The following is a 56951-nucleotide window of genomic DNA, read 5'->3' as shown; positions in this document are numbered from 1 at the left end:
TAGTTGCCGGCGACGACGGAATCACCGACGGCCAGGCGCTGCGGCGCCAGGATATAGGCCTGGGTGCCGTCTTCGTACTTGACCAGCGCGATGAACGCGGTGCGGTTCGGATCATATTCCAGCCGCTCGACCGTCGCGGGTGCATCGACCTTGTCGCGCTTGAAATCGACGGTACGCAACGTCCGCTTGTGGCCACCACCGCGGAATCGCACGGTGATGCGGCCGGTGTTGTTGCGGCCGCCAGAGGAGTGCTTGCCTTCGGTGAGCGCCTTGACCGGCTTGCCCTTGTAGAGGGCCGAACGATCGACCATGACCAGCTGGCGCTGGCCCGGCGTCGTGGGATTGAATGTCTTCAGTGCCATCGTCGTACGACCTTACAGACCGGTGGTCACGTCGATCCGGTGACCCTCTTCGAGAGTCACGATCGCGCGCTTGGAGTTCGACTGCGAGCCGAGATTGCCGCGGAAGATCTTGGTCTTGCCCTTGCGGACCAGCGTGTTGACGCTCTTGACCTTGACGTCGAACAACTTCTCGATCGCTTCCTTGATCTGCGGCTTGGTCGCCTTCGCGGCCACCTTGAACAGCACCTTGTTGTGCTCCGAGGCAATCGTGGCCTTTTCGGTCACGACCGGCGACAGGATCACGTCGTAATGGCGAGGCTCGATGTTCTTCGTCATTTGAAGCGCGCCTCCAGCGCATCGATGGCGGCCTTGGTCAGAACAAGCTTCCGACGGCGCAGGATGTCATAGACGTTGATGCCCTGGATCGGCAGCACGTCCATGTTCGGGATGTTGCGGGCCGCAGCGGCGAAGCCGTTGTTGAGCTCGGCGCCGTCGATGATCAGCGCGTTGGTCAAGCCCAGACCGGAGAAATGACCGAGCAGCGCCTTGGTCTTAGCAGCTTCCAGCGCAGCCTTGTCGATCACGATGAGATCGCCGTCCTTGGCCTTGGCCGAGAGCGCATGCTTGAGGGCGAGCGCACGGACCTTCTTCGGCAGGTCGGTGGCGTGCGAACGCACCACCGGACCGAAGGCACGGCCGCCGCCGCGGAACTGCGGCACGCGGGCCGAGCCGTGACGAGCACCACCGGTACCCTTCTGCTTGTACATCTTCTTGCCGGTGCGCCAGATCTCGGCGCGGCCCTTGGCCTTGTGCGTACCGGCCTGGCGCTTGTTGAGCTGCCACTGCACGCAACGTGCAATGATGTCCTGGCGCGGCTCGAGGCCGAAAATGGTATCGGAAAGCTGGACCGAGCCGGCTTCCTTACCTTCGAGGGTCGTGACCTTCAATTCCATCTCACGCCTCCTGCGCAGCCGGAGCAGCGTCCGCTTCGCCAGCAACCTTGAACTTGCCGGGCTTCGGAGCTTCCTTCGGCAGCGGCTTCTTGACGGCGTCGCGCACGCGGATCCAGCCGCCCTTGGAGCCCGGAACGGCGCCTTCGACGAGGATCAGACCGCGCTCGACGTCGAGCTGAACGACCCGAAGGTTGAGCGTGGTGATGCGGTCAACGCCCATGTGACCGGGCATCTTCTTGTTCTTCCAGGTCTTGCCGGGGTCCTGACGGCCACCGGTCGAACCGATCGAACGATGCGAGACCGAGACGCCGTGAGTGGCGCGCAGACCGCCGAAGTTCCAGCGCTTCATACCGCCGGCAAAACCCTTGCCGACCGAGGTGCCGGTGACGTCGACGAACTGACCGACGACAAAGTGGTCGGCCAGGATCTCGGCACCGACGGGGATCATCTGATCCGCGGAGACGCGGAATTCCTCGACCTGCCGCTTCGGCTCGACCTTGGCGACCGCGAATTGGCCGCGCTCCGCCTTGGGCATGTACACGGTCTTGCGGCTGCCAGAACCAAGCTGGAGCGCGACATAACCGTTTTTCTCTTCGGTGCGGTGGCCTACGACCTGGCAATTGCCGAGCTTCAGCACGGTCACGGGGATATGTTCGCCGGCCTCTGTAAAGACCCGCGTCATCCCGACCTTTTGTGCGATCACTCCGGAGCGCATCGGCGTGCTTCCTGTTCTTTCTGTCCGCTAGTGGCGAACGTGATCCAAAAATCTTAGAGCTTGATCTCGACGTCGACACCAGCGGCCAGGTCGAGCTTCATCAAAGCATCGACGGTCTGCGGGGTCGGATCGACGATGTCGAGCAGGCGCTTGTGAGTGCGCATCTCGAACTGCTCGCGGCTCTTCTTGTCGACGTGCGGCGAACGGTTGACGGTGAACTTCTCGATGCGGGTGGGCAGCGGAATGGGTCCGCGGACCTGCGCGCCGGTGCGCTTCGCCGTGTTCACGATCTCGCGGGTCGACGTATCGAGGATACGATGGTCGAACGCCTTGAGACGGATGCGAATGTTTTGGCCGTTCATTGCCGTGGTCTTTCTTCAGTGGGGTGGCGAATAGCGAATAGCGAATGTCACATTCGCTATTCGCCGATCCCTATTCTCGTAATTACTCGATGATCGAGGCGACGACGCCGGCGCCGACGGTGCGGCCACCTTCGCGGATCGCGAAGCGGAGCTTCTCTTCCATCGCGATCGGCACGATCAGGTGCACTTCCATCGCGATGTTGTCGCCCGGCATCACCATCTCGGTACCTTCCGGCAGATGCACGACACCGGTCACGTCGGTGGTGCGGAAGTAGAACTGCGGACGGTAGTTGGTGAAGAACGGGGTGTGGCGGCCGCCCTCTTCCTTGGTGAGGATGTAGGCCTCAGCCTTGAACTTGGTGTGCGGCTTGACCGAACCCGGCTTGCACAGCACCTGGCCGCGCTCGACGTCTTCGCGCTTGGTACCGCGAAGCAGCGCACCGATGTTGTCGCCGGCCTGGCCCTGATCGAGCAGCTTGCGGAACATTTCGACGCCGGTAACCGTGGTCTTCTGCGTGGCGCGCAGACCGACGATCTCGATTTCCTCGCCGACCTTGACGATACCGCGCTCGACACGGCCGGTCACGACGGTGCCACGGCCCGAGATCGAGAACACGTCTTCAACCGGCATCAGGAACGGAAGGTCGACCGGACGCTCCGGCTGCGGAATGTAAGCGTCGACCTGCTTCATCAGCTCGAGGATGGCCTCATGGCCGAGCGTCTTGTCGGAATCTTCGAGAGCGGCGAGCGCCGAACCCTTGATGATCGGGATGGTGTCGCCCGGGAATTCGTACTTCGAGAGCAGCTCGCGGACCTCGAGCTCGACCAGCTCGAGCAGTTCCGGATCGTCGACCATGTCGCACTTGTTGAGGAACACGACGAGCGCGGGAACGCCGACCTGGCGGGCGAGCAGGATGTGCTCGCGGGTCTGCGGCATCGGACCGTCAGCGGCCGACACGACCAGGATCGCACCGTCCATCTGGGCGGCGCCGGTGATCATGTTCTTCACGTAGTCGGCGTGGCCGGGGCAGTCGACGTGCGCGTAGTGGCGGTTCTTGGTCTCGTATTCGACGTGCGCCGTCGAGATCGTGATGCCGCGCGCCTTCTCTTCCGGCGCCTTGTCGATCTGGTCGTACGCCGTGAACGTCGCACCGCCGGCTTCGGCGAGGACCTTGGTGATCGCCGCGGTCAGCGACGTCTTGCCATGGTCGACGTGACCGATGGTGCCGATATTGCAGTGCGGCTTGTTACGTTCAAACTTTGCTTTGGCCATTTGACTCTCCGTTCAATCGTCAGTTCGAGACCGACGACAATCAGGCAAACTTCTTCTGGACTTCTGCCGACACGTTGGCCGGCGCTTCTGCGTAGTGGTCGAACTGCATGGTGAAGGTTGCGCGACCCTGGCTCATCGAGCGCAGGTTATTCACGTAACCGAACATGTTCATGAGCGGCACCATCGCATTGATGACGTTGGCGTTGCCGCGCATGTCCTGACCCTGGATCTGACCGCGCCGGGAATTCAGGTCGCCGATAACCGAGCCGGTGTAATCTTCCGGGGTCACCACTTCGACCTTCATGATCGGCTCGAGCAGGACGGACTTGCCCTTCTGCAAGGCTTCGCGGAATGCAGCGCGCGAAGCGATTTCGAAGGCGAGCGCCGACGAGTCGACGTCGTGATACTTGCCGTCGACGAGCTGAACCTTGACGTCGACCACGGGGAAGCCCGCGACGACACCAGAGCCCATCACGCTGTTGAGGCCCTTTTCGACGCCGGGGATGTATTCCTTCGGAACCGCACCGCCGACGATCTTGGACTCGAACTCGTAGCCCTTGCCGGGCTCGTTCGGCTCGACCACGATCGACACTTCCGCGAACTGACCGGTACCGCCGGTCTGCTTCTTGTGGGTGTACTTGACCTCGGCCCGCTTGGTGACGCGCTCACGGAACGCCACTTGCGGCGCGCCGATGTTGGCATCGACCTTGTAGGTGCGGCGAAGAATGTCGACCTTGATGTCGAGATGGAGTTCGCCCATTCCCTTGAGGATGGTCTGGCCGGACTCCTGGTCGGTCGACACGCGGAAGGACGGATCCTCCGCAGCGAGCTTCGCCAGCGCCACGCCGAGCTTTTCCTGGTCGGCCTTGGACTTGGGCTCGATCGCGATCTCGATGACCGGCTCGGGGAATTCCATCTTTTCGAGGATCACCGCCTTGTCGGGATCGCACAGCGTGTCACCGGTGCGCGCTTCCTTCAGGCCAGCCAGTGCAACGATGTCGCCGGCATAGGCTTCCTTGATGTCTTCGCGGTTGTTCGCATGCATCAGCAACATGCGGCCGATGCGCTCCTTGCGGTCGCGCGTCGAATTGATGACGCCGGTACCCGACAGCAGCGTGCCGGAATAGATGCGGCAGAAGGTGATGGTGCCGACGAACGGGTCGTCCATGATCTTGAACGCCAACAGAGCCAGCGGCTCCTTGTCGTCCGGGCGGCGAACGACCTCGTTGCCGTCTTCATCGACGCCCTTGATCGCGGGAACGTCAACCGGCGACGGCAGATAATCCACGACTGCGTCGAGCAAAGGCTGCACGCCCTTGTTCTTGAACGCCGAGCCGCACAATACTGGGAAGAACGCGCCAGTCAGCACGGCCTTGCGGATCAAGCGCTTCAACGTCGCCTGATCGGGCTCCTTGCCGTCGAGGTAAGCGGCGAGAACGTCGTCGTCGAGCTCGACGGCGGCTTCCAGCAGCTTCTCGCGATATTCCTTGGCCTTCTCGACCATGTCTTCGGGAATATCGATGTCAACGAACTTGGCGTCGAGCTTCTCTTCTTCCCAGACCACGCCCTTCATGCGGACGAGATCGACCAGGCCCTTGAAGTTGTTCTCGGAGCCGATCGGAAGCTGGATCGCGATCGGCTTTGCGCCGAGGCGGTCGACGATATCCTGCATGCACTTGTAGAAGTCAGCGCCGGTCTTATCCATCTTGTTGGCGAAGACGATGCGCGGAACCTTGTACTTGTCGCCCTGGCGCCAGACCGTCTCGGTCTGGGGCTCGACGCCCTGGTTCGAGTCGAGCACGCACACGGCGCCGTCGAGCACGCGCAGGCTGCGCTCGACTTCGATGGTGAAGTCGACGTGGCCGGGAGTGTCGATAATGTTGAGGCGCTTGCCTTCCCAGAACGCGGTGGTCGCGGCCGACGTGATCGTAATGCCGCGCTCCTGCTCCTGCTCCATCCAGTCCATCGTCGCGGCACCTTCGTGCACTTCGCCGATTTTGTGGCTCTTGCCGGTGTAGTAGAGGATGCGCTCGGTGGTCGTGGTCTTGCCGGCATCGATATGCGCCATGATACCGAAGTTACGGTAGTTCTCTATGGCATGAACGCGGGGCATGGAGTGTTCCTTAGATTCCGTGTGTCGCCGTTACCAGCGATAGTGCGAGAAGGCGCGGTTGGCTTCCGCCATCCGGTGCACGTCTTCGCGCTTCTTGACGGCGTTACCCCGGTTGTTCGACGCGTCCAGGAGCTCCGCAGAGAGCCGCTCGGTCATCGTCTTCTCGTTGCGATCGCGCGCAGCCGAGATCAGCCAGCGAATGCCCAGCGCCTGACGGCGCACCGAGCGAACCTCGACCGGAACCTGATAGGTCGCGCCGCCGACGCGGCGGGAGCGCACTTCGATCGTCGGCATGACGTTCTCGAGTGCCTGCTCGAACACGCCGAGCGGATTCTGCTTGGTCTTGCTTTCGATGAGGCCGAACGCGCCGTAGACGATACCTTCGGCGACCGACTTCTTTCCGGCGTACATCACCGAATTCATGAACTTCGTGACGATGATGTTCCCGAACTTCGGATCGGGAAGGACTTCGCGCTTTTCGGCAGAATGGCGACGAGACATGGACCTGGTTCCCGCTTACTTCGGACGCTTGGCGCCGTACTTCGAACGGCGCTGCTTACGGTTCTTGACGCCCTGGGTATCCAGAACGCCGCGGAGGATGTGGTAGCGCACGCCGGGCAAATCCTTGACGCGACCGCCGCGGATCATGACCACCGAATGCTCCTGGAGGTTATGGCCCTCACCGGGGATGTAGCCGATCACCTCGAAGCCGTTGGTCAGGCGCACCTTGGCAACCTTACGAAGCGCCGAGTTCGGCTTCTTCGGGGTCGTGGTGTAAACGCGCGTGCAAACACCGCGCTTCTGCGGCGACTGCTGCAGCGCCGGCACCTTCTTGCGCGACTTCTGCACTTCCCGCGGTTGAGCGATCAGCTGGTTGATCGTCGGCATCCTGGCATTACCCTTTGTGTTCTGCCGCGGCCCGTCACCGGGTCCGCAAATTCTTTCGAGCTACCCGCCCGACGAGGCCGCCTTCCGCGGAACAATCCGCACAAAGCGAAATCGCGCCAACCACCCATCAACGGGCGGAAAGCGCTTCGACGCCACAGAGGACCGCAGTAGTTGGACCGGTCAGCTTGAAGCTGCAGCCCGCGCACCGAGGTCATGCATCCGAATTCGATCTCGAGAGAACATGCTCACGAGACCTAAAATCGCACTGGCATTGCCTAGCTATGATCGACAGCGTTTGAGCGGCATTCGTCGAGGTTGGTGCCCGTCCTGAAGATCCCCAGGGGGATCAAACGGGTGGCCCGTTCCGACGTTGGCGATGCTCACCGCCTGTCGTTAAGTGAGGGGGTTCTATAAGTGGGAGTCGGTCAAGTCAAGGCGAAACGTCAGTCAGAAGCGCTTCCCGCGCCTGCCGAAATCGCTTCCCGGGCCGCTCGCTGCACCTTCGCGAGACGGAAACGAAGGGCGCGTTCCGCCACCGCGAACCCTATTATACCCGGATGAAATATACTTTTATAACCATTGGCTAAGGCTTTCTTTCCTGTTGGAGCCCCAATGTGCCGCCTTGGGCAGAGATTGGCGCCATGCGGTACACCGACATTGCCATTATCGGCGGGGGATTGTCCGGCTCGACCGCCGCCGCGATGCTCGGCCGTAGCGGCATTTCGACCATCCTGATCGATCCGCATGAGAGCTATTCGGCGGACTTTCGAGTCGAAAAACTCAGCGGCCACGTGCAGGTCGGACGATTCCAGCAGACGGGAATCGCCGAATCGGTGCTGCGGCGCGCGACCTTTGTTGGTGAGAACTGGATCGCGCGCTTCGGCCGCCTTCTCGACAAGGCGCCGAGCCGGCAGTTCAACATCCCCTACGATTCCCTCGTCAACGCTGTCCGCGACGAAATTCCTGCCGGCGTCGAGCGCATCTGCGCCAAGGCCGTCTCGGTCGAGACAAGCGCGGAGCGGCAGAAGGTCACTCTCTCCAACGACGAGATGGTTTCCGCCCGGCTGGTCGTGCTCGCCAACGGCCTCAACGTCGGCCTGCGCCACCAGCTGGGAATCGCCCGAAAGATCGTCAGTGCCTGCCATTCGATTTCGATCGGCTTCGACGTGGTGCCCGCGGGACGGGCCTCGTTCGACTTCCCGGCGCTGACCTATTTCTCGGAACGGCCGAGCGACCGCATCCCCTACCTCACGCTTTTTCCGATCGGGACGCGGATGCGCGCCAATCTGTTCGTTTACCGCAGCTTCGACGATCCCTGGCTGGGTGAGCTGCGCCGCGCGCCCGCCGAGACGTTGAACGCCGCGCTGCCGCGGCTCAAGCGCATCACCGGACCATTCGACATTCCGGGTGAGCTGAAGATCCGCCCGGTCGATCTCTATGTGAACGATGCAAGCGGCCAACCCGGCCTCGTGCTGGTGGGCGATGCCTTCTCGACCTCCTGCCCCGCCGCCGGCACCGGCTGCGACAAGGTGTTCACCGACGTCGAGCGCCTCTGCAACCTCTACATCCCGCAGTGGCTGGCCTCCGACGGGATGGACACAAGCAAGATCGCCGCCTTCTACGCAGATCCGGTCAAGCGGGCCTGCGACGATTGGTCGGCGGCGAAGGCGTTCGACTTCCGCTCGGTCTCCATTGCGACGAGCCCCTATTGGACGGTGCAACGCTGGGCACGCTTCATTGCCTGGTCTATTCAGGGGCTATTGCGGCCGCTGGGAGGAGCCTTCGATCTGGAGCCTAACTTCCTCGGTCACTCCTCCTCATCGTCCTCGTCGAGATCGTCTTCATCCTCGTCGTCATCGTCTCTGTCCTCGTCGACGTGAGCCGGCGCGCCATGCGGTTGGTGGATCTGGTCGTTCCACAGCTTGCGATAGGTGCCGTTCCTGGCGAGCAGCTCGGCATGCGAGCCGCGCTCGATCGCCCTGCCCCCTGAAATCACGATGATCTCGTCCATCTCGACCACCGAGGTCAGGCGGTGGGTCGACCAGATCATGGTGCGGCCCTTGGCAACCTTCAGCAGCGTTCGGTTGATCGCGGCTTCCGTGGTCTGGTCGAGCGCCGAAGTGGCTTCGTCCAGCAGCAGCACGGAGGGATTGCGGATGACCGCGCGCGCGATCGCGATGCGCTGGCGCTGGCCGCCCGACAAGGTATCGCCGCGCTCGCCCACCGGCGTGTCGTATCGCTGCGGCAGGCTCATGATGTAGCGGTGGATCTCGGCCTTCTTGGCCGCCTCCTCCACCTCCTCGTCGGTCGCGCCCTCCTTGCCGAGCCGGATGTTCTCCCGGATCGACATGTTGAACAGCATGTTCTCCTGGAACACCACCGCCATGCTCCGGCGCAGCGAATCCAGCGTCACCTTGCGGACGTCGACGCCGTCGATGGTGACGCGGCCCTCGTCCGGCACATAGAGCCGCAGGATCAGATTCAACAGCGTGCTCTTGCCCGAACCCGACGGACCGACGATGGCAATTCGCTTGCCGACATTGAGCTTGAGGCTGAGATTGTCCAGTACCGGCGTCTGGCTGCCTTCGTACTGGAACGTCACGTGGTCGAAGGTGATGTCGTTGGTGATGCGGGGCAGATCGGGCGCGCCGGCACGATCGGCGCTGCGCGTGGGCTCGTCGAGCAGCTCCTGCATGTGACGAATCGCGGCTGCCGAGGAGATCGACACGGGAATGAAATGCATCACATGGGCGATGTTGTAGGACACCTCCCAGAACGCGCTCTCGAAGGTGACGAAGGTGCCGATGGTGATCTGACCCTTTGTCGCCAGATATGCGCCGATCGCCAGCACGACGAGATGCAAGAGCAGCACCGAGATGGTGACCGTCCGCTCCACCATGGTCGACAGGAATGCCGCCGAGGCCATCTTGTTTCGCGTCTCGTCGTTGCGGAACTTGAAGAAGCCGAACATCCGGCGTTGCAGGCTGAACGCCTTGATCACGGCCTGCGCCGCCACGTTCTCCTGCACCATGCCGAGCAGCGCGGACTCATTGAGCTTCTGCTCGTAATTCGCCTGAACGGCCTTCGGCGTGAGCATGCGGGGACCGATCAGCGTGATCGGGAACACCAGCAGCGCAACCGCCGCGAGCTGCCAGTTCAAGAACACCATCAGGATGATGCCCGCGATCAACTCCAGGAACGGCAGTGCGGCGCTGTTGGCGAAGGTCTTGACCGAGCCCTCGAAGGCCGCGAGGTCGACGGAGAAGCGCGACAGGATCTCGCCGCGCTTGGTGCGGCCGAAATAGGCAGCCGGCAGATCCTGGACGTGCTCGAACAGCCGCTTGCGGACGTCGGAGATGATGCAGGCCGCGAGCCTCGCATCCCAGCGTTCGTACCAGACCGCGACGATCGAGGTGAAGATGCCCGCAACTGCGAGCACGCCGAGGATCTTGTACAGCGCCTGGAAATCCTCCTCGCCGAGCGCGTCGTCGATCAGGTACTTCAGGCTGAGCGGCATGATCACGTTGAAGAGCGTCTCGACGAAGACGCCGAACGCCACAAACGACAGCATCTGCTTGTAGTTGACCAGGAAGGGTTTGACGAAGCCCAGGATGGTCGCGAGCGCGCCGGCGGCCTCGCGCGCGGTAAAGACGACAAGGTCCTCGTCCTCATCGTCGTCATCGAGCTCCAGCCCGCCATCCTCCTCGTCTTCATCGTCCTCGTCGTCTTCGAGATCCGGCTTGGCGGCAGGGACAAGCTTGTCGTCGAGCTCGGCCGCCTCTTCCGCGGCGAGCTTCTGTTTGTCGGGCGGGAGGTGCTTGGACGCCATGAAACCAACCGTTGCTGACGGCCGGCATGACCGCAGAGAAAGCAGGAAATAGCGGAAACCGCTATTGCACCGATTCTATGCGATCAGGATGAATTCGGCAAAACAATTGGCGAAGGCGCCTGCTTCAGGCGGCTAATCGTCTTCCTCGTCCTCGACCTTGTCGAAAAAGGAATAGCGCAGGGAATCGGCGTCGGCGTACCACTGGCCCGGGCCCTTGTTGGCGGCGAGCGTCGCCTCCCAGAGCGCGTCGGTGCAATCCTTGCGGTGCATCGACAGCTCGAAGCCGTTGCCAAAGAACAGTTCGGACCATTCCCACCAGGTGCCGAGCTTCTTGACCCCGCGCAGAAGGTCGTAGCGGTCGATCAGTGCCGGCGCCATGTCCGAGGTGACCGAGCCGAACACGAGCCCGGTCTTGACCACACGGTTCAGCTCCCTGATCGCACGGACCACCTGCTTCGGGGAAACGTGGCAGAGGCTGGTCTCGAACACGAAGTCGAACGCACCGTCCTTGAACGGCATGTCGGTGATCGAACCGAGCTTGTTGTACTTCTTCAGTGCCTTCGGCGTTCTGGCGTGAATGGTGCGGTTGTTCTCGATGCCCCAGGCATCGATGCCGCGATCGCGCAGCGCGCCGACAAGCTCGCCGCTGGCCGAGCCCGCGATCAAGAGCTTCGTGCCTTTGGTTTTGCCCCAGACGATGCCGATCAGTTTTGTGAGATAGTCGGGATCGGTGAAGTGTTGCCACACTTCGCTGTAGGGACCCTGGCCGCGATAATTGTCGAAATAATCGCGATCGATCTTGTCCGAGAGCGGCTTGTCGTCCTGCGAACGCTCGCGGCGCAGGCGCATCATCTCGGTCAAGATGATGTCGGTCGCCGCGTCCGAGGAATCGAGCAGGCCGTTCAGCGTCGAGTCGAACAGATAGTCGCCGACCACCACGATTCCAGGATGTTCCTTCGGCTCGGGGCGGTGATTGGTCATGACGTCGCGCACGGGCAAGCCGCCCGGAATCGCGTTCACCGACGACAGCCAGCGGTGGATCTTGCCTTCCATGAAATGCGAGCGAGCATCGCCGAGCGATGCCGGCAGTGATTTCAGCGCGGCATCGATCAACTCCTGGTCGGAGAGATTCGCAAAGGCCAGCGCGTCGGAGCCCGGAATCAGCCAGTTCAGCACGCCGTGCTTGCCCACATCATGGCGCGCGCCCTCGTTATAGACGCAGCAACCGCCAAAGGCTTCCGACATGAACCAGGCGCCGGCGATCTTGTCGCCCCAGAACGGCGTGTCGAACAGAATCGAGACACGCAAATAGTGCGCAGGACGGTCGAAGTACGAGACGTGCTTGACCATCGACTTGCGGAGCTGTTCGCCCTCCCAGCCGACGGTCCCGAGCCAGGAATGCGGCAGGCACATCAGCACCAGATCGAAGTCTCGCGTCTCCGGTCCCTTGCCGTTCATCATCTTGAGCTGATAGCGGCCGGTCGGCGCCTTGCCGACCGTGAGGATTCGGTGATTGAGCTGGATGTCGGCATTGACCTCCGACTGGAGGCACTCGATGAGCTGCTCGTTGCCGTTCTGGATGGAATAGAGGCCGATATAGCCGTCGACATCCATCAGGTAGTTCTTGAGCGCGTTGAGCCCGTTGGTGTTGTGGCTCTCGGTCGCGAGATCCGAGCGCGCCATCACCTTGAAGAATCGCTTTGCGGTCTCGTCCTCGACTTCCTCGTCGAGCACCTGTTCGGCGGTCTTGTAGGCCCAGGGATTCTCGTTGTCGTGCGCGCCGACGCCCTCGTAATACTCGATCGGCGTCATCGCGTCGGCGCAGCGCTTACGAAACGCCTCGATCGCGGCCGCGGTCTTGTTCCCGTATTTGCGGCGCATGCCCGCGACGTCGTTGAGGAGCTCGCCGCCGAACTGCACCTGCTCGGCATCCATCGGAATGGTCTGCAAGCCGAAATGCTGGATCAACTCGCGCAACGGATCCGGCCCGGTCATCGAGTAGTCGTAGATCTCGGCAACCCCGGCCTCGTACATCGCGGGCGCAGAATCGAATTTGCGCGTGACGATCTTGCCGCCGAGCCGGTCGGATGCCTCGTAGATGGTGACGCGGCAGAGATCGCCGAGCTTGCGCTTCAGGTACCAAGCGCTCATCAGCCCGCCGGGGCCGCCGCCTACGATTGCGAGATCAAGCATGAGAATTCCGTGGTCTCCGGCCCGCCCCCTTCACGGGACCACCGGTCTAAGTTCTCCTAGCAGAAGCGCTTTTGCGCCTGAAGGAAAGATGAACAAAGGTTGATCCTGCACCGCAACAGGGAAACAAAGCAGCAAAAAGGCCGGCTTGCGCCGGCCTTTTCAGTGTCCTCGGTATTCCTACGGATGAACGATTATTCCGCAGGTGGCAGCGCCATCGGCTCCACTTCCGGCGCCGGCGGCACGACGGCCGCCTGCTTCTCGCGCTCGTCGAGGATCATCTTGTCGCGCTTCACGGCGACTTCGCGGATCTTCGCCATGGAGGCGCCGGTGCCTGCCGGGATCAGCCGGCCGACGATGACGTTCTCCTTGAGGCCTTCGAGCGGATCGACCTTGCCGTTGACCGCCGCTTCCGTGAGGACGCGAGTGGTCTCCTGGAACGAGGCCGCCGAGAAGAAGGAGCGGGTCTGAAGGCTCGCCTTGGTGATGCCGAGCAGAACCGGCGTCCCCGTGGCGATCTTCTTGCCCTCTTCCTTGGCCTTGGCGTTGATCTGGTCGAACTCGATCTTGTCGATCTGCTCGCCCGAGATCATGTCCGTGTCGCCCTGGTCAGTGACTTCCACCTTCTGGAGCATCTGACGGACGATCACCTCGATGTGCTTGTCGTTGATGAGCACGCCCTGGAGCCGATAGACCTCCTGGATCTCGTTGACCAGATAGGCCGCGAGTTCCTCGATGCCCTTGACCGCCAGAATGTCGTGCGGCGCCGGATTGCCTTCCACGATGAAGTCGCCCTTTTCGACGACGTCGCCGTCCTGAAGGTGGATGTGCTTGCCCTTCGGGATCAGGTACTCGCGCGCCTCGTCGGTCTTGTCCATCGGCTCGATCGAGATGCGACGCTTGTTCTTGTAGTCGCGCCCAAACCGGATAGTGCCCGCGATTTCGGCGATGATCGCCGCATCCTTCGGACGCCGAGCCTCGAACAGTTCCGCCACCCGCGGCAGACCGCCGGTGATGTCGCGCGTCTTGGCGCTTTCGGTCGAGACACGGGCGAGAATGTCGCCCGCCTGGACCTTGGCTCCGACGTCGACCGACAGAATGCCGTCGACCGACAGCATGTAGCGAGCATCGCCGCCACGGGCGAGCTTGAGCACCTTGCCGTCCTTGCCCTTGATCACGATGGCAGGACGCAGGTCCCCGCCGCCGCGCATCGAGCGCCAGTCTATGACCACGCGCTTGGCAATACCGGTGGCCTCGTCGAGCGTTTCCGAGATCGACTGTCCCTCGACCAGATCCTCGAAGCCGATGGTGCCTTCGACCTCGGTGAGGAGCGGACGGGTGTAGGGATCCCATTCGACGATACGCTGGCCGCGCTTGACCATGTCGCCCTCGTCGACGTGCAGGCGCGACCCGTACTGAATACGGTGCGTTGCACGCTCGGTGCCGTCGGCATCGACGATCGCGATCACCATGTTGCGAACCATCGCGACCAGGTGGCCTTCGCTGTTGCGGGCGATGGCCTTGTTCCGGATCACGATCTTGCCGTCGAAGTTGGATTCGACGAAAGATTGCTCGTTCAGCTGCGCCGCACCGCCGATGTGGAAGGTGCGCATGGTGAGCTGGGTGCCAGGCTCGCCGATCGACTGCGCCGCAATGACGCCGACCGCTTCGCCGTGGTTGACCGGCGTGCCGCGAGCGAGATCGCGGCCGTAGCACTTGCCGCAGATGCCGTTGACGAGTTCGCAGGTCAGCGCCGAGCGGATCTTCACCTCCTGGACGCCGCCCTGCTGGATGGCATCCAGATGGCTCTCTTCCATCAGCGTACCGCGCTTGAAGATCACCTTGCCCGTGCTGTCACGCACGTCTTCGCAGGCCGTGCGTCCGAGGATGCGCGAGCCGAGCGAAGCGACCACGGTGCCGGCATCGACGATGGCGCGCATCTTGATGCCGAGCTTGGTGCCGCAATCGTCCTGCGTGATGATGCAGTCCTGCGCGACGTCGACGAGACGACGGGTCAGGTAGCCGGAGTTCGCGGTCTTCAACGCGGTGTCCGCGAGGCCCTTGCGGGCGCCGTGGGTCGAGTTGAAGTACTCGAGCACCGAGAGGCCTTCCTTGAAGTTCGAGATGATCGGCGTCTCGATGATCTCACCCGACGGTTTGGCCATGAGGCCGCGCATGCCGGCGAGCTGGCGCATCTGGGCCGGCGAACCGCGGGCACCGGAGTGAGCCATCATGTAGATCGAGTTGATGTCGGCATCCGCCCCGCTCGCCGTCTTCTTGGTCGAGGAGATCTCCTTCATCATCGCCTTGGCGATTTCTTCCGTGGCCTTCGACCAGGCGTCGACGACCTTGTTGTACTTCTCGCCATGGGTGATCAGACCGTCGTTGTACTGCTGCTCGAAATCCTTCGCCAGCGTACGGGTGGTGTCGACGATCTTCCACTTGGAGTGCGGCACGACCATGTCGTCCTTGCCGAACGAGATGCCGGCCTTGAACGCGTTGTAGAAGCCGAGCGCCATGATGCGGTCGCAGAAGATCACCGTCTCCTTCTGACCGCAGTGGCGGTAGACCTGGTCGATCACGCCGGAGATCTCGCGCTTGGTCATCAGCTTGTTGATGATCTCGTACGGAACACGCGGGTTCTTCGGCAGCAAATTGCCCAGCATGACGCGGCCAGCGGTGGTCTCGATCCAGCGCTTGGAGATCTTGCCGGTATCGTCGATGCCTTCCCACCGGTACTTGATCTTGGTGTGGAGGTGGATGACCTTCGCGTGCAGCGCGTGTTCGAGCTCCGCCATCTCGCCGAAGATCTTGCCCTCGCCGGGCAGGCCTTCGCGCATGATGGAGACGTAATAGAGACCGAGCACGATGTCCTGCGACGGCACGATGATCGGCTGGCCGTTCGCCGGATGCAGGATGTTGTTGGTCGACATCATCAGGACGCGCGCTTCCAGCTGCGCTTCCAGCGACAGCGGGACGTGCACGGCCATCTGGTCGCCGTCGAAGTCGGCGTTGAACGCGGCGCAGACCAGCGGGTGGAGCTGGATCGCCTTGCCCTCGATCAGCACGGGCTCGAACGCCTGGATGCCGAGGCGATGCAGCGTCGGTGCGCGGTTGAGCAGCACGGGATGCTCACGAATGACCTCGTCCAGGATGTCCCAGACCTCGGGCCGCTCCTTCTCGACCAGCTTCTTGGCCTGCTTCACGGTGGTGGACAGGCCCTTGGCGTCAAGCCGCGAGTAGATGAACGGCTTGAACAGCTCGAGCGCCATCTTCTTCGGCAGGCCGCACTGATGCAGGCGCAGCTCGGGACCGACCACGATCACCGAACGGCCCGAATAGTCGACGCGCTTGCCGAGCAGGTTCTGACGGAACCGGCCCTGCTTGCCCTTGAGCATGTCGGCGAGCGACTTCAGCGGACGCTTGTTGGCACCCGTGATGACGCGGCCGCGGCGGCCGTTGTCGAACAGCGCGTCGACGGCCTCCTGAAGCATGCGCTTCTCGTTGCGGATGATGATGTCCGGCGCGCGCAGCTCCATCAGCCGCTTCAAGCGGTTGTTGCGGTTGATGACGCGGCGATAGAGGTCGTTGAGGTCCGAGGTCGCGAAGCGGCCGCCGTCCAGCGGCACCAGCGGACGCAGGTCCGGCGGAATCACCGGGACCACGGTCATGATCATCCATTCCGGCTTGTTGCCGGAGTGGCGGAACGCTTCCACGATCTTCAGGCGCTTGGCGAGCTTCTTGTGCTTGATGTCGGAGTCGGTCTCCTGCATCTCCGCGCGCAAGGTCAGCTCGAGCTTCTCGAGATCCATGCCCTTGAGCAGCTCGCGGATCGCTTCCGCGCCGATCATGGCGGTGAAGGAATCCTGGCCGTATTCGTCCTGCGCCTTCAGGTACTCGTCTTCCGACAAGAGCTGACGGTCCTTCAGCGCGGTGAGGCCCGGCTCGAGCACGACGTAATATTCGAAGTAGAGGATCCGCTCGAGATCCTTCAACGTCATGTCGAGCAGGAGGCCGATGCGCGAGGGCAGCGACTTCAGGAACCAGATGTGGGCGACGGGAGCTGCGAGCTCGATATGGCCCATGCGCTCGCGCCGGACGCGCGACAGCGTGACCTCGACCGAGCACTTCTCGCAGATGATGCCCTTGTACTTCATGCGCTTGTACTTGCCGCACAAGCACTCGTAGTCCTTGATCGGCCCGAAGATGCGGGCGCAGAACAGGCCGTCGCGTTCGGGCTTGAAGGTACGGTAGTTGATGGTTTCCGGCTTCTTGATCTCGCCGTACGACCAGGACAGAATCTTCTCGGGGCTCGCGATCGAGATCCGGATCTGGTCGAAGACCTGAGCCGGCGTCGTCGGATTAAAGAGATTCATAATTTCTTGGTTCATCGTCTTCTCCTCGCGTGCCGGTCGCCTCCGGCAGCAAATTCGAAAATCACTATGCGGGGCGCCCTGCCCTCGCGATTCCAGGACTGGGCGCCGATGCCCGGCCGTTCAGGCCGGGCATGAGGGTCGTATTACTCGGCCGCTTCCGCCGTCCCCGGTCCGACCTTGGAATTGTGCAAGTCGACGTTGAGGCCGAGCGAGCGCATTTCCTTGACCAGCACGTTGAACGATTCCGGAATACCGGCCTCGAAGGTGTCATCGCCACGCACGATCGCCTCGTACACTTTGGTACGGCCGGCGACGTCGTCCGACTTCACGGTCAGCATCTCCTGGAGCGTGTACGCGGCGCCGTAAGCCTCGAGCGCCCACACTTCCATTTCGCCGAAACGCTGGCCGCCGAACTGCGCCTTGCCGCCCAGCGGCTGCTGGGTAACGAGCGAGTACGGACCGATCGAACGCGCGTGGATCTTGTCGTCGACGAGATGGTGCAGCTTGAGCATGTAGATGTAGCCCACCGTCACCTTGCGGTCGAAAGCATCGCCGGTGCGGCCGTCATAGACGGTCGACTGGCCCGAAGCGTCGAGACCGGCAAGCTTCAGCATCTCCTCGATGTCGGCTTCCTTGGCGCCGTCGAACACCGGCGTCGCGATCGGAACGCCGCGGCTCAGATTGTGGCCGAGCTCGATCAACTCGTTGTCGTTGAGCGACTTGATCGTCTCGTCCTCGCCGTAGACCTTCTTCAAGGTTTCCTTCAGCGGCCGGATGTCCTGCTTCGACAAATAGGCATCGACCGTCTGGCCGATACGCTTGCCGAGGCCGGCACAGGCCCAGCCGAGATGGGTCTCGAGGATCTGTCCGACGTTCATGCGCGAGGGCACGCCGAGCGGATTGAGCACGATGTCGGCATGCGTACCGTCTTCGAGGAACGGCATGTCCTCGATCGGCACGATCTTCGACACCACGCCCTTGTTGCCATGGCGGCCGGCCATCTTGTCGCCGGGCTGGATCTTGCGCTTCACCGCGACGAAGACCTTGACCATCTTCATCACGCCGGGCGGCAATTCGTCACCGCGCTGAAGCTTTTCGACCTTGTCGAGGAAGCGCTGTTCCAGCCCCTTCTTCGACTCGTCGTACTGCTTCCGCATGGCCTCGATCTCGGCCATCAGCTTGTCGTTCGGCGAAGCGAACAGCCACCATTGCGACTTCGGGTACTCCTCGAGCACCGCACGGGTGATCTTGGTGTCCTTCTTGAAGCCCTTCGGACCGGCGATGCCCTGCCGTCCCTCGAGCAGCTCGGCAAGACGATTGTAGACGTTGCGGTCCAGGATCGCCTGCTCGTCGTCGCGGTCCTTGGCCAGACGCTCGATCTCTTCCCGTTCGATCGCCAGCGCACGCTCGTCCTTGTCGACGCCGTGCCGGTTGAACACGCGCACTTCGACGATGGTGCCCTGCACGCCCGGAGGAACGCGCAGCGAGGTGTCGCGGACGTCGGAAGCCTTCTCGCCGAAGATAGCGCGCAGGAGCTTTTCTTCCGGCGTCATCGGGCTTTCGCCCTTCGGCGTGATCTTGCCGACCAGGATGTCGCCGGCGCGCACTTCCGCGCCGATGTACACGATGCCGGCTTCGTCGAGGTTCTTCAGCGCTTCTTCCGACACGTTCGGAATGTCGCGGGTGATTTCCTCGGGTCCGAGCTTGGTGTCGCGGGCCATCACCTCGAATTCTTCGATATGAATTGAGGTGAACACGTCTTCCTTCACGATCCGCTCGGAGAGCAGGATCGAGTCTTCGAAGTTGTAGCCGTTCCACGGCATGAACGCGACGAGCACGTTCCGGCCGAGCGCGAGCTCGCCGAGATCGGTCGACGGACCGTCGGCGATGATGTCGCCCTTCTTGACGATATCGCCGACCTTCACCAGCGGACGCTGGTTGATGCAGGTCGATTGGTTGGAGCGCTGGTACTTCATCAGCCGGTAGATATCGACGCCCGACTTGGTCGGATCGAGATCTTCCGTGGCGCGGATGACGACGCGGGTTGCGTCGATCTGGTCGATCACGCCCGAACGGCGCGCCGCGATCGCAGCACCCGAGTCACGCGCAACCACGCCTTCCATGCCGGTGCCGACGAACGGCGCTTCGGCGCGAACCAGCGGCACCGCCTGGCGCTGCATGTTCGAGCCCATCAGCGCGCGGTTGGCGTCGTCGTTCTCGAGGAACGGGATCAGCGCGGCCGCGACCGAAACGAGCTGCTTCGGCGACACGTCCATGTAGTCGACCTTGTCCGGGGTCACCGGCAAGACTTCGCCGGCGTGACGGCAGACCACGAGATCTTCGGTGAAGCGGCCTTTCGGATCGAGCGGCACGTTGGCCTGCGCGACCGTGTAGCGGCCCTCTTCCATCGCCGAGAGGTACACGACCTCGTCGGTGACGCGACCGTCCTTGACCTTGCGGTAAGGCGTCTCGACGAAGCCGTACTTGTTCACGCGCGCGAAGGTCGCGAGCGAGTTGATCAGGCCGATGTTCGGACCTTCCGGCGTCTCGATCGGGCAGATGCGGCCGTAATGCGTCGGATGCACGTCGCGCACCTCGAAGCCGGCGCGCTCGCGGGTCAGACCGCCCGGTCCAAGTGCCGACAGGCGGCGCTTGTGGGTGATCTCCGACAGCGGGTTGGTCTGGTCCATGAACTGCGAGAGCTGCGAGGAGCCGAAGAACTCGCGCACGGCGGCGGCCGCCGGCTTCGCGTTGATCAGGTCCTGCGGCATGACCGTGTCGATGTCGACCGAAGACATGCGCTCCTTGATCGCGCGCTCCATGCGGAGCAAGCCGATGCGGTACTGGTTCTCCATGAGCTCGCCGACCGAACGCACACGGCGGTTGCCGAGATGGTCGATGTCGTCGATCTCGCCCTTGCCGTCGCGCAGATCCACCAGCGTCTTGATGACGGAGAGGATGTCTTCCTTGCGCAGCGTGCGCTGGGTGTCGGGCGCATCGAGGTCGAGGCGCATGTTCATCTTGACGCGGCCGACGGCCGAGAGGTCGTAGCGCTCGGCGTCGAAGAACAGCGACTGGAACATCGCCTGCGCCGAATCAAGCGTCGGCGGCTCGCCGGGACGCATCACGCGGTAGATGTCGAACAGCGCGTCCTCGCGCGTCATGTTCTTGTCGGCCGAGAGCGTGTTGCGGATGTAGGCGCCGACATTGACGTGGTCGATGTCGAGCAGCGGCAGTTCCTTGTAGCCCTGCTCGTTGAGAGCCTTCATCGACTTGTCGGTGATCTCTTCACCGGCTTCGGCGTGGATCTCGCCGGTCTTGGGATTGACGAGGTCCTCGGCGATGTAGTTGCCGACGAGCTCGGCATCCGACAGGCGCAGCGCCTTCAGACCCTTCTCCTGCATCTGACGCGCACCGCGCACGGTGAGCTTCTTGCCGGCTTCGAGCACGACCTTGCCGGTATCGGCGTCGATCAGGTCGTTGATGGTCGAGTAGCCGCGGAAACGATTGGCGTCGAACGGAACGCGCCAGCCCTCCTTGATCCGCTTGTACTGGATCTTCTTGTAGAAGGTACTGAGGATCGCCTCGCCGTCGAGGCCGAGCGCGAACATCAGCGACGTCACCGGAAGCTTGCGGCGACGGTCGATACGCGCATAGACGATGTCCTTGGCATCGAACTCGATGTCGAGCCAGGAGCCGCGATAGGGGATCACGCGGGCGGCGAACAGCAGCTTGCCCGACGAATGAGTCTTGCCCTTGTCGTGGTCGAAGAACACGCCCGGCGAACGGTGCATCTGCGAGACGATGACGCGCTCGGTGCCGTTGACGATGAAGGTGCCGTTCATCGTCATGAGCGGGATGTCGCCCATGTAGACGTCCTGCTCCTTGATGTCCTTGACCGACTTCGCGCCGGTTTCCTCGTCGATATCGAACACGATGAGGCGCAGCGTCACCTTGAGGGGAGCCGCGAAGGTCATGCCACGCTGGCGGCACTCGTCGACGTCGTATTTCGGCGGCTCGAACTCGTAGCGGACGAATTCCAGCATCGAGGTGCCCGAGAAGTCGGAGATCGGGAACACCGAGCGGAACACCGCCTGCAAGCCCTCGTCCGACCGCCCGCCCTGGGGCTCGTCGACCATCAGGAACTGGTCATAGGACGCCTTCTGAACCTCGATGAGGTTCGGCATCTCGGCCACTTCCTTGATGTGTCCGAAGAACTTGCGAACGCGTTTGCGACCGGTGAATGTCTGCTGCGCCATCGTGGCCTCTCATTTTCGTCGCCCGATTTGGGCGCGCCCTCCGGAACGCAGCGACCGCCGCTCCCCGGGTTGAATTTTTCGAACCCGTCTTGGGGGCCGGAGACTCAGTTTCAGGCAGGAATGTCCTGAATCTGTTCTTCAGACCTTCAAAACGCAAAACGACGCGCGGGGCGCAGGAGCGCGCCCGCCCGTCACAACCATCCTCTTCACGGACTGCAAAAGCCCGAAATAGCTTGCTCTCCCAACGGCTTACAGGGAAATGCGGCATCCCTGCCCACCGCGCTTTCGTGCTGCCGACCCGATATGGGGCGACATTAGTGCAGATTCGAGGGCTAAGCCCTCAAATCCCCACACTTTTTCGTGTTCGGCCTGCGTCGGGTCGTTCCGTCGCACGCCTTTTGCATCTGGCCCACCCTTTCGAGGAGTGGACCGAGATCCCGGCTGCGATGATGCTCACCGGGATCTCGTGCCAGTAAGCGATGCTTACTTGAGCTCGACCTTCGCGCCAGCCTTCTCGAGCTGGGCCTTGAGCTTCTCGGCTTCGTCCTTGTTCACGCCTTCCTTGACAGGCTTCGGCGCGCCCTCAACGAGGTCCTTTGCTTCCTTCAGGCCCAGGCCGGTGATGGCGCGGACTTCCTTGATGACCTCGATCTTCTTGTCGCCGGCGGCGGCAAGAACGACCGTGAACTCGGTCTTCTCTTCGGCCGGAGCGGCGGCAGCGCCACCACCAGCCGGGCCGGCCACGGCGACAGCCGCGGCAGCCGAAACGCCCCACTTCTCTTCGAGGAGCTTCGCGAGTTCGGCAGCTTCGAGCACGGTGAGGCTCGAGAGGTCGTCAACGATCTTCTGCAGGTCAGCCATTGTTCAGTTTCCTTGAATGTAAGTCTGGTTCGGGTTTGAGTTTTGCGAAGGGCGTCAGGCCGCTTCGCCCTTTGAGGCATAAGCCTGGATGACGCGCGCGAGCTTGCCCGCGGGCGCGTTGGCGAGCTGAGCGATCTTGGTCGCCGGGGCCACAAGCAGGCCGACGATCTTGGCGCGCAGTTCGTCAAGCGACGGCAGCGAGGCAAGTGCCTTCACGCCGTCGACATTCAGGACGGTCTTTCCCATCGAGCCACCAATGATGACGAACTTTTCGTTCGCCTTGGCGAATTCGATGGCGACCTTTGGCGCCGCTACCGGATCGTCCGAAGTGGCGATCACGGTCGGTCCCTTCAGCATGGGGCCGATGGCAACGACGTCAGTGCCTTCAAGAGCAATTTTGGCGAGACGGTTCTTCGAGACCTTCACCGAGGCGCCAGCCTGCTTCATCTGCATGCGCAGCTTCTGCATCTGGGCAACGGTCAGGCCGGAATATTGGGCAACGACCGCGACGCTCGTGGTCTTGAAGACCCCATTGAGCTGTTCGACCGCTTCCTTTTTTGCCGCTCGTTCCACAGCAAGCTCTTTCCGGTTGGCGGTCATCGCAAAAGCGGGACCGCCGGGTTGCACCCATCGTCCCGCCCAAACCTGAACCTCAGGGCCAAACCCATCGGACACGCCGGGCAAGACGACAATTCAAAGCCTGCCCTCCGGGAGCCCGTTAGAGCCCACGGCGTGTCGAGGTCCGAACCAAACCCATTCCGCAACCGACCCCAAGGTGGTCACGAAGTGAAATCCGGTCTTCACCCGTCTATGCAGGCCATGCGATTAAGCCGTTGAGAAATCGAAATTCCCCGCGGGCGCCTGCAGTCTTGGACAGGACAAGGTCAGCCGGCGAACCGCCCGACCTCTGCCCGCATCCCACACCCGACGAATTTCCCTCCTTTTCCAGCCAATCCTCACGGACGTCCTGAAAAGGAATGATCTCCATCGCTTGTTTTTCGGAATGCGTGCACGAACGCGCCAGCCAAGGCCGGTGCGTCCGGAAGCGGTTCTTTAACCGCTCGGAGCCTGCTTGCCAAGAGCAAAATTCACACCAGTTCCAATCCGTTGCCGCAGGCGCTTGACCCGGGCCGACAAGGGCCGATTCAGGCTCATTTGACCGCGTAAGGCAACCTCTTGCCCGCGAAAAACGCCGTCAGGTTCGCCAACACGCAGTTCTGCATGGCGACGTGCGATTCGAGGGTATGGCCGCCGATATGGGGGGCGAACACCGCGTTGGGCAGCGCCGTCAACGCGTCCGGGGCATGCGGTTCCTGGTCGTAGACGTCGAGACCGGCGCCGGCGATGGTCTTCTCGGTGAGCGCCACCACCAGGGCTTTCTCGTCGATCACCGAGCCGCGGGAGATGTTGACGACATAGCCGTCTGCGCCGAGGCGCTTGAGGATATCGGCGCTGACGGCATGCTGGGTCTCGGCTCCTGCCCGGACCGCGATCATCAGCACGCTGCACCAGTCGGCGAGCGCCTCCAGCGTCGGAAAATATTGATAGGGCAGATCGTATTTGCTGCGGCTGAAATAGCCGATTTCGCTCTCGAAGGCGGCGCAGCGCGCCGCGATCTTGCGGCCGATCTCGCCCATGCCGTAGACGCCGATGCGGCGGCCCGGCATCCCGGCCTGCGGGCGCATCATCGGCGAGGGCTTTGACGCGGCCCAATCGCCGCTTCGGACGTACTGGTCGGCAACCAGGATTCGCCGCGTCGTCGCGAGCATCAGGGTCATCGCGATGTCGGCGACCGAGGCCGCATTGGCGCCCGGGCTGTGTCCGACCGCGATGTCGCGGGCAACGGCGGCCTTCAGGTCAACACCGTCATACCCGGTGCCGTAGCAGACGATGGCGCCGAGCTTCGGAAACAGGTCCATCGCCTCCGCGCCCAGCGGCGTGCCGCCGGCGGTGAGCACCGCGCGGATGCCGCCGAGCTCGTCGGCCGAAAACACCTCGCGCGCAGGCTTGCCGGCCGTGTCGAGCAGCTCGAACCGCTCGGCGAAGCGCGCCATCATCGTCTTGGGAAAGCGCGAGTAGATCAGGACCTTGTCAGTCATTATTCTTGTTTCCGGTGAACGCCGTCACAAACGACGAGGGGCGGAATCGGTTGCCCAATTCCGCCCCTCGCCTCATGTCATTTTCAAACCTTAGCCGAGAATGGTGCCCGGCTCGACCTTCACGCCGGGGCCCATCGACGAGGACACCGCAACGCGCTGGATGTAGGTGCCCTTGGAACCGGCGGGCTTGGCCTTGGAGACAGCGTCCGCCAGAGCCTTGATGTTCTCGACCAGTTTTTCCTCGGTGAACGAGGCCTTGCCGACGCCAGCCTGCAGGATGCCGGCCTTCTCGACGCGAAACTCGACCGAGCCGCCCTTGGCACCCTTCACCGCACCGGTGACGTCCATGGTCACGGTGCCGATCTTCGGGTTCGGCATCAGGCCGCGCGGGCCGAGCACCTTACCGAGACGGCCGACCAGCGGCATCATGTCGGGGGTTGCGATACAGCGGTCGAAATCGATCGTGCCGTTCTGCACCTTCTCGACCAGGTCCTCGGCGCCGACGACGTCGGCACCCGCAGCCTTGGCCTCGTCGGCCTTGGCGCCACGGGCGAACACGCCAACGCGGAGCGTACGGCCGGTGCCGTTCGGCAAGGTCACGACACCGCGGACCATCTGGTCGGCGTGACGCGGATCGACGCCGAGATTGATCGCGACCTCGATGGTCTCGTCGAACTTCGCTTTCGCGCGTTCCTTGACCATCTTGATGGCGTCCGCGAGCGGGTAAAGCTTTTCGCGATCAATACCTTCGCGGGCTTTGTTCAAACGCTTTCCGATTGCCATGAGCCCTTACCCCGCCACTTCCAGACCCATCGAACGGGCAGAGCCCTCGACCATCTTCATGGCCGACTCGATCGAGTCGCAATTGAGATCCTTCATCTTCTTCTCGGCGATCTCGCGCACCTGCGCTTTGGTCACCGCACCCGCCTTGTCACGGCCTGGCGCCTTGGAGCCGGACTGGATTTTGGCAGCCTGCTTGAGGAAGAAGGACATCGGCGGCGTCTTCATCTCGAACGTGAACGAACGATCGGCGTAGATCGTGATCACGACGGGAATCGGGGTATTCTTCTCTTCCTTCTGGGTCTGGGCGTTGAACGCCTTGCAGAACTCCATGATGTTGAGACCGCGCTGACCGAGCGCGGGACCGATCGGGGGCGAAGGATTCGCCGCACCGGCCGGGACCTGAAGCTTCAGGTATCCGGTCACTTTCTTTGCCATGTATCACTCCTGTTGGGCCGGCCTGGGCCGGCGGTTTCAGGTTCGTGGTCTGGGTCGGATGCGGCTGGCAACCGCCCTCTCCCTCCCACGGCCTCTTGTTGCGCGAGACCGAAGCCCCACGCCTACCCGATCAGACCTTCTCGACCTGACCGAATTCCAGTTCGACCGGCGTGGCGCGGCCGAAGATCGACACGGCGACCTTCACGCGCGAGCGCGCCTCGTCGATTTCCTCGACCACACCCGAGAACGAGGCAAACGGGCCATCGGCCACGCGCACGTTCTCGCCGATCTCGAACGACACCGACGCCTTCGGCCGCTCCACGCCCTCCTGGACCTGGTGCAGAATGCGCATGGCCTCGGCTTCCGAGATCGGCATTGGCTTGTTCTCGGCGCCGAGGAAGCCGGTCACCTTCGGCGTGTTCTTGATCAGATGAAACGCCTCGTCGGTCAGCTTCATCTTCACCAGCACGTAACCCGGGAAGAACTTGCGCTCGGCGTCGATCTTGCGGCCGCGGCGCACTTCCGTGACCTTCTCGGTCGGAACCAGCACCAGCTCGAACAGCTCCTCGAGCCCGCGCTGCTTGGCCTGCTCGCGGATCGATTCGGCAACCTTCTTCTCGAAGTTCGAATAGGCGTGGACGATGTACCAGCGCTTGTCAGACAATTGAGCCGTTGCTGTTGCCATCAGTGAATGCCCAGAAGGAAGGTGATGAGGTAACGGATGATCTGGTCGGCGGCGAAGAAGAAGATCGAGGCCACGGCGACCATGACGAACACCATGATAGTGGTGATCGTGGTCTCGCGGCGGGTCGGCCAGGTGACCTTGGCGGTCTCCGAGCGCACTTCCTGCAAGAACTTGAACGGGCTGACTGCCATCGTTTGATGTCCAACGTCCGTCGACAGACGCGAATGAATTTCAGGGATCCGAACAGCCGCCGTTGGCCCAGCCCTCTGTCTCGAAGGATGAGCCGGAAACCGGGCTCGATTGTTCGGGGATTTCAAAGCCGCGCCGGAGATCCGCGTCTAACGGGCCGGCTGCGAGTGCGGGGTATCTACTGCGGATGGGACCAAAGGTCAAGATAGAGAGGGCCGGCGCGGGTAAAACGACCTCCGCGGGCGACCGACCAGAGATCAGGCCGATCAAGGGCTTATCCGCCGCCTGCAATGCGCCGTCCCAAGGCCGCAGCCGGTTCCTTGCAGGATGACACCGCCGGGCCCCTCACCTGCCGCCCCTTTAGCGCTTCTCAAGGTCAGCCGGCCTGGTCGATCGTCGAAATGCCCGGCAACGGCACAACGAACTTTCCGCCCTCGGCGAAATAGCCGGCATGCTTGGCCCGGATCGGGTCCACGTAGCGCCAGGCAAAGACGACGACGAACGCTGGCTTGCGCTCGTAAAGGGCGGCGGGCGGCAGAATCGGGATGTCGTACCCCGGGCCGGCCATCACGTTCCCCTTCTTGGGGTCGTCGTCCACCAGGAAGTCGATCTTGTTCTCCAGGCCGAACTGCGGCAGCAGGGTCGTGGTACCGACCGAGACGCCGTAGCCGGCCACGAGCTGGCCGCGCGCATGGGCGGCATCGGCCATCGCGACCAGCTCGTCGCGGATGGCGGCGATCCTCTTCGCATAGGGCACATAGTAGGCTGGCCGGTCGACGCCGAGCCGGTCTTCCTCGGCGATGAAGCGCGCGACTTCCGCGGACGACTTCTTCGCGCCGCCGGCACGCTGCACCGTCACCCGGATCGAGCCGCCCTTGGTCTCGATGTGCTGGACGTCGATCACTTCCATGCCGAGTCGCGCGAAGAAGCGCGTCAGCGGCTTGATGTTAAAATACGACAGATGCTCGTGGTAGACGGTGTCGAGAAGGTTCTTCTCGGTGACGTCGACGCCATACTGCGTTTCGAAAACGAACAGCCCGTCCGGCGCAAGCACGTCGCGAACTCCGATCACCAGCGGGTCGAGATTGTCGACATTGGCGATCATGTTGTTGGCGATCACGACACCGGCCGCGCCGTGGCTTTGCAGGATGCGGCGACCGATGGCATCGGTGAAGAAATCGCCGATGGTCTCGATCCCCGCTTCCGTCGCACGCCGTGCGATGTCGACGGCGGGATCGACGCCCAGCACCCGCATGCCGCGCTCCCTAAAGAAACCGAGCAGCGATCCGTCGTTGCTGCCGAGCTCGACGACCAGCGAGCCAGGCGCGATGGCGAACCTGCTGACGACGTCGTTGGCATAGCCTGCAAAGTGCTCCCGCAAGCCAAGCGAGAGCGAGGTGGTATAAACGTAATTTCGGTACTGGATCTCCGGATTGCCGACGTGGAGAATCTGCAGATGGCCACAGTCCGCGCACAGGTGCAGCGCCATCGGCACCGCGGCCCGAAAGACCGGATCGTCGACGCGTGCATCCGGCACCTGGAAGTTCGGCGTGCCAATGGGCATGCCGGCCATCGGGACGACAAGCTCTTGCTTGTCCGAATGACAGAGGCGGCAGGTATGACGGACGTAGAACAGGTTTTTCATCGTAGGACCGTAAGACGGAGACATGCGAACAGGTGAGGCAATCTCACCCTGTGGTGATCAGATCGACGGCACCGCCTCAGGACGCCGGATATTCCGCGCGACCGATGATGAGGTCGATCGCGGCCATCATCCAGAACTGATGCGTGGTCTCGACGATGTTGTAACTGCGGCTGTCGACGTAATAATTGACGTCGCCGAGATTGCGCAGCGGATTCTCCGCGTTCATGCCCGACAGCGTGATCACATCGAGCTTCATCGCCCGCGCCTGCGCGACCGCATTGAGAATGTTCTTCGAGCGTCCCGACGAGCTGATCGCGACGAGGCAGTCGCCGGCGCGGGCGCTCAGCCTCACGGCATGCGCGAGCCAGTCCTCGAAACCGTAATCATTGGCAAGGCACGACATCATGCTGGCATCGCTGAAGCAGAGTGCGGGCACCGATGCGTTCTTCGCCAGATCGATTGCGAGATGGGAAGCGATGCCGGCCGAGCCGCCATTGCCGATGAAGATGACGCGGCCGCCCTGCTCGCGCGCGCGCAACCAGGCCGTGCGGGTGACGGAAATCCTGGCGAAAACCCCGTCGTCAATTGCCGTCGCGCGATGGAGGCGCCCTACGTAGTCGTCAAGGAAAGCCTTGTGATCGGGATCGACGGACTCGGCAGGCATGGGCTCGCGGCTCGACGGCGACATGACGCCCTGATACCGGCTATCACCAGCGATTGCAAAGCTATATTACCATCGAAGTCGACCAACAGCCGATTCGGTTTCCACCTTCACTCAACATTGGCGGGCCTATTTCGCTGGGCATTCGCATCACGGATGTTCCTATGAAATGCATCGTTACCGGTGGCGCGGGCTTCATCGGCAGTCACCTCGTCGACCGCCTCCTCGACGACGGCCATGAGGTCGTCGCGCTCGACAATTTCGTGATCGGACGCCCCGAAAATCTGTCCTCGCGCGTCGATTCTGATCGACTGAAGATCGTGCGGGCCGACGTCACCGAACTCGAATCGATCAAGCCGCATTTCGACGGTATCGACTGGGTGTTTCATCTCGCCGCGCTGGCCGACATCGTCCCCTCGATCGAGTCCCCGATCCCGTATCACCGCGCCAATGTCGACGGCACGGTGAACGTTCTCGAGGCTGCACGGCAGGCCGGCGTCAGCCGCTTCGTTTATGCCGCGTCGTCCTCCTGCTACGGAATTCCCGACGTCTATCCGACGCCGGAAAGCGCCGAGATCCGGCCGATGTATCCCTATGCCCTCACCAAGAATCTCGGCGAGCAGTGCGTCATGCACTGGTGCCAGGTCTACAAGCTGCCCGCGGTCGCGCTGCGCCTGTTCAACGTGTACGGGCCGCGCCATCGCACCACGGGCACCTACGGCGCCGTGTTCGGCGTGTTCATGGCGCAGAAGCTCGCCGGCAAGCCCTTCACGGTGGTCGGCGACGGCGAGCAGACCCGCGACTTCACCTTCGTCAGTGACGTCGCCGATGCTTTCGTGACCGCCGCGCGCTCCGAGGTCACGAACGAAAGTTTCAACGTCGGCTCCGACAACACCTACAGTGTCAACCGGCTGGTCGAGCTTCTCCGCGGCGACAAGGTCCACATTCCCAAGCGTCCCGGCGAGCCCGATTGCACCTATGCCGACATCACCAAGATCAAGCAGATCCTGAAATGGGCGCCGAAGGTAAAATTTGAGGACGGGGTCGCGACGATGCTGAAGTCGATGGATCAGTATAAGGACGCCCCCCTGTGGACGGTGGACAAGATCGCGGACGCCACGAAGGACTGGTTCAAATATCTGGGAGACAACAACGACTAGGCGTCCGGCGCGCCGCAGAAGGCAAGCCAGTGAACAGGTTCGCCAGGTATCGTTACCGCGAATCGTTCAATCCCGGGCCGCCCGGCTGGCGCTTTAGGTTATTCACATGGGCTATATTCCGACCGACAATCCCGCGTTGAACGACCAACTGGCGGAGCACGAAAAGATCAAGACAATCGAGGAACTGGGCGAGATCGCGCGCTCCGCGCAAGCGCGGGGCCGGAAGGTTGCACTCTGCCACGGCGTCTTCGACCTCGTGCATCTCGGCCATATCAGACACATCCAGGCGGCGCGCAACGAGGGCGACGTCGTCATGGTCACGATCACCGCCGACCGTTACGTCAACAAGGGACCCGGTCGGCCGATCTTCCCCGAAAACATGCGGGCCGAGATGCTGGCCTCGCTCGCGACCGTCGATTGGGTCGGCATCAATCACACCTCCAGCGCCGAGCCGATCCTGGACACGGTGCGGCCGGACATCTATGTGAAGGGGTCCGACTATGAAAACCCCGAAGACGACGTAACCGGCAAGATCCGGACCGAGCGCGACGCCGTCGAGCGTCACGGCGGGCGCATCGTGTTCACGCGCGACGTGACATTCAGCTCCTCGTCGCTGGTGAACCGGTATTTCGACATCTACGATCCTCCCCTCCGCGACTACCTGCAAAAGGTCCGTGAAGGCGGCGGCGCCGATCGCCTGCTGAAGCTGATCGACAAGGTGCAGGACATGCACGTCGTGCTGGTCGGCGACACCATCATCGACGAATACCAGTACGTCACGGCGCTCGGAAAGGCCTCGAAGGAAAACATCGTCGCCACGCTGTTCAAGAACGGCGAGCAATTTGCCGGCGGCGTCATTGCCGCGGCGAATCATGTCGCGAGCTTCTGCAGGTCAGTGGAGGTCGTCACGACGCTGGGTGGCAACGACTACCCTGAGGAGTTCATTCGGGCGCATGTCCGCCCGAACGTCACGTTGACGCCAATCCGCCTTCAGGGCCGTCCGACGACCCGCAAATCGCGGTACGTCGAGCTGGGATATCTGCACAAGCTGTTCGAAGTCTACACCATGGACGACACGCCGCTCGACGAGGCCGATCGGAAGGAGATCGACCGCATCACGACGGAGCGCGTGCGTGGCGCGGACGTAGTGATCGCCACGGATTTCGGTCACGGCATGATCGCGTCGAGCACGATCGACACCCTGATCGCCAACTCCAAGTTCCTGGCAGTTAATGCCCAGAGCAACAGCGGCAATCACGGCTACAACCTGATCACGAGATATCCGCGGGCCGACTACATCTGCATCGACGCGCCGGAGGCGCGTCTGGCTGCAAGCGACAAGTTCAGCGACATCGCGTCCGTGATCGAGACCGGCCTGCACGGCAAGATCGACTGCGACAACATGATCATCACGCACGGCTCCTTCGGCTGTTACCCCTTCTCGTCGAAAACCGGCGTCGCGCGCGTCCCCGCCTTCACCAAGACCGTCGTTGACACCGTCGGCGCGGGCGACGCCTTCCTGACGATCACCGCGCCGCTGGTCGCCGCCGGCGGCAATATCGAGGACGTCGCCTTCATCGGCAATGCAGCCGGCGCGATCAAGGTCGGAATCGTCGGCCACCGCAGTTCGGTCGAGAAGGTGCCGCTGGTCAAGTTCGTCACCGCGTTGTTGAAGTAGCGCGACGCCAGATACTGGAGAACGACAGTGATTGGTCGAAAATGGAATGTGATGGTCACCGGGGGGGCAGGCTATGTGGGTAGCGTGCTGGTTCCCCAGTTGCTCGCTGCGGGCCACAAGGTCACCGTGCTCGACCTGTTCATGTATGGCGAGGACGTGTTCGATGCTGTCCGCAACAACCCCAATTTGCGCCTGATCAAGGGTGACATCCGTGACGAAGCCGCGATCAACGAGGCCCTGCGCGGCAACAACGCCGTGATCCACCTCGCCTGCATCTCCAACGACCCGTCGTTCGAGCTGGACCCGGGGCTCGGCAAGTCCATCAACTACGACTGCTTCCGGCCGATGGTGCGCGCCGCCAAGAAGGCGGGCATCAAGCGCTTCATCTATGCCTCATCCTCCAGCGTCTACGGCATCAAGGACGAAGCCGAGGTGACCGAGGACCTGTCCTGCGAGCCGCTCACGGACTACTCGAAATTCAAGGCGATGTGCGAGACCGACCTTGCCGACGAAGCCGCGTCCGGATTCGTCGCCTGCACGGTTCGCCCCGCCACCGTCTGCGGCTACGCACCTCGGCAGCGGCTCGACGTCGTCGTCAACATCCTGACCAATCTCGCGGTCAACAACGGCCGCATCCGTGTGTTCGGCGGAACGCAGCGCCGGCCCAATTTGCACATCGACGACATGTCAGCGGCCTATCTGTTCCTGCTCCAGCAGGATGACGCAAAGATCGACGGCAAGACCTACAATATCGGCTACGAGAACCACTCGCTGATGAAGATCGCCGATATCGTCAAGTCGGTGGTAGGCAGCAATGTCGACGTCGTCGTCGAGCCGACCGACGATCTCCGCTCCTACCACGTCTCCTCGGAGAAGATCCGGCGCGAGCTCGGCTTTGCGCCGTCCCACACGATCGAGCAGGCCGTGTCCGGCCTCGTTGACGCTTTCAAGGCCGGCCACCTGCCGAACTCGCTCGACGATCCCCGGTACTTCAACATCAAGATGATGCAGAACATCAGCCTGAAGTGAGCGGCGTGCGGATCGGCATCGATTTCGACAACACGATCATCTGCTACGATAAGGTCTTTGCCGCCGTCGCACGTCAGCGTGGGCTGGTGCCGGAAGGGTGGGAGGGGCTGAAGACCGACCTACGGGATCATCTCCGGTCCCGCGCGGGCGGCGAACTCGCCTGGCAAGGACTGCAAGGCTTCGTCTACGGCAAGGGAATTGGCGGCGCCGAAATCTATCCGGGCGTGCGGGAATTCCTGGCGGCGTGCAAGCGGGCCGGCTCGAAGGTCTGCATCGTCAGCCACAAGACCCGATTCGGTCATCAGGACCCCGACCGCACCGACCTGCGCGACGCGGCGCGCGGCTGGCTGTGGGGAGCCAGCCTGATCGACGCTGCGGATGCGGCGCTGACCACCGGCGACGTCTATTTCGAGAACACACTGGCCGCCAAGGTCGAGAGGCTCGAGAGCCTGAAGCTCGACGTTTTCATCGACGATCTCGTCGACGTCTTCGAGCAACCGCATTTTCCGAAGGCCACGCGATCGATCCTGTTCACGCGGTCGCAGCCTCCCCACCCCGAACACTGCAAGCCGATAGCGACATGGGCCGATATCCGCCGCGAGGTGTTTGCAGCATGAGCGAGACCGACATCACCGCGCCGGATGCGATGGCGATCGGCAGCCGCCTGGCCGGTGCGCGTGTCGCGTTCGCCCAGCCGGCACGGTCCGGCGGCAACAACAGGGTGTTTCGGCTGGAGATGGCGGAGGGACCGCCCCTCGCCCTCAAGCATTATCCGTCCGACGGACGCGATCGCCTGGGACAGGAATATGATGCGCTCTCGTTCCTGGCGCGTCATGGCATCATGTCGACACCGCAGCCGGTCGCGAAGGACGCAGATGCGTTCTGCGCGCTGTACCAATGGTTCGACGGCGAGGCCGCGGTGCTGCGCCCCCGAAGCGACGATGCCGATCAGCTCGCCGATTTTCTCATCGGGCTGCAGAAGCTGCGCGACGCCGAAGGCGCGCAGACTTTGCGGAACGCCTCCGCCAGCATCTTTTCGCCGGAAGCGGCCATCGCCCAGTACGAGCAGCGCCTGGACGCATTGAGGCGAGCTTCGGAAGATCATCCCGACCTGCGGGCGTTCCTCGAAGGCAGCCTGGTTCCCAGCACCGACGTCGCGATTCGGCAGCTCCGCCGGCGCTACGCGGAACTCGGTCGGGATCCCGCAGCGGACCTTGCGCCCACCCATCGCGCGCTGAGTCCGTCCGATTTCGGACTGCACAACGCTCTGCGCGCAGAAGACGGGCGCTTGCGATTCATCGACTTCGAATATTTTGGCTGGGACGATCCGGTGAAACTCGTGTCCGACGCCGCCATTCACCCCGGCAGCAACCTGCCGGAAGCGGGCGCGAATCGCTTGATCGAACGGCTGTCGCGCGCCTTCGAGGCGAGCGATGACGCGTTTGCGATCCGACGGGACGTACTGCATCCTGTGTTCAAGGGAATCTGGTGCCTGATTGTCCTGAACGCCTATTTGCCGGACAGCCGCTCCCGGCGCGCAATGGCTGCGCAAGGTAGCGATGTTAGGATCCGCCTCGCCGGTCAGTTCGACAAAGCCCGCCGGCTTCACCAGACGATTCGCCCCACCCATTTACCCGAGTGACCCAGATCTCACCCCACGCTGAAGCCGCCCTCACCTGCACGCTGGATGAGCGCAGCCTCTATCTGCGCCGCCTGGTGCTCGGTTCTGTCCGCTCCGCGGGACGCGGACATGTCGGTCCGGCGTTGTCGCTGATCGAGATGGTCCGCGTACTCTATGACGACGTGCTGCGGATCGATCCGAACAACCCGCGCGATCCGGCCCGCGACCGCGCGATCCTCAGCAAGGGACACGGGTGTCTGGCACTCTATGCGCTGTTGGCCGATCGCGGATTCTTTCCGCTGTCGGAGTTGGACGGTTTCTGCGGCCCCGACAGCATTTTGGGCGGACATCCCGAATACGGAATGGTACCGGGGGTCGAGGCCTCGACCGGCGCGCTCGGACACGGCCTGTCGATCGGTGTCGGCCTGGCGCTCGCCGCCCGCATGCGCGAGCGGACCTACCGCACCTTCGTCCTTCTTGGCGACGGCGAGATCAACGAGGGATCGGTGTGGGAAGCTGCCATGGGCGCGGCCAAGCACGGGCTCGACAATCTTGTCGCGCTGATCGACTACAACAAGTTGCAGAGCTACGGGCCCACCGATTACGTCCTGCCGCTGGAACCGCTCGCGGACAAATGGCGCAGCTTCGGCTTTGCCGTGCAGGAGCTCAACGGTCACGACGTCGGCGCCCTGCGCACCGTCCTGAAGCAGGTCCCGGCCGTTCCGGGAAAACCGACCGCGATCATTTGCCATACCGTCAAGGGCAAGGGTCTGCCGGCCGCGGAATCCAACGCCGATTGGCATCATAAGAACAAGCTCACCGACGGCGAGCTCGACGCCATCCGCGTCGCCGTTGGGGATTTTTGATCGGCTCCTCATGCGCAACACCGCGATGAACATGATCCACAAGCTCGCCGCGCGCGATGAGCGTGTGCTCTACATCGGCTCCGATCCCGGCGCAGGTACCTTGCGCGCGATGAGCAAGGAGTTTCCCAAGCGCCACCTGATCGAAGGCATTTCGGAAGCGCACATCATCGGCATGTCGGCCGGTCTCGCGATGGAAGGCTTCGTGCCCTACGTCAACACTATCGCGACATTCCTCACCCGCCGCTGCTACGAGCAGGTCGCCGTCGATCTCTGCCTGCACAATCTGCCGGTGCGGCTGATCGCCAATGGCGGCGGGCTGGTTTACGCGCCGCTCGGCCCCACTCACCAAGCGATCGAGGACATCGCCATCATGCGGGCGCTGCCGAACATGACGGTGGTCTGCCCGTGCGACGCCGATGAGGCGGCGCGCATGATTGAACAGACGCTGGACTGGAAGGGACCGATCTACATCCGGCTCGGCAAAGGTGGCGACGCAATCGTCTCGAAGCCCGAGCACGGCTTTGAGATCGGCAAGGCCATCCTGATGCGCCCGCCCGGCGACGTCGTCATGGTCACGACAGGCATCATGCTCCAGCGCGCACTCGCTGCGGCCGACCTGCTGGCAGCACAAGGCATTCGCGCCGGCATCCTGCACATGCACACGGTCAAGCCGCTCGACACCGAGGCGCTGCTGCAAGCGATCCGGGGCACCAGGCTGGTAGCGACGCTGGAGGAGCACGTGCCCTCGGGCGGCCTCGGCAGCGCGGTCGCGGAGGCGCTGATCGACAAGCTCGGCTCTGGCCTGCCCGCGATGCTGCGGTTGTCGCTGCCGGACCGGTTCATGCACAATTACGGATCGCAGGACTCGCTGCTGAAGAAGCACGGACTTTCCGCCGACGCCATTGCGACCTCGATCGCGCGCGCGCTCCCCGCCTCGCACACCTCCTCTCCTCAACTACATTCCACCTGACGGGCCCCATGCACGACGTTCGATATTCCTATCTGCTCGAGCAATTCTCCGACCCGGCACCGATCCTGGCCGAGATCGGCCGACTGGTGGCGACGGGTGACTTCACCCTGGGGAAACCGGTCGCGGAATTCGAACGGCGCTTTGCCGAGCTAATCGGCGTGCGTCACGCCATCGGCGTCGGATCGGGCACCGACGCGCTCAAGCTGCCGCTCAAGGCGCTCGGCGTCGGCCATGGCGACGAGGTCATCACGGCCGCGAACACCTTCATCGCCACCGTCGGCGCCATCGCCGAGACCGGCGCGACGCCGGTGCTGGTCGACTGCGACGACTCCTTCTGCATGAACGTCGACTACGTCGAAGCCGCGATCACGGAGATGACCAAGGCGATCATGCCGGTTCAGTTGACGGGGGAGGTCACCGACATGGGCAAGCTGATGGCGATCGCACAGCGTCGCAACATTCCCGTGGTCGAGGATTCCTGCCAGGGCATCCTGTCGGAGTTCGCGGGAAAACGGTCCGGCACCCACGGTATCGCAGCCGGCTTCTCCCTGCATCCGCTCAAGAACCTCAACGTCTGGGGCGATGCCGGCGTCGTCGTCACCAACGACGAGGGGATGAACGAGCGGCTTCGCCTGATCCGCAACCACGGCATGAAGAATCGCGACGAGATCGCGATCCTCGGCTGCAATTCGCGGCTCGATTCCCTCCAGGCAGTCGTCGGCAACTGGCTGATCGGCCAGACCAGCGAGATCACGCGCCGTCGGATCGAGAACGCGGCCTATTACGATTCGGGCCTTGCCGGCCTGCCCGGCCTGCGCATTCCGCCGCGCCGGCCCAACGTGAAGCACGTCTACCATCTCTACATGGTGTTCGCCGAGCGCCGCGACGAGCTCTACAAACATTGCCTGGACAATGGCATCGAAGCGAAGATCCACTATCCCATCCCGCTGTATCAGCAGGAAGGCCTCAAACACCTCGGCTACGCGCCGGGCACCTTCCCGGTCACCGACCGCCATGCCCGGGAAGTCATCAGCTTCCCCGTCGACCAGCATCTGACACGGGCGCAGCAGGACCGCGTCATCGAGATCGTTCGGACGTTCTGCCATGGACGCTGACACCGGCCGCCGGCGCATCGGTTACGTCAATCTTCCCGCACAATTCGAGGAAGAGCGCGTTGAGATCATGCAGGCGGTCGAGGGCGTGTTCCGGCGCGGCGATTTCATCGGCGGCGCGGCCGTTGCGAAGCTCGAAGAGGAGCTCGCCACCTGTCTCCGCTCGCCGCATGTGGTGACGCTGAATTCCGGCACCGATGCGCTGATCCTCTCCTTGAGGGCACTCAACATCGGTCCTGGGGACGAGGTGATCACCCCGCCGAATTCGTTCGTGGCATCGACTGCCGCTATCATCGCCGTCGGCGCCAGGCCCGTGTTTGCGGACGTGCTGCCGGACCAGAATATCGATCCCGCTGCAGTCGAGGCCGCCGTCACCTCGCGGACCAGGGCGATCATGCCGGTGCACCTGACCGGGCGCATGGCCGACATGAACCCGCTGATGGCAATCGCGGCCAAGCACGCTCTCGCCGTGATCGAGGACAGCGCGCAGGCCGTCGGCTCGACCTATGACGGGCGGATGAGCGGAACCATCGGAACGTTCGGCTGCTTCTCCGCCCACCCGCTGAAGAACCTCAATGCCGCGGGCGATGCCGGCTTCGTCGTCACCGCCGACGCCGAACTTGCCGCGAAAATTCGCCGCCTGCGCAATCACGGTCTGATCAATCGCAGTGACGTTCAGGAATGGGGCATCGTGTCACGCCTCGACACGGTCCAAGCCGAGGTGCTTCGCATTCGCTTGCGTCACCTGCCCTCTGTCATCGAACGCCGGCGCCGCAACGCCGCGCAATACCGCGCCGAGCTTGCCGCCCTTCCCCTGTTCATCCCGGTTTGCCGCAACATCGAGTTCAACACCTTCCACACCTTCGTCGTGCAGACGGACCGTCGCGACGACTTCCAGAAACATCTTGCCGACAAGGGCATCGAGACCGCAATCCACTATCCCGTACCGATCCACCTCCAGGAGGCGGCGGCGCATCTGGGTTACGGTCGCGGCGCCTTCCCGGTGACCGAGCAGCAGGCGGATCAGATCCTCACGCTTCCCATCAACCAATTCCTCTCGGCCTCGGATATCAGCTATGTTTGCGCGACGGCCCGGGAGTATTTTGCATGACGGACACCGCGTTCCTCGAGGCCGATGAGCAGGCGCTGGCGCAACGCTTCATCGACGACGGCTTCGTCACCACGCCGGCCGACGATCGCGCCGGGCTCGACCGGATCCAGCGGCGCGCCGCCGAGCTCGCGGCGGATTATCTGAAGCTGCCACACGGCAACGCCCCCTACGCGATGCTCGACACCATCCACACGCGGGTGAGCGTAGATGATCTCAATGGCCTGCGGTTGCACGTCTTCAACGGCCTCAACGCCGAGCCCTGGTTCCGGCCGACCTATTTCCGTCTGGCGCGCTCGACGATCGAGACCATCGTCGGCAACGAGCTCTGCATGCAGCGCCGCGTCAATCTCAGCATCCAGCTGCCCGGAGACGATTCGTCGCTCCTCGCCACCCATTCCGACGTCTGGTCGGGCGACTCGCCGTTCGAGGTCGTGGTGTGGGTACCGCTGGTCGACGTCCACCGCACCAAATCGATGTATCTGCTGCCGCCATCCCTGAACGGCGTCATGCAGGACCGGATGGCCAGCCTACGCAGCGCCGAGGAACTCTACCAGACCATCAAGCCGCACGCGACGTTCATCGAGATTCCCTACGGTCACGTGATGCTGTTCAACCAGACCCTGATGCACGGCAATCGCGTCAACCAGGAAGCCGGCTCGCGTTGGAGCATGAATTGCCGCTTCAAGAGCATCATGTCGCCCTACGCGGACAAACGATTCGGCGAATTCTTTGAACCGATCCTGCTGCGTCCGGCGACACGCGTCGGCATGCAATACAAGCTGCCGGGAGGCTTCCATGGCTGAGCGAGCCGGCCATCGCGGCTATATCGGCGCCCGGCCGCTGAACGGCAGCCGTACCCCGCAGCACGTCCAGAACATCGTGATCCGCGACTACGCGCGGCGGAAGAATTTGCATTATCTGCTCAGCGCCGCCGAGCACACCATGCCCGGCAGCTACATGGTGCTTGAGGACATCCTGGACGAGCTGCCGCGATTGCGCGGCCTGATTCTCTACAGCATCTTCATGCTGCCGCCCGACGAGGCACGGCGGCGGGAGATCTACGACCGCGTGCTGAGCGAGGGCTGCGATCTGCACGCGGCCGTCGAGGAGATCACGCTGTGCTCGCGCGACAACATCCAGGCTGTCGAGGACATCCTGCTCGTCAATAAATTCGCGACCATCCTGTGACGATGCCGCGGACCGGTTGAGGACAATGACCGAGATCAATCTGCTCCAGCCGATGCACGCATCGACCAAGCGGAACTACGTTCAGCGGGTCGTCGAGCACGATAAGGCGGAATCCGCCACCATCGCGCGGCAATGGGGACACGACTACTGGGACGGCGACCGCCGCTATGGCTATGGCGGCTACCGCTATGACGGACGGTGGCGCCCGCTCGCCCAGACCCTGATCGACCGCTATGGCATCAAGCCCGGAATGAGCGTGCTCGATGTCGGCTGCGGCAAGGGCTATTTGCTCTACGAATTCACCCAGCTGGTCCCCGGCCTCACCATCGCCGGCATCGACATCTCCGACTATGGCATCGCCAACGCCAAGGAAGAGGTGCGACCGCAATTGAAGGTCGGCAGCGCCGTCGAGCTCCCCTACCCCGACCACAGCTTCGATCTCGTGGTGTCGCTCGGCGTGCTCCACAATCTTCCGCTCGAGGACGTCTTCCGAGCAGTGTCGGAGATCGAGCGCGTGGGGCGCGGCGCCTCGAAATATCTGATGGTGGAATCGTTCCGCGACGAGCGCGAGAAGGCGAACCTGCTCTACTGGCAGCTCACCTGCCTGAGTTTCCATGGTCCGGAGACGTGGGCCTGGATCTACGACAAATGCGGCTACCGGGGCGACCATGGGTTCATCTTCTTCGAATGAAGCAACGGGCCTGCGCCGGCCGGCCTCGCTGCGAGCGCAAAATCCCGAAGTGTACTATTCGGACGACGCCATCGTCACGGCGAACGACGCCACGATCGCGGAGCTGAAGCGCATCGCCGCGGGCAATCCGCGTCTGCGCAGCCGGCTATGCACGCATCCTGATCCCTCGTCCGGCCTGCACGAGATGCTGATCGTGCATCATCGCGAGTCCTATGTGCGGCCTCACAAGCACTTTGGCAAACCTGAATCGTTTCACCTGATCGAGGGCACTGCGGAGGTCGTGATCTTCGAGGATGACGGCCGCATTCGCGACGTGCTCGAGATGGCGCCGTACGGCCGGGGCGCGCTCTGCTACTACCGGATGCCCGAGCAGGTGTTTCACTCGATCCTGATCACCTCGGAGTGGCTGGTGTTTCACGAAACCACCGCCGGTCCGTTCGATCCCTCCCGCACGGCATTTCCCGACTGGGCGCCGGATGGCGGCGATGCCGCGGAAGTGCAGGACTATGTGACTAGGACCGGTGCGCTCGCCGCGAAGCATCTAGCCCATCGCTATACTTCACGAGCCATTCCAGCAGAGATTCCTACCGATGACTGATCATTGCCGCCTCTGCCATTCGACCAATTTGCGCCCGGTGATCGACCTCGGACAGATGCCGATTGCGCATCGGCTTCGACACAGCCGGACTGAGCAGGAGGAACGGTATCCGTTCGAGGTGTTCGCCTGCGGCGATTGCGGCCTGCCCCAGATCGTCAAGCCGATCGATCCCGACATTCTGTACCGGCAGTTCAACTACAATTTCAGCAGCTGGAAGCCGGAGCCGCACCAGATCGACGAACTCGATACCATCGCCAAATTCTCGCCCCATCAATCCGTGTTCGAGATCGGATGCAACGACGGCCTGTTCATGGACAGGCTTCGCGAACGCGGTGCGAAAGTTTTGGTGGGCGTCGAGCCCAACCCGGTGTCAGGCAAGATCGCCCGCGAGCGCGGCATCAAGGTCTATGCCGACATGATCAGCCCGGCGCTGTGTCACGACGCGGTCGCAGAGGCCGGCAAGTTCGACCTCGTCGTCTCGCGCCAGGTGCTGGAGCACATCGTCGATTTCGAGAACTTTTTCGACTGCGTGAAAATCGCGCTGCGCGACGACGGGCTTCTCTTCATCGATGTGCCTGATTTCGCGCCCGGCTCGGCGGTCGGCGACCTCTCCGTCCTCTGGGAGGAGCACGTCAGCTATTTCACCGAGCCAACGCTGCTCGCGCTGCTGGCGCGCCACGGCTTCGAAGCAGTCTCGGTGAAGAAATACAATTTCAGCGGCGGCAGCCTCGCGATCGCAGCGCGACGCGCCGCCCGCGACGTGACGGCCCCGCCCGCGCCGTCCGGCGTCGGCGAGAAATTCGGTCGGCGCGCCAGGGAGTACGGCGCGCGTCTTCGCCCGATCCTCGCCCAGGCCCGCGCCAACGGCGCCGAGATCGCCATCTACGGCGCCGGCTGCCGCGCCTGCACCTTCACCAATGCCCATGAACTTGCGGATCTCGTCGACCTCTCGGTCGACGACCAGAAGGAGCGACAGGGCTTGTTCCTGCCCGGCACCGGCATTCCGATCCGCCCGCCGGAGGACCTCGCCGGCAAGTCGGGTCCGCTCGTCTGTCTTCTGGCCGTGAACCAGGAGAACGAAGACAAGGTCGGCAGCCGGCTGCGCGAAAACGTGGAGCGTCCGCTCCACGTCGTTTCGATCTTCGCGCCCTCGGACATCTGGAGCGAGCTCGATCGCCTAGAGGCCGCCGCAGGGTCGCGGCATGGCTGAGGACAAGCTCTTCAACTATTACGAACGTCAGGACGTCCTGCCGACGTTCGGGAATTTCAAATCCGCCGCCGAACTCGACGCCTATGCCGGCCTGCGGCGCGAGTTGTTTTCGGACAAGCTGGTGCTGCCGCCGCGGTTGTTCCGCGACGCCGACGTGCTCGAATTCGGCCCCGATTCCGGCGAGAACGCGCTGGTGTTTGCGGGCTGGGGCGCGAACATGACGCTCGCCGAGCCGAACCGGCATGCGCACGCGAAAATCCAGGCATACTTCGCACATTTCAACAAGGCTCAACGTCTCCGCGAACTCGTGTCGTTCGACGTCGAAGGATTTCGCAGCGATCGTTGTTTCGACATCATCGATGCCGAAGGTTTCATCTACACGGTGCAGCCGAGCGAAATTTGGCTCGGCATCTTTCACCGGCTGCTCAATCCGGACGGGTACGCCGTCGTTTCCTACTACGAGCGCTACGGCGGTTTCTTCGAGCTCGCGCTCAAGGCGATTCATGCAGCCGGCAAGGTGCTGACGGGCCGTCCAGCGCTGGAGACGGCGAAGCTGCTGTTTGAGCCGAAATGGAACAGCATTCCGCATACGCGCAGCTTCGAATCCTGGCTGATGGACGTGCTCGAAAATCCTTTCGTCCGGCACCGCTACTTCCTCGACGCGGGAGCGTTGTGCACGGCGGCGCATGAGCAGGGATTCGACATCCATTCGGGGTGGCCCGTCTATCGCGACAGCCTGGACGTCTACTGGCACAAGAAGGTCCTCTCCGACGACGAGAAGCTGCGGCGCGGGACGCGCCACCTCGCTCGCAGCCGTCTGAGCTTTCTCGGCGGACGGAAGCTCTATCTGGCCGGCCGGACCGAAGCGGTCGACGCGATCTCGGCTTCGATCGAGACACTGGTTCTCGATGTCGATGCGATGATCGACGATCCCTTCGGCGATAGCCTGCCCCGTGTGATCGCGAACCTCGCTTCGCTGCGCGAGACGATACCGGCGACGGACATTCTTGCCGACGATGCGTCCGACATCGGCGCCATCGTGGCGACCCTCGACAGCTTCCATCGTATCTTTGTCGCGATCGGGCGACGGGATGCATCCACAGTCACCGCCCTCACCCAATCCGACCAGGCGTTCATCAACACCTGGGGACAGCCGGCACATTTTCTTGTTATCCGGAAACGCTTCGAGGGATCCTAGGAAGTGAGGCCGGGCATTGGCATCATCGGAACGGGCATGGTCGGCCAGATGTGCCATCTCGCCAATTTCGTCGCCAATCCCGCCTGCCGCGTTGTCGCGATCGCGGATCTCCGGCCCGACCTCGCTGCCGCAGCGGCGCGTAAATTCGACATCGCGCGGGTCTACGGCACGCACCGGGAACTGCTGGCGGACAGCGAAGTGTCGGCCGTCGTCGTCGTGACGAAGCGTCGCGCCACCGGCCCGATCGTGCTGGATGCATTGAACAGCGGCCGCCATGTGCTGTCGGAGAAGCCGATGGCCTACACCACGGCTCAGGCCGTTTCACTGGCCGAGGCGGCGCGGCGGCACAACCTCGTCTACAGCATCGGCTGCATGAAGCGTCACGATGCCGGCGTGGCGCGCGCGCTGGCCGAGTTGACGCGCCTGCGAGCGGATCAATCGCTTGGACGCATTGTCGGCGCGCGAGGCTGGTGCCTCGGCGGCAGCACTGGCCGGTCGCAGGACAATTTCGTCATGACCGGCGAAGTGCGGCCGGACGGGCTCGAGCTCTGGCAGGACGGCCCCGACTGGATGCCGGGCGCGATGCGACCCGGCTACGACAATTTTCTGAACGTGTTCAGCCATATCATCAACCTCGCGCGCTACGTGCTCGGATCTTCGCCGGCAGTCGCCGAAAGCAACGTCGAGAGCTCGGGCGCAGCGACCGTGACACTCGACTTCGACGGCATCGCCTGCGCGCTGCAACTCGCGAATGGATCCGAAGGCGTCTGGCGCGAGGGGCTGAGCATCGCGTTCGAACAGGGCGTGCTGACCATCGAATTGCCCCCACCGTTTGCCGAGCAGGAGGCGGAGGTCATCCTCGATCAGCAAGGACAACGCACGCGATTGTCGCGCGACACGAGCTGGGCGTTTCGGCGTCAAGCCGATGCATTCGTCGCCGATATCATGGAACAGAGGACGCCGCTGGCGTCCTGCGAGGATTCCGTGGCCGACATCGCCCTTGCGGAGGCGATCTGGAAACGGCAGATCATCGCCTAGGGCTCACGCTATCCGGCCGGTGCTGATCGCCCACGTTCTAGCTAAGTGTTTGATTTCGCTGGCAGGAGTGGCAGGGCTCGAACCTGCGACCCCCGGTTTTGGAGACCGGTGCTCTACCAATTGAGCTACACTCCTACGGACCCTGCGTTGCCGCCGGGATCAGGCCGCTTTGAAGCACAGGGGGCGGCCGGATTGCAAGGCCGGATTGCAAGGGTGAAGCGCGCTGGCTTCGCTTGTTTGTGGCGCGCCTTCTGGGCCACAGTCTGCTCCGAACAATAATAAGCACCGGGAGTGCCCATGACTGCCCAAGCCTCTGCGACTGCCCAAGCGTCCGCGACAGCCGCCCCCCGACCTCGCCGAAAACCCCGCCTCTGCCGGAATCCCGCCCCGAGACGCTCGGGCTGTCGCGCCCTCGCCTCCAGGCCATGTCTGAGGCCTTCAAGCGCGAGATCGACAAGGGAACCGTGCCGGGCGTCACCGTGCTGGTGGCACGGCACGGCCAGGTCGGCTGGTTCGAGGCGCTCGGCAGACAGAGCCCGACGGGCGCAGCGCCGATGGCGCATGATTCGATCTTCCGCATCTTCTCGATGACCAAGCCGATCGTGTCGGTCGGCATCATGACGCTGGTCGAGGACGGCCACCTGATTCTTGGCGACCCCGTCGCGAAATTCATCCCGGAGTTCGGCAACCAAACGGTCGGCGTGGTCAGCGGCGGCAAGCTGGAACTGGTTCCGCCCAAGCGCCCGATGGCGGTGCAGGACCTGCTGCGCCACACCTCTGGCCTGACCTACGAGCACCAGGGCGACGGCCCCGTGCACAAGCTCTACCAGGACTCGCGGGTGCGCAGCCGCAAGATCACCAATGCCGAGCACGCCGCCCTGGTGGCGAGCTTCCCGCTGGTCTGCCATCCCGGCGACGAGTTCAACTACAGCCGCTCCACCGACATCCTCGGTCGCATCATCGAGGTTGTCAGCGGCAAGTCGCTCGGCGCGTACCTCGGTGAGCGCATTCTTACGCCATTGCAGATGGCCGAGACCGGCTTCGCGACAGCTGAGGCCAATGTGGGCCGGCTGGCCGAGCCGTTCGCGGTTGATCCCTGGACCGGCGACAAGGTCGCGCTGTTCAACATGCTCGAGCAGCCAATCATGGAGTCCGGCGGCGGCGGCCTCGTCTCCACCACCATGGACTATGCCCGCTTCGCGCTGATGCTCCGCAACGGCGGCACGCTCGACGGCAACAGGATCATCGGCCGCAAGACGCTGGAGCTGATGGCCTCCGATCATCTCGGACCTCACGTCGTGACCAACGGCACTCTCCTTTCGCCCGGCCATGGCTTCGGCCTTGGCTTCGCGGTGCGCCGCGAGGCCGGCATCGCGCCCTTCCCCGGCAGCGTCGGCCAGTATTTCTGGAGCGGCATTGCGGGGACGTTCTTCTGGATCGATCCGAGGGAAGATCTGTTCGTCGTGTTCATGAGCCAGGGCCCGGGACAGCGCGATTTTACGCGAACGCTGGTGCGGGATCTGGTGTACGCGGCGGTGGATTGAGGGCTTCGCCTGGTCGCAGCGTCGCACCTCCACACTCGCTGTCATGCCCCGCGAAGGAGGGGCATCCAGTACTCCGTGGCGGATGTCGTGAGAGCGAGCTCTCCAACGAAGGCCGCGGAGCACTGGATCGTCCGCCTTCGCGGACGATGACACCTACTGTGGCCTCAACTGATCGTTGCGCCGCCGTCGATCACCATGGTCTGGCCGGTCATGAAGTCGCCGGCCTTCGAGCCCAGGAACACCGCAGCGCCCGCGATCTCGTCGGGGACGCCGATGCGCAGCAGCGGCGAACGCGCGGTCGAGGCTTTCAAATTCTCCGGATTGTCCCACAGCGCTTTCGCAAAATCAGTCTTGATCAGGCCCGGCGCGATGCAGTTCACGCGGATGTTGTGTGGGCCGTATTCGCAGGCCAAATTGCGCGCGAGCTGCATGTCAGCGGCCTTCGAGATCGCGTAGGCGCCGAGGATGGTCGAGCCTTTCAGGCCGCCGATCGAGGAGACGATGATGATCGAGCCGTCCTTGCGCTCGATCATCTGCGGCACCACCATCGAGATCAGCCAGTTGTTGGCGACGATGTTGTTGTCCAGGATCTTCCTGAACTGATCGTCGGAGATGCCGGCGAGCGGACCGTAATACGGGTTCGATGCGGCGTTGCAGACCAGCACGTCGATCTTGCCGAAGGCGCGGTTGCTCTCGTCGATGAGATTTTGCAGGTTTTCCTTCGACGAGATGTTGGCGGCGATCGCGACGGCCGTGCCCTTGCCGAACTTGTCGTTGATGGACTTCGCGACCTGGTCGCAAACGTCGGCCTTGCGCGAGGAGATCACCACCTTGGCGCCGTGCTCGGCCATGCGCTCGGCGATCGCAAGGCCGATGCCGCGCGTCGAGCCGGTGATGACGGCGACTTTCCCCTTCATGTCGAACAAGGTCATGTTTCTCTCCCAGATTGATCTTCGTGTTCATTGTCATTCCGGGGCGGCGAAGCCGAACCCGGAATCTCGAGATTCCGGGGCCGGTCCTGCGGACCGTCCCGGAATGACAGCTCACTCAGGCGAGCTTCTTGACTTCCGGTCCCGCGGGTTGATGCATCGCCGCATGCGCATCGTCCGCGATCCACGGCTGCTGGTTCACCATCGGCAGCCGCCAGACATTGCGCTCGGGGCTTGCGAAATAGTCGAGCCGCGTCACCGAGCAATTGTCGATATCGAACGCAAGCCCCCGCTCCGGCTGATTGTCGAGCGCCAGCCCCAGCGCCGCCTTGATGGTGCCGCCATGTGCGACCGCGATCACGTCCTGCCCGGCTACCTCGATATTGATCCGCTCGATGACGCGGCGCGCGCGATTGTAGAGGTCCATGAAGCTCTCGCCGCCGGGCGCAGGCTCGTTGATGTCGGCAAACCAGCTCGATCCGACGGGACGGCTGGCGATGAACTCGGCGCGATTCATGCCCTGCCAGCGGCCGAGGTTTTGTTCGGCGAGGTCCGCTTCCCATGTCATCGACGCGGGCCTCGGGAAGCCGGCCGCCCAGATCGCTTCGGCGGTCTGATGCGTGCGCATCAGATTGCTCGAATACCAGACCGCCTTGCGTGGCAGCACCTTGGCAACAGCATTGAAGACGTAGGTATCGCTGGTGTCGCAGGCGAGATCGGACTGACCGTAGATGTTGCCGCCGTCATTGCGCACGGGCGCGTGACGGACCCACCACCAGCGTGTCGTGACCACTTTGGGCTTGTCTGCACCTGCCATCGAAACCCTTCCATCCCGTTTGATGTCGCTGTACGTCAGTAGCGAACGTGTCTCAAGACACTTTACCGTTTGAAATCTTGTTTGAAATTCCGTCGCGCGGCAAGCGTCGCGTGCGAACCAAAGGGAGACAACGCATGGGCCGTCTGCAAGGCAAATCCGTCATCATCACCGGTGCCGGCAGCGGCATCGGCCGCGCGGCCGCGCTGCTGTTCACGAGAGAAGGCGCCAAGCTGATCGCGGTCGATCGCACCGAGGCGGTGAAGGAGACGGTCGACGAGGTGAAGAAGGCCGGCGGTGTCGCGGAAGCCATGGTGGCGGACGCCGGCTCCGAAAAGGACGTCATGGCCGTGATCGACAAGGCGGTGAAGGCGCACGGGCGGCTCGACGTGATCTGGGCCAATGCCGGCGTCAGCGGCGGACTCGTCCCGCTCGGCGAGCAGACCGTCGAGCAGTGGCAGGAGGTCTTGCGCATCAATCTGATCGGGCCGTTTCTCGCGGTGAAGCATGCGATGCCGCACATGGTGAAGCAGCAGTCCGGCGCGATCGTGCTGACCGCGTCCGTCGCGGGCCTCAAGGCCGGCGCCAGCGGACATCCCTATGCCGCGAGCAAGGCCGGTGTGATCTCCCTGGTGCAGACCACGGCGTATTCGCTCACCGGTACCGGCGTGCGTATCAACGCGGTGTGCCCGGGCCTGATCGAGACCGGCATGACCAAACCGATCTTCGACCGCGCCAAGGAGCGCGGCACCGCCGACAAGATCGGCCAGCTCAATCCGCTCAAGCGCCCCGGCCAGCCGCACGAGCTCGCCGCGATGGGATTGTTCCTGGCCAGCGACGAGGCGTCGTATGTCAATGGCCAGGCCTTCCCGGTGGACGGCGGACTGACGGCGTCGATGCCGTATACCGGGAAGCCGGTTTAGTTCGCGCACTCCCGTGTCCCGGACGCGCTGCAGTGCGTAGCGGTGCTGCGCAGAGCCGGGACCCAGCAGGTCCCACGGCACGCTGTTGCATGGGCCCCGGCTCTGCAGCGCACCGCCAAGAGGCGCTGCGCTGCGTCCGGGGCACGAGACTGTTGATGAATAACTGACATGGGATCGCATCCTCGCGGCTTGTTCGCCCGAGCTTTGCCTCGATGCCTCACCCTCAATTGAAAGAGGGCGCAGGGAAGGCCGGGTGCCGGCTGGCACCCGCGGTCCACTGTGCGAGATTGTCGTGAACAAAATTGCACAGCAGCATACAGGTGAAGCCCAACACACGGCCTTCCCTGCGCAGTGGTTTTACGGCTTATGTCGCGCTCTCCCCGGGGAGCGATGCACTATTGCCCCCGTCGCCTTGCGGATGGCTGATGCGTGTGCCCGGTTGGGCACCCCACATCACCGCAACACTTGGCGCACAGACCCCGGGCGCCAGGACCACACGATTTTGCCGTACGCCGATCACACCGGTCGTGTGCGCGACGCCTTCACTCACGGTTGCCCGCCCTGCGAAGTCCTTCGCGCCGATGTGACCAACGTCCACCGCCGTCCGGCCCGCGTTCGTGACGATCGCGATACGCCCCTCTTCCTTGGGCCGGGTTGCCGCGACACATACGCCGTTTCCGAATTTCGGTAAAGCGGAATGTTTTTGCGCCGGAGGATTGACCAGCGACTTGTGTGTTTTGCCCGACAGGCAACGCAGGGTCTTGTAGCCCGGATGAGCGAAGCGACATCCGGGATTCCGACCACGAGCTGTCCCGGGTATCGCTCGCTCACCCGGGCTACGGGCCGACATGTTGATTTGCTCACTGGAGCGCAACATTGGTATGGTTCATGCAGGCACTTCAGCTTCCATCCCCCTGACAAGAACGTGAAAATGCCGAGCTCAAGACCCGACCGTATTCGCAAGCTGCTCGCCGACCTCGTCGGCTTCGACACGATCAGCGATCGCTCCAACCTGCCCCTGATCGCGCATATCGAGAGCTATCTCGTCGCGCTCGGCGTCAAGGGTGAGCGCATCGTCGACGAGACCGGACAGAAAGCCTCGCTATGGGTCACCATTGGACCCGAGGACCGCCCCGGCCTGGTGCTGTCGGGACATACCGACGTGGTGCCCGTGGTCGGCCAGGACTGGAGCCACGATCCGTTCAAGCTGGTCGAGCGCAACGGCAGGCTCTATGGCCGCGGCACCACCGACATGAAGGGATTCGTCGCGGTGTGCCTTGCCATGGTTCCGGAGATGCTGGAAGCGAAGCTCGAAACGCCAATTCATCTCGCCATCTCCTATGACGAGGAGATCGGTTGCGTCGGCGTGCGGCCGATGCTGCGCGAGGTCGCGAAGAAACGGATCAAGCCGCTCGGCGCCTTCATCGGCGAGCCGACCGAGATGAAGGTCATCATCGGCCACAAGGGCAAGCACGGCGTGCGCGCCACATTCCACGGCCTCGCCCGCCACTCCTCGATCGCGCCCGACGGCGTGAATGCGATCGAATATGCGGCCGAGCTAATCGTCGAGATCCGACACCGCGCCGTGGCGCTCGCAGCCGTGCGAGCGGCCGACAGCCTCTACGACGTCCCGCACTCGACGCTGCTCACCAGCATCGTGCATGGCGGCGCCGCGCTGAACATCGTGCCTGATAGCTGCACGGTGGATTTCGAATGCCGTGGCATCGGCATCACCGAGTCGCGCGAGGTTACGGATGCGATCGTCGCCTGGGCCAAGGCCGAGCTCGAGCCCGCGATGAAAAAGCAGCATCCGGAGTGCGGCATCGATTTTGAGGAGATCCTCGATTACCCCGCGCTCGACACGGCGGCCGATGCGACAATCGTCACGCTGGCCAAGAGCCTCGCGGGGCGCAACGACCACGCCAAGGTCGCGTTCGGCACCGAGGCAAGCCTGTTCGCCAGCATGGCCGACATCCCGTCAGTGGTGATCGGCCCCGGTTCAATCGCGCAGGCGCATACGCCGGACGAGTTCGTGGAAATGGCGGAGCTGGAGAAATGCGCAGGCTTCATTGAGAAGCTGATCGGGCATTGCGTGAAGGGGTGAGCGCCTTCTCGTCATTGCGAGAAGCTCTTGCGACGAAGAAATGCAGACTGCCACCGTGCGAAGATTCTGGATTGCTTCGCTTCGCTCGCAATGACGAGCGACTGGAGACGCCCGTAGCCTGCATGAGCGTAGCGACATGCGGGACCGCTGTCCCGGATATCGCTGCGCTCATCCGGGCTACAACTGCGGAGCAGCGGTGCGCGCTGCCCCGCGTCCGGGACACGAGAGCGGCGGATACCGTTCAGCGCTCCTGCAATGCCAGCCGCACGCCGACGGCGCAGTAGATCGTCCCGACCATCTTGCCCTGCCACTTAACCACGGCCGGATGGCGGCGCAGCAGACTGCCGAGACGACCGGCGCCGACGGCGAAGACGACCGTGCTGAGCAGACCGAGCAACACGAAAACTAAGCCGAGGCTCGCGAGCTGCAGCGTCGTCGAACCATGCTCGGGCCGGACGAACTGCGGCAGGAACGCAAGGAAGAACAGCGCGGTCTTGGGATTGAGCACCTCGGTCAGCACGGCCTGCCGGAATGCCCTCATTGCGCTGATCGCGGGCGCGCCGCCATTTACCGCGATCGGCGTCTTGTCGAGCATGGCGCGAATGCCGAGATAGATCAGGAAGCCTGCGCCCGCGTATTTGACGACGCTGAACAGGACCGCCGAAGTTGCGATGATCGCAGAGAGGCCGACGATTGCCATGGTGGTGTGGACCACGTCACCGGCCGCAATTCCCGCGCCCGTCGCGATGCCGACCCTTGTTCCCGAGCTCGCGGCACGCGCCATGGTGAGGAGTGTCGCCGGTCCGGGAATGAAGACGAAGCCGAGGACGATGAGGATGTAGGTGATGAGGGTGGTGTGGTCGATCATGCGGGCATCTCTCTCGTCATTCTGTTCCGTGTCCCGGACACGAGAGGAACGCAAGCAAAGGCGCGGCCGCCGCCGCGCCTTCGGATTCCTTAAACCGCGCCGGCCTTCTGCGCATACTCCCAAGACGCTTTCGACAACGGCACGGTGCGCTTGGCGGATTCGAGCGCCTTGGCATTCGCCGCGGTGCCGTCGCGGACCCGGCCGGCGATGCCTTGCGTGATGCCGGCGAGGCGGAACAGGTTGTAGGCAAAATACCAGTTGAGATCAGGCACCGTCATCTTGGTGACGTTGCAATAGATCTGCGCGGCCTCTTCCACGCTCGGAATGTTGAGCGCCTTGAGGTCGGCACCGTCCAGACCGGGCATGACCCACTGCATGAGCAGATAGGTGAAATCGGCCATGGGATCGCCGAGTGTCGACAATTCCCAATCGAGCACGGCCTGCACGCGCGGTTCGGTCGCATGGAAAATCATGTTGTCGAGGCGATAGTCGCCGTGGACGATCGAGACGCGCGCCTGCTCCGGCACGGTCTTCGGCAGCCATTCGGCGACCTTCTCGAACTCCGGAATGGTCTGGGTCTCGGACGCACGGTACTGCTTGGTCCAACGATCGATCTGGCGCGCGAAATAATTGCCCGGCTTGCCGAAGTCGCCAAGACCGATCGCGACGGGATCGAACATGTGGAGCTTGGCCAGCGTCTCGATCTTACTGGTGAAGATTTTTCGGCGATCTTCCGGCGTCTGGCTCGGCAGCGTCGGATCCCAGAACACCCGGCCGTCTTCCATCGACATGATGTAGAAGGCGGAACCGATGATGCTGTCGTCCTGGCACAGCGCATAGGCCTTCGCGACCGGAAAGCCCTGTTTTCCCAGCGCCGCGATCACCCGATATTCGCGATCGACCGCGTGCGCCGACGGCAACAATTTGCCGAACGGTTTTCTGCGCATCACGTAGGAGCGGTTCGGCGTGTCCAGCCGGTAGGTCGGGTTGGACTGGCCACCCCTGAACTGGAGGACGACCAGCGGTCCCTCATAGCCTTCGACGTTGTCGCGCATCCAGGCTTCGAGCCGCATCTCGTCGATACGATGACGCTCCTCGACGGGCTTGGTGCCCGAGAATTCTTCGTCTTTCCTGACGCCGTCAGCCACGATGACGCTCCCTCTTCAGTCCGGACATGATCCTAATCGGTAACCCCCAGCGCACTTGCGTCAAGCGGTCATCCGATCACGGATCATGCCCTGTCGTTTCTTCAAATCGGGAGCGCCAGCATGCTCTCCCGCTTAATGACTGGAAGAGTTTGCATACTTCCGAACCTCGAGCCTTGCAATGGCGCGATTATGTACCTCGTCCGGGCCGTCGGCGAGACGGAGCGTGCGGATATGAGCGTAGTCCTTGGCAAGGCCGGCTTCGTCCGAGACGCCTGCACCGCCGAAGGCCTGGATCGCCTCGTCGATGATCTTCAGCGCCATGTTGGGAGCGGCGACCTTGATCATGGCGATCTCGGCCTGTGCGGTCTTGTTGCCGACCTTGTCCATCATGTCGGCGGCCTTGAGGCACAACAGCCGCGTCATCTCGATATTGGTGCGGGCCTCGCCGATGCGCTGCTCCCACACCGAATGCTCGACGATCCGCTTGCCGAAAGCGGTGCGCGAGGTGAGCCGCTTCACCATCTTCTCCAGCGCCTCCTCGGCCTTGCCGATGGTGCGCATGCAGTGATGGATGCGGCCGGGACCGAGTCGGCCCTGCGCGATCTCGAAGCCGCGGCCTTCGCCGAGCAGGATGTTCTCCTTCGGCACCCGCACGTTCTCGAGCAGCACCTGGGCGTGGCCATGCGGCGCGTCGTCGAAGCCGAACACGGGCAGCATCTTCTCGACCTTGATGCCGGGGGTGTCGAGCGGAACCAGGATCTGCGACTGCTGCTGGTGCTTGGCCGCCTTGAAATCGGTCTTGCCCATCAGGATCGCGATCTTGCAGCGGGGATCGCCGACGCCGGACGACCACCATTTGCGGCCGTTGATGACGTAGTGGTCGCCGTCGCGCGCGATGCTGGTTTCGATGTTGGTGGCATCGGACGAGGCCACGGCCGGCTCCGTCATCAGGAAGGCCGAGCGGATCTCGCCGTCCATCAGCGGACGCAGCCATTTGCGCTTCTGCTCCTTGGAACCGTAGCGCATGAACACTTCCATGTTGCCGGTGTCGGGCGCGGAACAGTTGAAGACTTCCGAAGCCCAGGAGATGTGGCCCATCTGCTCGGAGAGCAGTGCGTACTCCAGATTGGTTAGTCCCGCGCCGCGGAATTCGTCATCCTCATGCTCGTTGGGCGGCATGAACATGTTCCAGAGGCCTTCGGCTTTCGCCTTCTTCTTGAGGTCTTCCAGCACCGGGATCACCTTCCAGCGTTCGCCGCTGCGATCCTGCTCGTCATAGACCGGCACCGCCGGGCGCACGTGCTTGGCCATGAAGGACTGCACGCGGTCGAGCCATTCCTTCTGCTTCGGCGACAGATCGAAATCCATGGGACGCTCCTCGTCTTTGCCAACTCGTTGTGGCGAACTTGTTTTGCGCCGGACTGTCCACCCGCATTGTGCGACCCGCAAGTGCGAATGCGCGACTTGCGAACTCTCCGGAACCCCTTCGCGCGTTTGCGGACGAGTCCCGATTGCGGATTGACTTCCCCGACCTTCAAACGATAGTTTCATACAACTGTTTGAATTGCAACTCCCTCCCCGAGGGGCTCCCATGGCCAGCGATCATACCCGGACTGCCATTCTCGCCGCCGCCGAACGGCTCTATGCCGATCGCGGGTTCGGCGACGTGACGCTGCGCGACATCGTCGCGGAGGCCAATGTCAACCTCGCGGCGGTGAACTATCATTTCGGCTCGAAGGACGAGTTGATCGCGGAGCTGTTCGTGACGCGCTCGATCGCCACCAACCGCGAGCGTCTGCGCGAATTGAAGGCGGCGGAAGAACAAGGCGGCGGCCGCGCGCCGATCGAGGTAATCCTGCATGCCCTGGTCGGCCCGACGCTGCGCGGCTGCCTAGGCCCCGAGAACCAGCGCTCGACCGCGGCGCGCTTCATGATCCGCGCCTCGATCGAATCCGTGCCGCCGATCCGGCGCATCAAGAACCGCGAGATCGACCATTTGCGCAAATTCGCCGGCGCGATGCGACGGTCCCTGCCCGACCGCAGCGACGTCGATATCTACTGGGGCCTGAATTTCGCGCTCGCCATGGCGCACCACACCATCCGCGAGAGCGAGCGGCTGACGAAACTGTCGGAAGGCAAATGCGACCTCGACGACGTCGAAGACGTGGTCGCCCGCGTCGTCAGCGTCGCGACGATGGCGCTGACCGCGGGACGGACAGAGGCGAAGGCACCGCCAAAGGTGGCGGCGCGCTAAACGTCACATCATCGCGATGCAGTCGATCTCGACGTCGAAGGGGCCGAACCATTCCGGCGTGCAGACGAAGATCCGCGCCGGCGGATCGTGCGGGAAATAGCGCGCATAGACGGCGTTGAACGCGGCGAAGTGTTTGGTCGAGGTGCAGTAGACGTTGCACTTCATGACGTTGTCGAGGCTCGCGCCTGCCGTCTCAAGGCACAGCTTCATCTGCTCCATGATCAGTTCGCTCTGCCGTTCGATCGACACTTCCGCGATCTCGCCTGTGCCTGGGTCGAATGGCGGCAGGCCGGCGACGAAGATCATGTTGCCGGCGCGCGTGACCGGCGAGACCGGCGCCTGCCGGCGATCGAGGAAAGTCGAGATCGGTTCGACGCGGAGCGCTTCGCGCTTCAGTTCGGGTTTCATGGGCGGCCACCTTCGGTGCAAGCGAGATGACGGCTTGCTACATCATGTTGCAGCCGTCATGCTTCGCTTGTGATCGAAGTTTGATCGCCGAAGTTTGCCCGTTGAGCCGCCTAAGCGTGCTGCGGCATCTCCTCGGCCTCTTCCTTGGCGAGCAGCAGCAGCATCTCGATGCCCATGTCGCCTTCCTGCGGCGAGCGGATGAACTTTATTTCGTCTGCACTTTGCCGCAACGCGGCAACGATCGCGACGGCCTGGTTGGCCGTTGCCGCCTCGGTTGCCAGAATTGCCTTCTGGTTCTTGGCTTGAAACCCGATCGTGTAGGACATGCGTTCCCTCCCGGACTGAGTGGACCGATCGAATCTGAGTCGCGCGCGAAGCGGAAGCCTGTGTGAGTACGGACCGGGATTATCTGGGGATTGCGCGCAAGGCTCGCGCAAGGCCGCACGAGCGTCATGATGACGTCAAGATCTGCGCTCCGCCGAAGCTAGATGATGCCCTGCTGCTTCAGCGTCTCGATCTTGCCGGCATCATAGCCGAGCTTGCCGGCGAGCACCTCCTGGGTGTGCTCACCGAGCAGCGGCGGGGCGCGGTAGTCCTTGATCGGGGTTTCCGAGAGCGTCAGCGCGTTGCGGATCAGCGAGAGATCGGGCTGGAAGGGATGGTCGACCTTCACCCGCATGCCGCGCGACTGGACGTGGGGATCGGAAAACACCTGCTCGAAATTGTTGATCGGGCCGGAGGGCACGCCGGCCTCCTCCAGCTTGTCCAGCCAATAGGCCACCGACTGCTTCAGGAACAGGCCGGCGAAGATCGCCATGATCTCCTTGCCGTGCACGACACGATCGTTGTTCTTGACGAAGCGCTTGTCGCTCGCAAGCTCGGGTGCGCCGAGCACGGCGCAGGTGCGCTGGAACTGGCCGTCATTGCCGACCACCAGCATCAATTCGCCGTCGGTGCAGCGGAACACGCCGGCCGGCATGCCGCCATTGCCCCAGGTGCCGCGGCGCGGCGGCGTCTTGCCATTGACGAGGTAGATCTGCAGCCAGTGCGACAACGATGCGATCACGGTGTCGAACAGGCAGACGTCGATATGCTGTCCCACGCCATCATTGGCGTCGCGATGGTATAGCGCCGAGAGAATCCCGATCGAGGTGTTCATGCCGGTCATGTAGTCGACGATCGACGGGCCGACCTTCATCGGGCCCTCGCCGGGCTCGCCGTCGATATGGCCGGTGACGCTCATCAAGCCGCCCATCGCCTGCAGGATGGCGTCATAACCGGCGCGCGGCGCATAGGGGCCGGTCTGGCCGAAGCCGGTCACGGAGCAATAGATAATGCCGGGATTGATCGCCTTGATGGTTTCGTAGTCGAGGCCGTAGCGCTTGAGATCGCCGACCTTGTAGTTCTCCATGAAGACGTCGACGTCCTTGGCGAGCTCACGGATGATCGCCTGCCCCTCGGGCTTGGCGATGTTGACCGTGACCGACTTCTTGTTGCGGTTGGCGCAGAGGTAAAACGAGTTGTTGTTGTTGGCCTTGCCATCGGGGTCGGTCAGATAGGGCGGGCCGAAGGCGCGCGCGTCGTCACCGGTGCCCGGCCGCTCGATCTTGATCACCTCGGCGCCCAAATCGCCCAGCATCTGGGCCGACAAGGGCCCGGCAAGCACGCGGGTGAGGTCAAGGATCTTGATGCCTGAGAGCGGCAGGGCCGACATGTCGAATTCCTCCGGGGAACTGGATCTTGGCGCGGCGGCGAGATCGCAGGACGCGCTCCCTGCGGATACACCATTTTGGCGGTCCGAGCACTGCACTGTGGGCATACGGCTATCCGCC

52 protein-coding genes and 1 tRNA gene (1 of these 53 running past the window's edge) are annotated in these 56951 nt (G+C 63.1%); 21 read left to right on the top strand and 32 right to left on the bottom strand.

Features of this window, described 5'->3' with window-relative positions; all coding sequences use genetic code 11:
• The 9 genes from rplB to rpsL all read right to left on the bottom strand — a co-directional run.
• Positions 1–362, bottom strand: the 5' portion of a protein-coding gene (gene rplB / locus AC0L3C_RS18200) for a 50S ribosomal protein L2 (RefSeq protein ID WP_007603020.1). It extends 472 nt beyond the left edge of the window; the window shows 362 of its 834 coding nt (coding positions 1–362); its start codon is at positions 360–362; its stop codon lies off the left edge, out of view.
• Between the two features lie 12 nt (positions 363–374).
• Positions 375–677 carry a 50S ribosomal protein L23 gene (locus tag AC0L3C_RS18195; protein WP_007603019.1) on the bottom strand — a complete coding sequence of 101 codons (303 nt, stop codon included), beginning with the start codon at positions 675–677 and terminating at the stop codon, positions 375–377.
• Positions 674–1294 (bottom strand): 50S ribosomal protein L4, encoded by a 621-nt coding sequence (gene rplD, locus AC0L3C_RS18190; RefSeq protein ID WP_007603018.1) that lies wholly within the window; start codon positions 1292–1294, stop codon positions 674–676. The genes AC0L3C_RS18195 and rplD overlap by 4 nt, the downstream gene beginning before the upstream one ends.
• Before the next feature lies 1 nt (position 1295).
• Positions 1296–2009, bottom strand: a complete 714-nt coding sequence (rplC, locus tag AC0L3C_RS18185) for a 50S ribosomal protein L3 (protein ID WP_007603016.1) — start codon at positions 2007–2009, stop codon at positions 1296–1298.
• A 53-nt stretch (positions 2010–2062) separates the two neighbouring features.
• Complete coding sequence (gene rpsJ, locus AC0L3C_RS18180) at positions 2063–2371, bottom strand: 30S ribosomal protein S10 (RefSeq protein WP_002712302.1); 309 nt, start codon at positions 2369–2371, stop codon at positions 2063–2065.
• Between the two features lie 82 nt (positions 2372–2453).
• On the bottom strand, positions 2454–3644 hold the full coding sequence (gene tuf, locus AC0L3C_RS18175; protein ID WP_007603012.1) for an elongation factor Tu: 1191 nt from the start codon (positions 3642–3644) through the stop codon (positions 2454–2456).
• 40 nt (positions 3645–3684) lie between these two features.
• A complete protein-coding gene (gene fusA, locus AC0L3C_RS18170; RefSeq protein ID WP_473263984.1) occupies positions 3685–5757 on the bottom strand; it encodes an elongation factor G in 2073 nt (690 codons plus the stop codon).
• A gap of 30 nt (positions 5758–5787) precedes the next feature.
• The gene (gene rpsG, locus AC0L3C_RS18165) at positions 5788–6258 is read right to left on the bottom strand and encodes a 30S ribosomal protein S7 (RefSeq protein ID WP_007603009.1); all 471 of its coding nucleotides are present in this window, start codon (positions 6256–6258) and stop codon (positions 5788–5790) included.
• A gap of 15 nt (positions 6259–6273) precedes the next feature.
• Entirely contained in the window at positions 6274–6645 is a 372-nt protein-coding gene (gene rpsL, locus AC0L3C_RS18160; RefSeq protein WP_007603006.1) for a 30S ribosomal protein S12, read from the bottom strand.
• A gap of 641 nt (positions 6646–7286) precedes the next feature.
• Between rpsL and AC0L3C_RS18155 the strand changes: the two genes are divergently transcribed.
• The gene (locus tag AC0L3C_RS18155) at positions 7287–8525 is read left to right on the top strand and encodes an FAD-dependent oxidoreductase (RefSeq protein WP_473408616.1); all 1239 of its coding nucleotides are present in this window, start codon (positions 7287–7289) and stop codon (positions 8523–8525) included.
• On the opposite strand, the gene AC0L3C_RS18150 is transcribed toward AC0L3C_RS18155, so the two are convergent.
• The 13 genes from AC0L3C_RS18150 to AC0L3C_RS18090 form a co-directional block, all read right to left on the bottom strand.
• Positions 8453–10474, bottom strand: a complete 2022-nt coding sequence (locus tag AC0L3C_RS18150) for an ABC transporter ATP-binding protein (protein ID WP_473281180.1) — start codon at positions 10472–10474, stop codon at positions 8453–8455. The two genes, AC0L3C_RS18155 and AC0L3C_RS18150, sit on opposite strands and share 73 nt — an antisense overlap.
• Positions 10475–10606: 132 nt before the next feature.
• Positions 10607–12667: an FAD-dependent oxidoreductase gene (locus AC0L3C_RS18145; RefSeq protein WP_473281182.1), complete on the bottom strand. Its 2061-nt coding sequence runs from the start codon at positions 12665–12667 to the stop codon at positions 10607–10609.
• Between the two features lie 191 nt (positions 12668–12858).
• The gene (gene rpoC / locus AC0L3C_RS18140) at positions 12859–17055 is read right to left on the bottom strand and encodes a DNA-directed RNA polymerase subunit beta' (protein ID WP_473263988.1); all 4197 of its coding nucleotides are present in this window, start codon (positions 17053–17055) and stop codon (positions 12859–12861) included.
• Between the two features lie 128 nt (positions 17056–17183).
• On the bottom strand, positions 17184–21299 hold the full coding sequence (gene rpoB, locus AC0L3C_RS18135) for a DNA-directed RNA polymerase subunit beta (RefSeq protein ID WP_007602996.1): 4116 nt from the start codon (positions 21297–21299) through the stop codon (positions 17184–17186).
• A 483-nt stretch (positions 21300–21782) separates the two neighbouring features.
• Positions 21783–22160 (bottom strand): 50S ribosomal protein L7/L12, encoded by a 378-nt coding sequence (gene rplL / locus AC0L3C_RS18130; protein WP_007602994.1) that lies wholly within the window; start codon positions 22158–22160, stop codon positions 21783–21785.
• Positions 22161–22214: 54 nt separating this feature from the next.
• On the bottom strand, positions 22215–22733 hold the full coding sequence (gene rplJ, locus AC0L3C_RS18125) for a 50S ribosomal protein L10 (protein ID WP_275168107.1): 519 nt from the start codon (positions 22731–22733) through the stop codon (positions 22215–22217).
• A 578-nt stretch (positions 22734–23311) separates the two neighbouring features.
• Complete coding sequence (locus AC0L3C_RS18120) at positions 23312–24259, bottom strand: 2-hydroxyacid dehydrogenase (RefSeq protein ID WP_473281184.1); 948 nt, start codon at positions 24257–24259, stop codon at positions 23312–23314.
• Positions 24260–24349: 90 nt separating this feature from the next.
• A complete protein-coding gene (gene rplA, locus AC0L3C_RS18115; RefSeq protein WP_007602988.1) occupies positions 24350–25042 on the bottom strand; it encodes a 50S ribosomal protein L1 in 693 nt (230 codons plus the stop codon).
• Positions 25043–25048: 6 nt separating this feature from the next.
• Entirely contained in the window at positions 25049–25477 is a 429-nt protein-coding gene (gene rplK / locus AC0L3C_RS18110) for a 50S ribosomal protein L11 (protein ID WP_007602986.1), read from the bottom strand.
• A gap of 130 nt (positions 25478–25607) precedes the next feature.
• Complete coding sequence (gene nusG, locus AC0L3C_RS18105; RefSeq protein ID WP_007602985.1) at positions 25608–26162, bottom strand: transcription termination/antitermination protein NusG; 555 nt, start codon at positions 26160–26162, stop codon at positions 25608–25610.
• The gene (gene secE / locus AC0L3C_RS18100) at positions 26162–26353 is read right to left on the bottom strand and encodes a preprotein translocase subunit SecE (protein WP_007611620.1); all 192 of its coding nucleotides are present in this window, start codon (positions 26351–26353) and stop codon (positions 26162–26164) included. Before secE ends, nusG begins: the two co-directional genes overlap by 1 nt.
• Before the next feature lie 374 nt (positions 26354–26727).
• A complete protein-coding gene (locus AC0L3C_RS18095; RefSeq protein ID WP_473408615.1) occupies positions 26728–27996 on the bottom strand; it encodes a methyltransferase domain-containing protein in 1269 nt (422 codons plus the stop codon).
• Positions 27997–28072: 76 nt separating this feature from the next.
• Positions 28073–28660 (bottom strand): SIS domain-containing protein, encoded by a 588-nt coding sequence (locus AC0L3C_RS18090; RefSeq protein WP_473263991.1) that lies wholly within the window; start codon positions 28658–28660, stop codon positions 28073–28075.
• A gap of 161 nt (positions 28661–28821) precedes the next feature.
• On the opposite strand from AC0L3C_RS18090, the gene AC0L3C_RS18085 reads away from it, so the two are divergent.
• From AC0L3C_RS18085 to AC0L3C_RS18010, 16 genes are all read left to right on the top strand, one after another.
• Positions 28822–29817, top strand: a complete 996-nt coding sequence (locus AC0L3C_RS18085) for an SDR family oxidoreductase (protein ID WP_473408614.1) — start codon at positions 28822–28824, stop codon at positions 29815–29817.
• Between the two features lie 106 nt (positions 29818–29923).
• The gene (locus AC0L3C_RS18080) at positions 29924–31495 is read left to right on the top strand and encodes a PfkB family carbohydrate kinase (RefSeq protein WP_473408613.1); all 1572 of its coding nucleotides are present in this window, start codon (positions 29924–29926) and stop codon (positions 31493–31495) included.
• Positions 31496–31522: 27 nt separating this feature from the next.
• Positions 31523–32524 carry an NAD-dependent epimerase/dehydratase family protein gene (locus AC0L3C_RS18075; RefSeq protein ID WP_473263994.1) on the top strand — a complete coding sequence of 334 codons (1002 nt, stop codon included), beginning with the start codon at positions 31523–31525 and terminating at the stop codon, positions 32522–32524.
• Positions 32525–32529: 5 nt separating this feature from the next.
• On the top strand, positions 32530–33141 hold the full coding sequence (locus AC0L3C_RS18070) for an HAD family hydrolase (RefSeq protein ID WP_473263995.1): 612 nt from the start codon (positions 32530–32532) through the stop codon (positions 33139–33141).
• The gene (locus AC0L3C_RS18065; RefSeq protein ID WP_473408612.1) at positions 33138–34166 is read left to right on the top strand and encodes an aminoglycoside phosphotransferase family protein; all 1029 of its coding nucleotides are present in this window, start codon (positions 33138–33140) and stop codon (positions 34164–34166) included. The genes AC0L3C_RS18070 and AC0L3C_RS18065 overlap by 4 nt, the downstream gene beginning before the upstream one ends.
• A complete protein-coding gene (locus tag AC0L3C_RS18060; RefSeq protein WP_473281191.1) occupies positions 34163–35011 on the top strand; it encodes a transketolase in 849 nt (282 codons plus the stop codon). The genes AC0L3C_RS18065 and AC0L3C_RS18060 overlap by 4 nt, the downstream gene beginning before the upstream one ends.
• Before the next feature lie 10 nt (positions 35012–35021).
• Complete coding sequence (locus AC0L3C_RS18055; RefSeq protein ID WP_473263998.1) at positions 35022–35981, top strand: transketolase family protein; 960 nt, start codon at positions 35022–35024, stop codon at positions 35979–35981.
• An 8-nt stretch (positions 35982–35989) separates the two neighbouring features.
• On the top strand, positions 35990–37096 hold the full coding sequence (locus AC0L3C_RS18050; RefSeq protein ID WP_473281195.1) for a DegT/DnrJ/EryC1/StrS family aminotransferase: 1107 nt from the start codon (positions 35990–35992) through the stop codon (positions 37094–37096).
• The gene (locus AC0L3C_RS18045; RefSeq protein WP_473408611.1) at positions 37086–38204 is read left to right on the top strand and encodes a DegT/DnrJ/EryC1/StrS family aminotransferase; all 1119 of its coding nucleotides are present in this window, start codon (positions 37086–37088) and stop codon (positions 38202–38204) included. The genes AC0L3C_RS18050 and AC0L3C_RS18045 overlap by 11 nt, the downstream gene beginning before the upstream one ends.
• Positions 38201–39007, top strand: a complete 807-nt coding sequence (locus tag AC0L3C_RS18040) for a sporadic carbohydrate cluster 2OG-Fe(II) oxygenase (protein ID WP_473408610.1) — start codon at positions 38201–38203, stop codon at positions 39005–39007. The genes AC0L3C_RS18045 and AC0L3C_RS18040 overlap by 4 nt, the downstream gene beginning before the upstream one ends.
• The gene (locus AC0L3C_RS18035; RefSeq protein ID WP_473264002.1) at positions 39000–39392 is read left to right on the top strand and encodes an LIC12192 family sporadic carbohydrate cluster protein; all 393 of its coding nucleotides are present in this window, start codon (positions 39000–39002) and stop codon (positions 39390–39392) included. The genes AC0L3C_RS18040 and AC0L3C_RS18035 overlap by 8 nt, the downstream gene beginning before the upstream one ends.
• 25 nt (positions 39393–39417) lie before the next feature.
• Positions 39418–40083 carry a class I SAM-dependent methyltransferase gene (locus AC0L3C_RS18030; protein ID WP_473281199.1) on the top strand — a complete coding sequence of 222 codons (666 nt, stop codon included), beginning with the start codon at positions 39418–39420 and terminating at the stop codon, positions 40081–40083.
• A complete protein-coding gene (locus AC0L3C_RS18025) occupies positions 40061–40681 on the top strand; it encodes a WbuC family cupin fold metalloprotein (protein WP_473408609.1) in 621 nt (206 codons plus the stop codon). The genes AC0L3C_RS18030 and AC0L3C_RS18025 overlap by 23 nt, the downstream gene beginning before the upstream one ends.
• Entirely contained in the window at positions 40674–41891 is a 1218-nt protein-coding gene (locus tag AC0L3C_RS18020; protein WP_473408608.1) for a class I SAM-dependent methyltransferase, read from the top strand. Before AC0L3C_RS18025 ends, AC0L3C_RS18020 begins: the two co-directional genes overlap by 8 nt.
• Positions 41884–43089, top strand: coding sequence for a class I SAM-dependent methyltransferase (locus tag AC0L3C_RS18015; protein ID WP_473408607.1), 1206 nt, complete (start codon positions 41884–41886; stop codon positions 43087–43089). The genes AC0L3C_RS18020 and AC0L3C_RS18015 overlap by 8 nt, the downstream gene beginning before the upstream one ends.
• Positions 43090–43092: 3 nt before the next feature.
• Positions 43093–44127 carry a Gfo/Idh/MocA family protein gene (locus AC0L3C_RS18010; RefSeq protein WP_473408606.1) on the top strand — a complete coding sequence of 345 codons (1035 nt, stop codon included), beginning with the start codon at positions 43093–43095 and terminating at the stop codon, positions 44125–44127.
• A gap of 59 nt (positions 44128–44186) precedes the next feature.
• Here AC0L3C_RS18010 and AC0L3C_RS18005 read toward each other — a convergent pair.
• Positions 44187–44262 (bottom strand) — tRNA-Trp (locus tag AC0L3C_RS18005).
• A 290-nt stretch (positions 44263–44552) separates the two neighbouring features.
• Here AC0L3C_RS18005 and AC0L3C_RS18000 point away from each other — a divergent pair.
• On the top strand, positions 44553–45671 hold the full coding sequence (locus tag AC0L3C_RS18000; protein ID WP_473408605.1) for a serine hydrolase domain-containing protein: 1119 nt from the start codon (positions 44553–44555) through the stop codon (positions 45669–45671).
• A gap of 164 nt (positions 45672–45835) precedes the next feature.
• On the opposite strand, the gene AC0L3C_RS17995 is transcribed toward AC0L3C_RS18000, so the two are convergent.
• Both AC0L3C_RS17995 and AC0L3C_RS17990 read right to left on the bottom strand, forming a co-directional pair.
• On the bottom strand, positions 45836–46603 hold the full coding sequence (locus AC0L3C_RS17995) for an SDR family NAD(P)-dependent oxidoreductase (protein WP_204511535.1): 768 nt from the start codon (positions 46601–46603) through the stop codon (positions 45836–45838).
• Positions 46604–46718: 115 nt separating this feature from the next.
• Positions 46719–47417, bottom strand: coding sequence for a histidine phosphatase family protein (locus AC0L3C_RS17990; protein WP_473281207.1), 699 nt, complete (start codon positions 47415–47417; stop codon positions 46719–46721).
• Positions 47418–47551: 134 nt separating this feature from the next.
• On the opposite strand from AC0L3C_RS17990, the gene AC0L3C_RS17985 reads away from it, so the two are divergent.
• Positions 47552–48337, top strand: a complete 786-nt coding sequence (locus AC0L3C_RS17985) for an SDR family NAD(P)-dependent oxidoreductase (RefSeq protein WP_473281209.1) — start codon at positions 47552–47554, stop codon at positions 48335–48337.
• Between the two features lie 364 nt (positions 48338–48701).
• Here the strand turns inward: AC0L3C_RS17985 and AC0L3C_RS17980 are convergent, their stop codons facing one another.
• Entirely contained in the window at positions 48702–49214 is a 513-nt protein-coding gene (locus AC0L3C_RS17980) for a hypothetical protein (protein WP_473408604.1), read from the bottom strand.
• 54 nt (positions 49215–49268) lie between these two features.
• Here AC0L3C_RS17980 and argE point away from each other — a divergent pair, with 54 nt between their 5' ends.
• Entirely contained in the window at positions 49269–50441 is a 1173-nt protein-coding gene (gene argE / locus AC0L3C_RS17975) for an acetylornithine deacetylase (protein ID WP_473408603.1), read from the top strand.
• A 241-nt stretch (positions 50442–50682) separates the two neighbouring features.
• On the opposite strand, the gene AC0L3C_RS17970 is transcribed toward argE, so the two are convergent.
• The 3 genes from AC0L3C_RS17970 to AC0L3C_RS17960 form a co-directional block, all read right to left on the bottom strand.
• Positions 50683–51309 carry a LysE family translocator gene (locus AC0L3C_RS17970; RefSeq protein WP_473408602.1) on the bottom strand — a complete coding sequence of 209 codons (627 nt, stop codon included), beginning with the start codon at positions 51307–51309 and terminating at the stop codon, positions 50683–50685.
• Between the two features lie 89 nt (positions 51310–51398).
• Positions 51399–52457: a phosphotransferase family protein gene (locus tag AC0L3C_RS17965; RefSeq protein ID WP_007611655.1), complete on the bottom strand. Its 1059-nt coding sequence runs from the start codon at positions 52455–52457 to the stop codon at positions 51399–51401.
• A 132-nt stretch (positions 52458–52589) separates the two neighbouring features.
• On the bottom strand, positions 52590–53825 hold the full coding sequence (locus tag AC0L3C_RS17960) for an acyl-CoA dehydrogenase family protein (protein WP_275168169.1): 1236 nt from the start codon (positions 53823–53825) through the stop codon (positions 52590–52592).
• A gap of 223 nt (positions 53826–54048) precedes the next feature.
• Between AC0L3C_RS17960 and AC0L3C_RS17955 the strand changes: the two genes are divergently transcribed.
• Positions 54049–54711 carry a TetR/AcrR family transcriptional regulator gene (locus AC0L3C_RS17955; protein WP_473264017.1) on the top strand — a complete coding sequence of 221 codons (663 nt, stop codon included), beginning with the start codon at positions 54049–54051 and terminating at the stop codon, positions 54709–54711.
• 3 nt (positions 54712–54714) lie between these two features.
• On the opposite strand, the gene AC0L3C_RS17950 is transcribed toward AC0L3C_RS17955, so the two are convergent.
• From AC0L3C_RS17950 to AC0L3C_RS17940, 3 genes are all read right to left on the bottom strand, one after another.
• Entirely contained in the window at positions 54715–55119 is a 405-nt protein-coding gene (locus AC0L3C_RS17950) for a RidA family protein (RefSeq protein ID WP_473264018.1), read from the bottom strand.
• Between the two features lie 110 nt (positions 55120–55229).
• Entirely contained in the window at positions 55230–55445 is a 216-nt protein-coding gene (locus AC0L3C_RS17945) for a hypothetical protein (protein ID WP_007602925.1), read from the bottom strand.
• Positions 55446–55603: 158 nt separating this feature from the next.
• Entirely contained in the window at positions 55604–56833 is a 1230-nt protein-coding gene (locus AC0L3C_RS17940; protein ID WP_473408601.1) for a CaiB/BaiF CoA transferase family protein, read from the bottom strand.
• Positions 56834–56951 lie beyond the last annotated feature (118 nt).

This window comes from Bradyrhizobium sp. WSM4872 (genome assembly GCF_055811715.1).
The sequence above is the reverse complement of the archived record's forward strand: the minus strand, read 5'-3'. Positions and strand labels throughout refer to the sequence as shown.

What these genes read in the sequence shown, in the direction of transcription:
- AC0L3C_RS18150 (WP_473281180.1), bottom strand. Translation starts at nt 10,474, where the DNA reads ATGGCGTCCAAGCACCTCCCGCCCGACAAACAGAAGCTCGCCGCGGAA.
- rpsJ (WP_002712302.1), bottom strand. Translation starts at nt 2,371, where the DNA reads ATGAACGGCCAAAACATTCGCATCCGTCTCAAGGCGTTCGACCATCGT.
- AC0L3C_RS18040 (WP_473408610.1), top strand. Translation starts at nt 38,201, where the DNA reads ATGACGGACACCGCGTTCCTCGAGGCCGATGAGCAGGCGCTGGCGCAA.
- AC0L3C_RS18030 (WP_473281199.1), top strand. Translation starts at nt 39,418, where the DNA reads ATGACCGAGATCAATCTGCTCCAGCCGATGCACGCATCGACCAAGCGG.
- AC0L3C_RS18120 (WP_473281184.1), bottom strand. Translation starts at nt 24,259, where the DNA reads ATGACTGACAAGGTCCTGATCTACTCGCGCTTTCCCAAGACGATGATG.
- AC0L3C_RS17970 (WP_473408602.1), bottom strand. Translation starts at nt 51,309, where the DNA reads ATGATCGACCACACCACCCTCATCACCTACATCCTCATCGTCCTCGGC.
- AC0L3C_RS17985 (WP_473281209.1), top strand. Translation starts at nt 47,552, where the DNA reads ATGGGCCGTCTGCAAGGCAAATCCGTCATCATCACCGGTGCCGGCAGC.
- AC0L3C_RS17980 (WP_473408604.1), bottom strand. Translation starts at nt 49,214, where the DNA reads ATGTTGCGCTCCAGTGAGCAAATCAACATGTCGGCCCGTAGCCCGGGT.
- AC0L3C_RS18025 (WP_473408609.1), top strand. Translation starts at nt 40,061, where the DNA reads ATGGGTTCATCTTCTTCGAATGAAGCAACGGGCCTGCGCCGGCCGGCC.
- AC0L3C_RS18065 (WP_473408612.1), top strand. Translation starts at nt 33,138, where the DNA reads ATGAGCGAGACCGACATCACCGCGCCGGATGCGATGGCGATCGGCAGC.
- AC0L3C_RS18085 (WP_473408614.1), top strand. Translation starts at nt 28,822, where the DNA reads ATGAAATGCATCGTTACCGGTGGCGCGGGCTTCATCGGCAGTCACCTC.
- rpsL (WP_007603006.1), bottom strand. Translation starts at nt 6,645, where the DNA reads ATGCCGACGATCAACCAGCTGATCGCTCAACCGCGGGAAGTGCAGAAG.
- AC0L3C_RS18000 (WP_473408605.1), top strand. Translation starts at nt 44,553, where the DNA reads ATGTCTGAGGCCTTCAAGCGCGAGATCGACAAGGGAACCGTGCCGGGC.
- rplC (WP_007603016.1), bottom strand. Translation starts at nt 2,009, where the DNA reads ATGCGCTCCGGAGTGATCGCACAAAAGGTCGGGATGACGCGGGTCTTT.
- fusA (WP_473263984.1), bottom strand. Translation starts at nt 5,757, where the DNA reads ATGCCCCGCGTTCATGCCATAGAGAACTACCGTAACTTCGGTATCATG.
- AC0L3C_RS18155 (WP_473408616.1), top strand. Translation starts at nt 7,287, where the DNA reads ATGCGGTACACCGACATTGCCATTATCGGCGGGGGATTGTCCGGCTCG.
- AC0L3C_RS18035 (WP_473264002.1), top strand. Translation starts at nt 39,000, where the DNA reads ATGGCTGAGCGAGCCGGCCATCGCGGCTATATCGGCGCCCGGCCGCTG.
- tuf (WP_007603012.1), bottom strand. Translation starts at nt 3,644, where the DNA reads ATGGCCAAAGCAAAGTTTGAACGTAACAAGCCGCACTGCAATATCGGC.
- secE (WP_007611620.1), bottom strand. Translation starts at nt 26,353, where the DNA reads ATGGCAGTCAGCCCGTTCAAGTTCTTGCAGGAAGTGCGCTCGGAGACC.
- argE (WP_473408603.1), top strand. Translation starts at nt 49,269, where the DNA reads ATGCCGAGCTCAAGACCCGACCGTATTCGCAAGCTGCTCGCCGACCTC.
- AC0L3C_RS18020 (WP_473408608.1), top strand. Translation starts at nt 40,674, where the DNA reads ATGACTGATCATTGCCGCCTCTGCCATTCGACCAATTTGCGCCCGGTG.
- rpsG (WP_007603009.1), bottom strand. Translation starts at nt 6,258, where the DNA reads ATGTCTCGTCGCCATTCTGCCGAAAAGCGCGAAGTCCTTCCCGATCCG.
- AC0L3C_RS17950 (WP_473264018.1), bottom strand. Translation starts at nt 55,119, where the DNA reads ATGAAACCCGAACTGAAGCGCGAAGCGCTCCGCGTCGAACCGATCTCG.
- AC0L3C_RS17940 (WP_473408601.1), bottom strand. Translation starts at nt 56,833, where the DNA reads ATGTCGGCCCTGCCGCTCTCAGGCATCAAGATCCTTGACCTCACCCGC.
- rplL (WP_007602994.1), bottom strand. Translation starts at nt 22,160, where the DNA reads ATGGCTGACCTGCAGAAGATCGTTGACGACCTCTCGAGCCTCACCGTG.
- nusG (WP_007602985.1), bottom strand. Translation starts at nt 26,162, where the DNA reads ATGGCAACAGCAACGGCTCAATTGTCTGACAAGCGCTGGTACATCGTC.
- rplA (WP_007602988.1), bottom strand. Translation starts at nt 25,042, where the DNA reads ATGGCAATCGGAAAGCGTTTGAACAAAGCCCGCGAAGGTATTGATCGC.
- AC0L3C_RS18195 (WP_007603019.1), bottom strand. Translation starts at nt 677, where the DNA reads ATGACGAAGAACATCGAGCCTCGCCATTACGACGTGATCCTGTCGCCG.
- AC0L3C_RS18145 (WP_473281182.1), bottom strand. Translation starts at nt 12,667, where the DNA reads ATGCTTGATCTCGCAATCGTAGGCGGCGGCCCCGGCGGGCTGATGAGC.
- rplK (WP_007602986.1), bottom strand. Translation starts at nt 25,477, where the DNA reads ATGGCAAAGAAAGTGACCGGATACCTGAAGCTTCAGGTCCCGGCCGGT.
- AC0L3C_RS18015 (WP_473408607.1), top strand. Translation starts at nt 41,884, where the DNA reads ATGGCTGAGGACAAGCTCTTCAACTATTACGAACGTCAGGACGTCCTG.
- rplD (WP_007603018.1), bottom strand. Translation starts at nt 1,294, where the DNA reads ATGGAATTGAAGGTCACGACCCTCGAAGGTAAGGAAGCCGGCTCGGTC.
- rpoC (WP_473263988.1), bottom strand. Translation starts at nt 17,055, where the DNA reads ATGAACCAAGAAATTATGAATCTCTTTAATCCGACGACGCCGGCTCAG.
- AC0L3C_RS17995 (WP_204511535.1), bottom strand. Translation starts at nt 46,603, where the DNA reads ATGACCTTGTTCGACATGAAGGGGAAAGTCGCCGTCATCACCGGCTCG.
- AC0L3C_RS18090 (WP_473263991.1), bottom strand. Translation starts at nt 28,660, where the DNA reads ATGCCTGCCGAGTCCGTCGATCCCGATCACAAGGCTTTCCTTGACGAC.
- AC0L3C_RS17955 (WP_473264017.1), top strand. Translation starts at nt 54,049, where the DNA reads ATGGCCAGCGATCATACCCGGACTGCCATTCTCGCCGCCGCCGAACGG.
- AC0L3C_RS17990 (WP_473281207.1), bottom strand. Translation starts at nt 47,417, where the DNA reads ATGGCAGGTGCAGACAAGCCCAAAGTGGTCACGACACGCTGGTGGTGG.
- AC0L3C_RS18055 (WP_473263998.1), top strand. Translation starts at nt 35,022, where the DNA reads ATGCGCAACACCGCGATGAACATGATCCACAAGCTCGCCGCGCGCGAT.
- AC0L3C_RS18050 (WP_473281195.1), top strand. Translation starts at nt 35,990, where the DNA reads ATGCACGACGTTCGATATTCCTATCTGCTCGAGCAATTCTCCGACCCG.
- rpoB (WP_007602996.1), bottom strand. Translation starts at nt 21,299, where the DNA reads ATGGCGCAGCAGACATTCACCGGTCGCAAACGCGTTCGCAAGTTCTTC.
- AC0L3C_RS18045 (WP_473408611.1), top strand. Translation starts at nt 37,086, where the DNA reads ATGGACGCTGACACCGGCCGCCGGCGCATCGGTTACGTCAATCTTCCC.
- AC0L3C_RS18080 (WP_473408613.1), top strand. Translation starts at nt 29,924, where the DNA reads ATGGGCTATATTCCGACCGACAATCCCGCGTTGAACGACCAACTGGCG.
- AC0L3C_RS18095 (WP_473408615.1), bottom strand. Translation starts at nt 27,996, where the DNA reads ATGAAAAACCTGTTCTACGTCCGTCATACCTGCCGCCTCTGTCATTCG.
- AC0L3C_RS17960 (WP_275168169.1), bottom strand. Translation starts at nt 53,825, where the DNA reads ATGGATTTCGATCTGTCGCCGAAGCAGAAGGAATGGCTCGACCGCGTG.
- AC0L3C_RS17945 (WP_007602925.1), bottom strand. Translation starts at nt 55,445, where the DNA reads ATGTCCTACACGATCGGGTTTCAAGCCAAGAACCAGAAGGCAATTCTG.